Below are 55,866 nucleotides of genomic sequence, written 5' to 3'. Positions count from 1 at the left end.
CCACGCCGTCATCACGAAGCTCAGCGACTACGGCGCGCAGCAGGACGAGGCAGAGCTGATCGACGTGTTCCGGTCGGTGGCCGACGGGTGCCATTGACCCAAAACACCACACCGCACTTCACAACGCGCGGCATCCCCGCTACAGTCGGCGCCTCGACAAACAACTCAGACCGGAGGTGCGCGATGGAAGACACTGCAATTCATGCCCCCACTCCCGTACGGTTTGTCGAGCCTCATCGGCACTGACTGCTGACGCACTTCCTGCGTAGCGCGCGCCCCTGACGGGCACGCCCGGTCCGGGCCTCGCGGCCACTTCGCCGCCGAGACAAACCGCCATCGATTCAAACGTTGCCGCCTGCACGACCGACCTCGTGCCGGCCGCGATCCGTTCATTTCCGAATCAAGGCTCACCATGCTTGAACAACGTGCCGCGGCTTCGCGGCATACCGCTACCACTGTCACCGTTTTCGATCCCGCGCGCGCGTCCGAAGCGCAATGGAACGACGTCCTTGCCTACTGGCGCCTGCGCAACGAGGAAGACATTCCCGAGGAGCCCCAGCCGAGCGACGTCGAGATCCGGCGCAACGTGCTGCAGGAGCGGGACCGGCCCCTGTACAACATCCAGCGCCTGCTGGCACAGGACGCGCAAGGCCGCCTTCTCGGCAGCCTGAACATGAGCTACCGCCGCGAAGGCACGCCCGACCACGCGACCTTCGCACCCTTCGTCGATGTCTGGGGCGGCGTGCTGCGCGCGCACCGGCGCCAGGGCGTTGCCAGCCGGCTGCTGCACGGCCTGCTGGCCACGATGCAAGCGCAAGGGCACACCGTCGCGACCCTCAGGGCGCACCTGCCTGAAGGCCACGCCTTCCTTCAGGCCATCGGCGCGACCGAGAAGCACCGCAGCGTCGAGAACCGCATGGCCTTCGCCGATCTCGACTGGGCCGCGCTCGCACGCTGGCAAGCCGACGCCTTCAGCCCCGCCCGCGGCTTGCGCACCGAAATTCACATCGGCCGCGTGCCGCGCGACCGGCTCGCGACACTGATCGAACCCATGTCGGTGCTGCTCGACGATGCGCCCACCAGCGGACTCGAACGCGCGCCCTTGCGCTACGAGCTGGACGACTACCTCGCCTGGTACGCCGAGATCGATCGCCGTGGCGGCGAGCACTTCCTCGTGCTCCTGCGCGATGGCGAAGACATCGCGGCGATGTGCGATGCGAGCTGGAACCAGCTCTACCCCGACCGCATGTTCCAGCGGCTCACGGCCGTCGCGCGCCACTGGCGCGGCAAGGGCCTCGCCAAGGGCGTGAAGGCCGCCATGCTGCGGCTCGTGCACGAGCGCCACCCCGAACTCACCATGGCCGTCACCAGCAACGCCGAAATCAACGCACCCATGCTCGCCATCAACCACCAACTGGGCTACGTCCCGTACCGGAACGACGGGGTCTACCAGATCGGCACCGAAAGCCTGAAGGCCTTCCTCGCGACCCGTCCCCTGGCTTCGCAGCAACAGGAGGCACAACGATGAAAGCACCTCAAAGACTCCAGGCACTGGTCGACGAAGGCCTGATCGACAGCGTGGTGCGCCAGCTGATGAGCGGCAAGGAAGCGATGGTCTACGTCGTGCGCTGCGGCGAAGAAACGCGCTGTGCCAAGGTCTACAAGGAAGCCGACAAGCGCAGCTTTCGCCAGGCCGTCGACTACACCGAGAACCGCCGCGTCAAGAACACGCGCGAGGCGCGCGCCATGGCCAAGGGCACGCGCTTCGGCCGCAAGGTGACAGAAGCCATCTGGCAAAGCGCCGAGGTCGATGCGCTCTACCGCCTGGCCGCCGCCGGCGTGCGCGTGCCCACCCCGCACAACTTCCTCGAGGGCGTGCTGCTGATGGACCTCGTGACCGACGCCAACGGCGATGCCGCCCCGCGCCTGAACGACGTGGTCTTCACGCCCGAAGACGCCATGCGGCACCACGCCAGCCTGCTCAGGGAAGTGATGCGCATGCTGTGCGCCGGCATCGTGCACGGCGACCTCTCGGAGTTCAACGTGCTGCTGGCCGAAGACGGCCCTGTCATCATCGACCTGCCGCAGGCAGTGGACGCCGCCGGCAACAACCACGCCCAGCGCATGCTGCTGCGCGACGTCGAGAACCTGCGCAACTTCTTCGGCCAGTTCGCACCGGCGCTGCTGCGCACGCACTACGGCGATGAGATCTGGCAGCTCTACGAGCGCGGCCTGCTGCGCCCCGAGACCGAGCTGACCGGCACCTATGTGCGCGAGACCGGCCCGGTCGACCTGCGCAACGTGCTGCGCGAAGTGGACGACGCGCGCGCCGAAGAGGCGGCGCGACTGCTGCGCATGCGGACGCCGCGACAATAGCGGGCCTTTCGAGCCCGCACGATGAACGCCTCTCCCCTGCCGCACACCGCCCCGCAACCCTCGCACGGGCGCCAACCACGCGCCAGCGCCATCCGCCGGATCGCGAAGGCCGCGGCCTTCGTCGCGCTGGGCATCGGTTCGGCGCATGCGGCGGCGGCCACCATCCGCCTGGAGGACGACCGCGGCACCACGCTCGAGCTGCAGGCGCCGGCGCGGCGCATCGTGTCGCTGATGCCCTCGCTCACCGAGACCGTCTGCGCACTCGACGCCTGCGACCGGCTCGTGGGCATCGACCGCCATGCCAACTGGCCGGCGTCGGTGAAGGGCCTGCCGCAGGTGGGCGGCATCGACGACGCGAACATCGAGCGCATCGTCGCGCTCAAGCCCGACCTGGTGCTGCTGCGTCCGCGCAGCCGCGCCGCCGAGCCGCTGGAGCGCCTGGGCATCAAGGTGCTGGCGCTCGACGCCAAGACCCACGCCGACATGCGCCGCGTGATGGAAACCGTGGCCCGCGCCACCGGCCGCCCCGGCGCCGGCGAAGCCTTCTGGCGCAAGCTCGACGCCGGGCTCGATGCCGCGCGCGCCCGCGTGCCCGCCGGCTGGCAGGGGCGGCGCGTGTACTTCGAGGTGCACGGCGGCGTGGCGGCGGCCAGCGAAAGCTCCTTCATCGGCGAAACCCTGGCACGCCTCGGCCTTGCCAATGCCGTGCCCGGCACGCTCGGTCCCTTTCCGAAGATGAGCCCCGAATTCGTCGTGCGCGCCGACCCGGACGTGCTGATGGTGTCGGCGCTCGGCGAAATATCCGCCATGGCCGCGCGGCCCGGCTGGTCGGCCATGTCCGCCATCCAGCGCGGCCGCGTCTGCAGCTTTGCCTCGGCGCGCTTCGACCTGATGATGCGGCCCGGCCCCCGGCTGGACGAAGCGGCCGATGCCATCGTGAGCTGCCTGAATTCACTCCCTGCACAAAACCCGCGATGAGCAACGACACCGGCACGGCGGCCGTTCCCGCCACGAACTTCACGCGCGACGAACTCACCGCGCTCTGGAACCGCGCCTACGAGGGCTACTTCGTTCCCATTGCCTTCGACCGACCACGCTTCGACCGGCACCTGCGGCGCGGCGACGTGGACTTGGCCCTGTCGCGCGTCATCGCGGTCGATGGGGTGGCTTGCGGCATCTCGCTTGCCGGCCTGCGGCAAGACCGGGCCTACCTCGCGGGCTTCGGCATCGCGAGCACGCACCGGCGGCAAGGGCTGGCCCGGCAGCTCATCGAAGCGCAGACTGCTGCCTTCTCGGCGGCGCGAATCGACCGGGCCTTTCTCGAAGTCATCGAACAGAACCCGGCGCGCGTGCTCTACCGGCAGGCGGGCTTCGAGGAGCTCCGCACGCTCGACGTTCTTGAGTGGGCCTTCGAGGCGCGTGCGACAGGCGTCGGCCACACGCTCGCCTCTGAAGAACTCACAGCCGTGCACGCAGCCTGCAGCGCGGTGTCGCGCCCCACATGGCGACGCGAGCTGTCGACCGTGCGCGACGCCCTCACCCACGAAGGCGCCATCGCACTCGGCGTGCGACGCGGCGCAGCGGTCACCGGCTATGCCGTCATGGCGCCAGCCGGCGATGCCCAGGGCACCTTGTTCGACGCAGCCGCCATCGACGAAGCGGCTGCCCACGACCTGCTCGACGCCTTGGCCGCCGCGCGCCCAGGCACCCGCTGGCGGCTCGTCGACGAACCCGCGCGCAGCCCCTTATCCAATGCGGCGACCGCACGCGGCGCAAGCACTGTCATCCGTCAGATAGAAATGGCGTGGCCCCTCCCGTCGGGCAACAACGCCTCGTCCCTCACATGAAGCATCGCAAGCAGACCTCTTCCACCCCCTTCATCCGGGTCGGCCCCAGCGGCGTCCACGGCCTCGGCGCCTTCGCCACGCGCGACCTGCCGGCCGAAGCCTTTCTCGGCCTCTACGAAGGCCGCCGCTACTCGAAGCAGGAAATCGCCACCAAGGTCTGGGACGACCAGCTCACCTACCTGTTCACGCTGACGAACCAGGAAACCATCGACGGCGCCAAGGGCGGCAACGCCACGCGCCACCTCAACCATTCGTGCGAGCCGAACTGCGAGGCCGTCGAGGAATACGACGACGCGGGCGAACTGGTGCTCAAGTTCCAGACGTTGGAGCCGGTGGATGCGGGCGAAGAACTGTTCATCGACTATTCGCTGACGGCCGACGACGGCTCGCCGCCCTCGAAGTACCCCTGCCATTGCGGCTCGCCGAATTGCCGCGGGACAATGCTGGCGCCTGCGGACACCACGGTGGAGAAAGACGCTGCGTCGCCCGGCGACCCACAGGCCCACGCGGCATCGGGCAACGCCGTTCAGCCGGTGCACATGGGCAAGTAACCCTCAGGGCGACTCGTTCTTCAGGCTGCGCAGCTGCTCTTCGGCACGCTCGAGCTCCGAGCGCAGCGTCTTGATTTCCTGCTCCAGCTTTTCGATGCGGGCCGCCTTGCTCGGTGCCGTCGCATTGCAACGCGCCTGCAATGCACTCAGTGCCTCGGCCAGTTGCCGCCGGCGCAGCATCTGGCCCCTGGAGCGGGCAAGGTCCATGTCGCTCTCGAGCGCCGCTTCCTGCGCCTTGCAATCGCCAGCGTCCGAAGGCTCCGCGGATTGCGCGAAGGCAGGCAACGCCAGGGTCAGTGCGAGGGCCAGGAAGCAAGGTTTCAGAAGCATGCCGTAAGGTACCTGAAGTCCCCCAGGGAACGGGCCTTCACCCCTTCAGACTGCAGCCGTTCTGGCAACGCATTTGATCTCGAGCAGCCAGTCGGCACTGCCCAGGCGCGACACCTCGACCAGGGTCTGCGAAATCTGCGGCTCGCCGCCGAACATCTCGGCGCGCAGGGCGAACAGGCCATCGGCATCGGCGAGAAAGCCTTCGATGTCGGTCACGAAAAGCGTTTCGTCCACGATGTCGGCCATGGTCGCACCGAAGGATTCGAGCACCTTGCGAACGTTGCCGTAGGCCTGCCGAAGTTGTGCCGCCGTGTCGCCCGCGCCGATGGTGTGCCCCTCGCCGTCCACGCTCACCTGGCCCGACAGGTAGATGGTGTCGCCCACCTGCACGCCGTCGGCAATGATCTTCCTGAACGCGCCTTCGCGCACCACGCGCCTTGTTGCTGCCATGTCGTTTCCTTGGGGTTGGGTTGAACCGGCGGCAGTATCGAAGGGAAGGCGTGCACCGTTTGGCCCTACGGCAGATGAGCTTTTGGCGCGGAGGCCGATTGCCGCGCCCGAAGACGCGTTATCGGCGCCTGTGATTCAAGCTGCCTGATCGGCCACCAGGTAGCGCGCCTGCCAGCGCTCGGCCAATTGCCGCGCGCGATGCAGCGGAATGCGTGCCGCTTCGAAATCGACCACGCAGGCGACATCGGTGGCTTCGGGCCGCGCGGGGCTTTCGCTGGTGCGGCCATCCGTCAGCAACCACAGCCAGCGCTGCCGGGCCTCGCTGCGAACCAGCAGCTGTTCGGCGCGCTCCACGCCCAACGCGAGTGGCGTACCGCCACCGGCACCGATGGGGGCGATCCAGTCATCGTTCCAGGCGCTTGCGCGGCGCGGCGACAGGCGCAGCTCGGCCACGTTCCCCGCAAAGCACAGCAGCGCGACGTGGTCGCGGCGCTGATACGCCTCCTGCATCAGCGCGAGCAGCAGGCCCTTGGCACGTGCGAGGTTGCCGTCGTTGCGCATCGAGGCCGAGCAATCGAGCAGGAAGCAGTGGAGCGCACCGCTGCGCGCCTGCTGCGGCCGATGCCGCAGATGCTCCGCACGCAGATCGGCCGCGCCACGGGCGACCAGCGTGCGCGGCCAGTCGAAGGCCGTGCCAAGCAAGGCGGGGCCATGCCACGCGTCCCTTTGCGTGCCCTGCCTCCGGTCACCCTGGCGTGCGCCAGCGGGTGCGGCGTCCCGGAGGCTCAGGCTTTTTTTGGGGCGGCCTGCGAAAGCGTTTGCGAGGGGATCAGCGGACGCAGCGGTTTCACGCGCTCGATGCCGACGGGCTCGGGCGGCATGGCGCCCCAGTCTTGTTCGCCTGTACCGTCGTTGCCTGCGGGCGAGTGATTCGATCCGTTGCCGGCGGGTCGCGATGAAGGAGCCGGCGCAGGTGCAACAGCCGAAGGCGCACTGGCCGCTTCCGGCTTGCGACGGTGCAGCAGCACGGCCTCGGCCACGCGTTGCACGTGATCGGTCGTGATGGCTACCGCGCCGTCCCATGCAGCCAGCGCCCGCGCCGACCGCAGCATCACGAGGTCGGCACGCAATCCATCGACGCCCGCTTCGATGCACAGCGCACCGACGGCTTCATGCACCGCATCACCATAAGGCAACGCCGACGCATCAGCTACAACGGCTCGCGCACGAACCAGCGCGGCCGCGAGTTCAGCTTCGGCCTGCGCATGTGTCGCACGAAAGCCCTGCGGGTCAACGTCGAACGCAAGCCGCGCACGCACGATAGCCTGCCGTTCGGCCGCGTCTTCGATGTTGCGCAGATGCACGCACAGACCAAAGCGGTCGAGCAGTTGCGGCCGCAGCGTGCCCTCTTCCGGGTTCATGGTGCCGACCAGCACGAAGCGCGCGACATGCCGGTGCGAGATGCCGTCGCGCTCGACCACGTTCACGCCGCTGGCTGCCGCATCGAGCAGCGAGTCGATCAGCGCATCGGGCAGCAGGTTGATTTCGTCCACATAGAGCACGCCGCCATGTGCGCGCGCCAGCAGGCCGGGCGCGAACTTGAGTTCATGGCCCGCCAATGCATGGCCCAGATCGAGCGTGCCCACGAGGCTTTCGAGGCTGGCGCCCAGCGGCAGCGTGACGAAAGGCGCGCCGGGCAGCAGCTCGGCCAGTGCGCGTGCCGCCGTGGTCTTGGCGGTGCCGCGCGGCCCTTCGATCAGCACACCGCCCAGGCCGGGATCGACCGCCGCGAGCAGCAGCGCCTGGCGCAACTGCGGCTGGCCAGCGATCGCGGCGAAGGGGAAAGGCAGCGGCATGGGCGCGGCGGTGGTCATCGGGTCGTTCCTTCCATCTGCTGCTCGTGGTCGAGCAACAGGTTTTCAAGCTGTTCTTTGTACGTGCCGGGCGACTGCCACAGGCCGCGCTGCATGGCTTCGAGCAGGCGGCTGAGCATGTCGTGCAGCGCGCGCGGATTGTGCGCGTTCACGAAGTCGCGGGTGCCGGCATCGAGCACGTAGGCATCGGCCACCATCGCGTACTGGTGGTCGCCGACCACGCGAGCGGTGGCGTCGAAACCGAAGAGGTAATCGACAGTCGCCGCCATCTCGAAGGCGCCCTTGTAGCCGTGGCGCTTGACGCCGTCGATCCACTTCGGATTGACCACGCGCGAGCGGATCACGCGGCTGATTTCTTCCTTCAGCGTGCGCACGCGCGGCGCCTGCGGATTGCCGTGGTCACCGTGGTACATCGCGGGCTGCTGGCCGCTCAGATGGCGCACGGCGGCGGCCATGCCGCCCTGGAACTGGTAGTAGTCGTTGGAGTCGAGCAGGTCGTGCTCGCGGCTGTCCTGGTTCTGCATGACGACGTTCATGCTGCGCAGGCGTCGCACCAGTGCGTCGGCGGCCGGCACACCGTCGCTGCCCTGCCCGTAGGCATGGGCGCTGCCGCCGACGTAGGCCTTGGAGAGGTCGTCGTCGGTCTGCCAGTCGCCGTGGTCGAACAGCGGCTGCAGGCCCGAGCCGTAGCTGCCCGGTGCCGAGCCGAACACGCGCCAGCCGGCCTGCAGGCGCGCGGCCTCGGGTGTCTGGCCTTGCGCTTCGAGCGCAGCGGCTTCGCGCAGGATGCGCGCGCGGATCGGGTTGCGCTCGGCATCTTCGTCTTCCTGCGCCGCAACAGCCTGCACGGCCGCGTCGAACATCTGCACCGCGTTGGGAAAGGCATCGCGAAAGAAGCCCGAGATGCGCAGCGTGACGTCGATACGCGGGCGCCCGAGCCCGACGGTCGGCAGCACCTCGAAATCGACCACGCGCTGGCTGCCCGGCGCCCACTTGGGCCGCACGCCGATCAGCGCGAAGGCCTGCGCCAGATCGTCGCCGCCGGTGCGCATGGTGGCCGTGCCCCAGACCGACAGGCCCATCGCCACCGGGTAGTCGCCGTGCTCCTGCATGTGGCGTTCGACCAGTTGCGCGGCGGACTTGAGGCCGAGCATCCAGGCCGTGGGCGTGGGGATGGCACGGGTATCGACCGCGTAGAAATTGCGGCCGGTCGGCAGCACGTCGGGACGGCCGCGCGAAGGCGATCCGCTCGGGCCGGGTGGGACGAAGCGGCCTTGCAAGGCGCGGGAGAGTTGCAACAGCTCTTGCGCGCCGCAGGCATCGAGCGCGGGTGCGAGGGTCTGTTCAATGCGTGCCATGACTGCAGCGGTCTGCGGCATGTCGGCGGGAATGCCCTCTTCGAGCAGACGTTGCGCCAGCAGCTCCAGTCGTTCACGCGTATCGCCCTGATGCCGCCACGGATCGGCGCTGACCGATTGCAGCAGCGCGGGACGCGCGCCCTGCCACGGCTTGGCTGCGTCGATGTCGAGCGGGTCGAAGCTGTCACCCGGCAGCAGGTCACGCGCCAGCGCGCCCAGCAACCCGGCATTCGCGCTCACGCCATCCGCTGCCGGATAGCGCGCGAGCGCCAGCAACGTGTCGCGCCTCAACCGCTCTTGCGGCGAGGCGCCGAACACATGCAACCCATCGCGGATCTGCGTTTCCTTCAGCTCGCACAGGTAGGCATCGACGCGCGCCAGCACGGCGTCGTCTTCGGCACCGGGCATGTCGAGTTCATCGACCAGATGCTGCGCCCGCACGGCTGCGAGGATCTGCGCGCGCAGCACCTTGGCGCGCCGCGCATCGACCAGCAGCGCGTCGTAGTACTCGTCGACCTGGCGTTCCAGGTCCTGCATCGGGCCGTGGTTCTCGGCGCGCGTGAGCGGCGGCATCAGGTGATCGACGATCACCGCCTGCGTGCGGCGCTTGGCCTGCGCGCCCTCGCCCGGGTCGTTGACGATGAAGGGGTAGACGTTGGGCAGCGGCCCGAGGATCGCATCGGGCCAGCAGGTCTGCGAAAGCGCAATGCTCTTGCCTGGCAGCCATTCGAGGTTGCCGTGCTTGCCCACATGCACCACCGCGTCGATGGCGAAGGCATCGCGCAGCCAGAAGTAGAAGGCCAGGTAGCTGTGCGGCGGCACCAGCTCGGCGTCGTGGTAGCTCGCATAGTCGGCGGCACCGAGCGTGCCCAGCGCGCGTGCCGGCTGGATGCCGACGAACACGCGGCCCAGCCGCAGCCCGGCGATCATGAAGCGGCCCTGCCTGACCATCGGGTCTTGCTCGGGCGTGCCCCAGCGCGCGTCGATGGCGGCGGCCATGCCCTCGGGCAGGGTCGCAAGGCGTGCACGGTAATCGGCCAGCGCGTAGCTTTGCCACGCAGGGCGCGCGGCCCACTGCGCCGGATCGTTGGCGATGCCCTCCTGAAGCCTCTGCATCAACGCATCGCCGTCGGGCGGCAATGTATCGGTCTCGCCGAGCGCATAACCTTCGGCCCGCATGGCCTGCAGGATCGCGATGACCGAGGCCGGCGTGTCGAGCCCCACGCCGCTGCCGATGCGCCCTTCGCTGCCGGGGTAGTTGGCCAGGATGAGCGCGATGCGCTTGTCGGCCACAGCAAGGCCGCGAAGGCGACACCAGCGCCGCGCCAGTTCGGCCACGAAGGCGATGCGGTCGGGCTCGGGCTGGTAGTTCACCACTTCGGTCTGCGTGAGTTCGCAGCGGTGCGACAGGCCCTTGAAGCTCACAGCGCGCGTGATGATGCGGCCGTCCATCTCGGGCAAGGCGATCTGCATGGCGATGTCGCGCGGGCGCAGGCCCTGGCTGTCGGCCAGCCAGTCTTCGCGGTTGCCGCCGCTCACGATCACCTGCAGCACCGGCGCGTCGCCAGCCAATGCAATGGCTTCGCCTTCGTCGTTCTGCGCGCCCTGCCCCAGTGCCGCGAAGGCGGTGGTGTTGAGCACGAGCTGCACATCGTGCTCGCTGCACAGGCCGCGGAATGCGGATATGCACAGCGGATCTTTCAGTGAATCGAGCGCAACGGGCAGCGGGTTCAGGCCTTCGGCGCTCAGCGCGGCCGCGAGCGCATCGAAGGCCACGGTGTTGCCCGACAGCAGATGCGAGCGATAGAACACCAGCGCCACCACCGGCGCGCCCGCATGCCAACCGGCACGCAGGTCGTCGATGCCGGCCACCGAATGGGCCGCGTCGATGATGCCGCGCGGCACATGCAGCGCTACCTGCGGCAGGCTGCGCGGCGGCAACGGTGCTTCGCCGTGCCCGAGGCCGTGGAAGGCTACCGCGCGCAAAAACTGCATCGCATTGCCCGCGCCGCCGCTGCGCATGTACTGCCAGAGCTGGCGGCTTACCTCGCGGGGCGCGGTGCCGCGCGCGAGCAGGTCTTCGTCTTCCTGCAGGTCGCCCGAGAACATCGCGAGCTGCTGGCCCTTGCGCCTGGCCAGCTTCTCCAGCTGCTGCAGGCCATAGGCCCACGCCGACTCGGCACCCAGGTGATCGACGACCACCACGCGCGCATGCTGCAGCACCTCGTCGACATACAGGTCGAGCGAGGCCGGCTGGCGCAGGTGCATGAGGTTGGCCAGCCGCAGCGATGGATAGCCGGGGTCGATGGACGCCAGCGCGGTGCGCGCGGCGGCGAGCAGCGCGAGCGTGGTGTCGGCCGAGCTGAGCACCACGATGTCGCCCGGCGTCTGGTCGAGCCGGGTGACGACGCTGTCGTCTTCGACGAAGCGTCCGGGCTGGGTGCTCAGCAGGTGCATGCGGTCAGGCCATCAGGCGGGAACGGCGGCCACGCTTTCCAGTGCCTTGCGCAGCGCGCCTTCATCGAGGTCTTCGCCGATGAACACCAGGCGCGTGCGCTGCGCTTCGCCATCGCGCCAGCGGCGGTCGAAGTGGTGGTCGAAGCGGCGGCCCACGCCCTGCACCAGAAGGCGCATCGGCTTGCCGGGAATGGCGACGAAGCCCTTCACGCGGTAGATGGTGTGCTGCTCGACCAGCTTGCCGAGCACGGCCAGAAGGCTGTCGCGGTCCACCGCAGGCAGTTCGATCACGAGCGAGTCGAACTCGTCGTGGTCGTGGTCTTCCTCGTGGTCGTGGTGGCTTTCGCGCAGGTGGATGGTGGCTTCGGCCGCACGGCCCTGGCCCAACAGCAGCGCCAGCGGCAGCTTGCCTTCGGTGGCGGCGACGATCTTCACTTCGGGCGGCAGCTCTTCGCGCACGAGGGCTTCGACACGGATGCGCGCGGCGTCGTCCATCAGGTCGGTCTTGTTGAGCACCACGAGGTCGGCGGCCGAGAGCTGGTCTTCGAACAGCTCGTGCAGCGGCGATTCATGGTCGAGGTTGAGGTCGGCGCGGCGAGCCTCGTCGACGGCCTCAGGGTTCGCGGCGAACTGCCCCGCATCGGCGGCGGGACCATCGACCACGGTGACCACCGAATCGACGGTGAAGATGTTGGCGATGTCCGGCCACTGGAAGGCCTGCACCAGCGGCTTGGGCAGCGCCAGGCCCGAGGTTTCGATGATCACGGCGTCGATGTCGCCGCGTCGCTCGGCCAGTTGCAGCATCACGGGCAAGAATTCTTCCTGCACGGTGCAGCAGACGCAGCCGTTGGCCAGTTCGTACAGCGCGCCTTCGCGCTCGTTGCCTTCATCGTCGCAGCCGATGCCGCAGCCACGAAGAATCTCGCCGTCGATGCCGAGTTCGCCGAACTCGTTGACGATCACCGCGATGCGGCGGCCTTCGGCGTTGCCGAGGATGTGGCGCAGCAGCGTGGTCTTGCCGCTGCCGAGGAAGCCCGTGACGATGGTGACGGGGATCTTGGCGTTGCTTGGGGTCATGAAATGGATTCTTTCAGGCGCCGATGGCCATGGAATGGGTAACGCGGAGACGGGCGCTCGACGGCACCCGCGATCCGCACGAGCGGCATCGGCCCGGAGCCGACGAAGCGGAGATGGAGCGCCGGGCTTCCGGCACCGGCAATGGATGCGGCACGCCCCGGGTCGCCCCCGGGAGTGCGTGCCGCTGAATCCGGATCAGATGCTGCTGTACAGGCGGCGCTCGACGAACGCCGTGCCCTGCAAACGACGCCAGGCCTTGGCCGCAGCCAGCACGCCCAGGTCGACCAGCGGCTCGACCAGCACGACGGTCATGTAGGCAGCGCCGAAACTGGCGATCTGGCCGATGTTCTCGAGGCCGGTGCCGCGACCGTAGAGCGCCCAGAAGCCGACCCAGACCACGATGCCGCCCTGGTAGGCCACCGACAGCTTGAAAGCCTGCTGGTAGCTGAGGTCCACGTAGGCCACGTTCTTCGGAATGATGCGCCGTGCCAGCGCGGCCGTCGCGAACAGGGGCACCAGCAAGGTGGTGACGTTCATGCCGTACTGCGGCAAATCCTGCGGCTCGAAGAACAGGCCCTGGATGAGCAAGCCGCCCGCCAGGCCGATGGCCGCGGGCGCGAGCCCGAACACCAGCAGCAGCGTGGTGCCGAGGATCAGGTGCACCTCGGACACGCCCACGGGGTGATGCGGCAACACCTCGAAGAAGCAGAACACCAGCGCCACGGCAATGGCCGAGCGCAGCACCAGGGCGGCGGGGCCGTCCTTCATGAGCGTGTCGAACGCCACCTTGCCTGTGTAGGCCAGCGCGGCGGCTGCCGTCGCATAGCTGAGGAAAATCTTGGATCCGTCGACGAGACCTGGTTCGATGTGCATCGAGCACCTCCTGAATTGCACCGAAATGCGAAAGTTGATTGTTAGTTGATGGGCTTGCTCGCGCAAGCCCCGCCATGAACGCCGGGGCGCGCGCCGCGCTCCCGCAACGAGGGTTTGCGCCGCAACCGGCGCCAGCCGATCACCACGCCGCTGGCCGAAGCCACCGTGCCGATGATCGACAGCAGCCACACCACGATGTCCCAGGCCGGCCGGTACTGGATGAGCCAGGGAAAGTCGAGGCTGTGCGCCGCATTGAAGAGCCAGCGGCGCAGGCGCGAATTGCTGTCGTTGCTGCCGGCCACCTGGCCGCTGGAAGGGTCGATGTAGATCCAGCTGCGCGCGGCGTCGTCGAATTCGAGGCGCCACACGGGCAGCACGCGCTCGCGGTGGTGGCCGTACCAGTGGAAGTCTTCGCGCGTCTGCAGCGTCGCCTGCGTCACGGTGGCGCCGGGGCGCAGGCGGGCGGCGGCACGCACGATGTCGTCGCGGCCGATGGTGGCCGGGGCGCCCGTTGCGGCATCGACCACGCGCACGCGCGCCTGTGCATCGCGCAGTTGCAGCAGCGGCCGGCCATCGAACCACATCGGCAATGCCTCGCGCGGTGCGGCGGCGCCCTCGCCCGCCGGCAACGCGGCCGGCGGCCAGGGAAATGGCGACGACCCTGCGCCGGTGTAGCGCGCCATCGCTGCCGCATCGCCCGGACCGCGCTGGAACCAGCCGTTGGGGTTCATCGACAGCCAGCCGCTGATGATCCACGTGAGCACGAAGAAACCGCCGATCAGCCCGGCGATGTGGTGCCAGGCCATCCACCCCTTGTACGGCGTGACCGCGCCGTTGCGGAAACGCCGGCGCAGCCGAACCCGCAGGATGCCGATGACGATGCCCGTCACCGCCGAGACGATGCACGCCGCCGACAGCCACACGACCACCTCGTGCCACAGCGGCGGGTCGGCGCGCAGCGGGGTGAAGTAGATCCAGTGCGGCACCGAGCCCAGCCAGTTCCAGAAGCGCTCCGAACGCGTGGTGTCGCGCACCACCTCGCCGTTGCGCGAGGACACGTACAGCTCGGTGCCGGCTGCGTCGCCGACTTCGATGCGATGCAAGGGGCGCAGCGGATTCAGGCCTTGCGGCACGGTCCACTGGTCGCGCTCCAGCGTCTCGGCCCAATGCGCGCCGGGCTGGCCCGAAAAGCCGCGCGCAATGGCCTCCGCCTGCGCCGCATCGACCGGGCCGAGCGCATGGCCGTCGCGTGCCGAGATGGTGTGGCGACCACCGCGTGCGTCGGTGATGCGCCAGACGGGTTCCGGCGCGCTGCCGCCCTGCACTTCGAGCACCATGCGGCGCGGCGGTTGTGTGCGCGCGGCCGGTGGCAGTGCTTCCAGCGCGGCGGATGGCGGCACCACCGCCTGCTCGAAGTGCAACGGCCCGAGGCCGGCCAGCCGCTCTTCGTCGGTGAGCGTGGGGTAGCCCACGTACATCATCACCACGCCCGAGACGAACCACATGACGAACAGCAGGCAGCCGCCGATGCCCAGCCACCGGTGCGTCCAGTAGAGCCAGTGGCGAAGGCGGGGCCAGGCGCGGCGCCATGCGGAAGTCATGGTCGTGCTCAGAAGTTGACCAGCGCCGACAGCTCGAACGAGCGCGGCCGGCCCAGCAGCCACTGGTTGCCGCCGTTCGAGAACGACACCGGGTACTTGCGATCGGTCAGGTTGTAGCCGCGCAGCGCCAGCTTTGTCGACGGGTTGACCTGCCAGCTCACGCCGGCGTCGGCCACCGTGTAGGCGCCGATCTTGCGCGAGTTGGCCGTGTCGACCTGCCGCGAACCCACGTAGCGCACGCCGAAATCGGCCTCCCACTGCGGCAGGAAGCGCCAGTTGAGCCAGAGGTTCGCCGTCGCTTCAGGCACGCCGGACGGCGTGTTGCCCGCGCGCGAAACCAGCGACTTGCCGACCACCTCGTTGAAGTCGTCATACCGCGCGCGCAGCCGGGCGACGTTGGCTTCGAGCCGCAACGTCGAGCTCAGCGCCAGGTCGAGCGTGGCCTCGATGCCTTCGGACGACTGCTTGCCGATCTGCTGGGTCTTGCTCGGGTCGCTGGCGTCGCGCGACAGCAGCTTGGTCTTCTCGATGCGGTAGGCGGCCACGGTCCAGGCGCCACGGCCATCGGCCAGCTGGCGCTTGTAGCCCACCTCGACCTGCCGGCCGGTGCTCAGGTCGAACGGCACCTGCGTGGCCGAGGTGCTGATCAGCGAGGTCAGTGGGTCGGCCGCGCGCGCCACCTGGGCATAGAACGACTGCGAGGCATCGGGTGCGTACACCACGCCGAGGCGGCCGGTGGCGTACTCGAAGGTCTTGTCCAGCCGGCTGGACAGATTCTGCTGGTCGACGCGCGAAACCTTGGCGTGGTCCCAGCGCAGGCTGCCGACCACCGACCACTGCTCGTTGAAGGCCAGCTTGTCTTCGGTGAAGAAGGCGTAGGTGTTGGTCTTGGTCTTGTAGCGCGGCAGGTAGGCCACGGGCGAGGCGTAGTAGCCGGGCTGGAACACGAAGGGGTTGACCACCGAACGGCCGCCATAGGGCGAGTCGCTCGAATTCAGGAAGTCGATGCGGTTCATGTCGAAGCCCACCAGCACCTGGTTGGCCATGCCGAACAGCGAATGCCGGAAGGTGGCGTCGGTGCGGTTGCCGATCTGCTCCTGGTCGTGGCCGATTTCCAGGTAGTCGCCGCGCAAGACCTGGCGGGTGGTGGCGTTGAAGGAGTAGGTCTCGCTGTTGCGCCAGTGGCGCTTGCTCTCCAGCCGGTAGAGCTGGTTGCGCACGGTGACCGCATCGTTCGGCGTCCACTGGGCGTCGAGCCGGGTCCACTTGTCGCGGTACTTCAGCTCCGCGTCGTCCGGGTTGTAGTTCTGGCGCAGCGTCTGGTCGTTCAGGCGCCCGTCGATCAGCGGCACGCCGTAGTAGCGCTGCGGCGACTGCCGGCCCTCGTCGTGCGACAGCGTGAACTGCAGCTGCGGCGACACATCCAGCCGCACGGCCGCGCCCACGGCCAGGCTCTCAGCCTCGCCGCGCGCCATGAAGCCGTTGGTCTTGCGATGGCTGATGTCGAAGCGGTACGACAGCTTGTCGTTGATCGCACCGCCGCTGCCGAAGGCAACCTGGCGCGTGGCGTCGGAGCCGTACGTCACGAGCGCTTCGTTCTGGATCGGGCCGCGCGTGGGCTTCTTGGGCACGACGTTAATCGCACCGCCGATGGCGCCTTCGCCGAACATCACCGAGGCCGCGCCGCGCAGCACCTCGATGCGGTCGACCGACCAGGTGTCGAACGGAAAGGTGACGGTGCCCGCACCCGCATACAGGCGCGTGCCGTCGAACAGCTGCATCACCGAGCCGTGGCCCGAAAAGCCGCGCGCCGCCATCGACGTGCCGCCGTTGCCGGGCGCGGGCGAGCCGGTGATGCCGGTGGCGCGGGTGGCGGCGTCGATCACCGAGACGTCGCCGCGCGCGCGGATGGTGTCGCCGCTCAGCACCTCGATGCTGGCCGGCGTTTCGAGCGGCGTGAGCCCCAGGCGGCTGCCGGTGTGCGCGGGCTCGTCGATGGCCAGCGGCGTGTGCCGGCTGGCCTCGACCTGTACCGGCGCCAGGCTGTTGCTGCCCGTGCCCGTCGTTTCTCCTGCCGTCTCCGCGAAGGCGACGACGGGCCCGAAAGCCAACCCCAGCCCCAGTGAAAGCCCCGAAAGGCCCGAAAGACGCGCCCATTGCCGTGGCGCGCCCGTGCGATCGCGCGCTGGCGATGCCTGATCCATTTGAATTCCCCTCCTCCGACCTGCGTCCCCGCAGGTTCCTGACCGATCGAGGACGTGGGAAGAGATGCGAACGGGCGGTGCCGGTGCACGCGAAGGCGGCGCAACGGCAGGCCCGGACACGCACTCCCGCAGCGTCCGAAGGCGGTTGCAAAGGCCGGTATCCGGGCTTGCGGAGCGCCCCGATGCGCAGAATGCGCACCGGAGCCGAAACCCTCGCCTTCCCACGCCGAAGCGCAGTGGCTGCCCATGCCGAAAAAGGCATGGGCCCGAGGGTTTCCAGATCCGCCGACCGTTGCGGGGGCAGCGCAGGAATGACCGCGTCAGCGACGACGCGGCGCACCTGCTTCCCGTTTAACCCCAAGGCCAATGGATGGCATGCGGGGCACCTTCGAACCGTGGTTTCCGGTGTGAGTAATAAAAATTAACACACCAAAACCGCGGGATTATAGGGAGCGGCCCGTTGCCGGCGCTCCCGGCACGCGACTCAGGCGGGGTTCAGCCCCGGTTCAGCGAGGCCTGCCGTCGGGTCCGAACAGCCGCCGCAACGCCGCAACACCCGCCACCAGCGCGTTCGAATAAGTGGCATAGGGCTCGTGGGCGGCTTCCAGCGGCACGTAGACGTGGGTGGTCTCGCCCGGCGTGTCGTCCACCGCTTCCATCAGCACCCAATAGAACTCGCCGGCCTCCAGTTCGTGGACGGTGAGTGCGATGTTTCGGGCGGAAGACATGGGGCAATGCAGGTGGTGTCACCGTTGAATGGACGAAGAACACGCGCGGTTGACAGCTTTCGGGCTTCTCCTACAGCGCATCCGCGCCGCGCGACCTAATGTTGTAGCCAGGGACCCTCATGGACTCCAGGAGGCCGCATGAAGCAATTCATTCTTGAGACCCACATGCGATCGAGCGTCGGTGGCGCCTTCTATCCGACCGGCTATTCGATGGTGATGTTCCCCAGTGCGGAAGACGCGAACCGCATCGGCCACCGCCTGATCGAAAAAGGCATGAGCGGCGACGAGGTCTATCTGCTGCCCGCCGAGACGGTCCTGGCCGAGATCGCGCCGACCGTGAAGACCGTCGAAGACCCCCTGCCGTCCCCCGGCACCGACGCCGCGACGGTACGCGCCTTCGCCCGGCTGGCGCGCAGCGGCCACACCGGCCTGCTGGTCAAAACGCGGGACGGCGCCACGGCCGAGCGGCTGATGGAACTGGTGCGAACCGTGCCCTATTCGATCGCCCAGCGCTACCGCATGCTGGTCATCGAAGACCTCTGAACCCGGGCGGTGGCCCGGCTTGGTCAGGCCACCGACACCGGCATGGCCATCGACACGGCCCGCTGCACCACGTCGCGGGCCATCGCCTGGGCCAGTTCATGCTCGCCGAGGAAGACGGTGACGGAGGTTTCCTGCGTGAGCAGCTGGGCCTCTTGTTCGTTGTGGCTGCGGATGACGGTCTGGATGGTCGGGTTGAGCGTGCGCGCCGTCTCGATCATCTGGCGCACGTTCATGGTGTCGGGCGTGGCGACCACGAGCACACGGGCCCGCGCGACGTGCGCCTGGATCAGCACCGCCGGATCGGCCGCATCGCCCCACACGGCCGGAATGCCGGCCTCGCGCAATTTTTCGACCAGCTCGCGGTTCTGCTCGGCCACCACGTAGGGAATGTCGTGCGCCTCGAGTTCGGCCGCGATGCGGCGCCCCACCCGGCCGTAGCCGACCAGCACCACCTGCCGCGAGAGGTACTTGGCCTCGGTGGTCATGGGCAGTTCGGCGAGCGGGTCGTCGCGCGATTCGAGCCCGCGCGCAAACGCCGAATGGGCATGCAGCCATTTCTGCAGCGGCGCGATCAGGCTGAACCACAACGGGTTGGTGGCAATGGAAATCAGCGCCCCCGCCAACACGAGGCTCTGGCCTTCGACCGGCAGCAGGCCCAGCGACACGCCCAGCCCTGCAAGGATGAAAGAGAACTCCCCGATCTGCGCCAGGCTGGCGCTCACCGTGAGCGCGGTGGCCAGGGGGTAGCGGAACACCAGCACCAGCGCGCAGGCCGCGAGCGATTTGCCCACCACGATCACCAGCACCACCGCCAGCACCTGCAGCGGCCGCTCGATCAGCACCGAGGGGTCGAACAGCATGCCGACCGACACGAAGAACAGCACGGCGAAAGCGTCGCGCAGCGGCAGCGATTCCTGTGCCGCGCGGTGGCTGAATTGCGACTCGCGCATCACCATGCCGGCAAAGAACGCACCGAGCGCGAACGACACGCCGAACAGCGCCGCCGAAGCGAAGGCGATGCTCACGGCCGCAGCCACCACGCACAGCGTGAACAGCTCGCGCGAGCCGGTGCGCGTGACCTGCCAAAGAATCCAGGGGAACACCCGCCGCCCCACTACCAGCATCAGCGCGACGAAGCCGCCGACCTGCAGCAGCGTGAGCCCGAGCGTCTGCCACAACGGCGTTGCCACCTCGCCGGGCTGGGCACCGTGGCCGCCCAGCGTACTCGCCAGCGGCGGCATCAGCACGAGCACCAGCACCATGGCCAGGTCTTCGACCACGAGCCAGCCGATGGCGATGCGCCCGGTGAACGAATCGAGAATGCCCAGGCTTTCGAGCGCCCGCAGCAGCACGACCGTGCTGGCCACCGAGAGCGCCAGCCCGAACACCAGCGCCGCGCCGGGGCTCCAGCCCCACCACATCGCCAGGCCACCGCCGAGCAGGGTGGCCACGGCAATCTGCGCCAACGCGCCGGGCAGCGCGATCTTGCGTACTGCCAGCAGATCGTCGAGAGAAAAATGAAGCCCGACGCCGAACATCAGCAGCATCACGCCGATTTCGGCGAGCTGCGCGGCGATCTCCGCGTCGGCCACGAAGCCCGGCGTGAAGGGCCCGATGATCACGCCCGCCAACAGGTAGCCCACCAGTGCCGGCAACCTCAGCTTGGCAGCGAGAAAGCCGAACACCAGCGCCAGCCCGAGGCCGGCGGCAATCGTGTTGATGAGGGAAACGCTGTGGGGCATCGCTCCATTTTGCAGGAACGACGCCTACCCCTTCGTGTCAACCGGCCATCTTGTTGGCGCGCGCGCCCTCGAGCACCTCGGGCTCTTGGGCCTCGACCCAGGTCTCGTTGTTGAGCCCGGCATGCAGCCGCTTCTCGTCCAGCTCGTTGGTCCACTTGGCGACCACGATGGTGGCCACGCCGTTGCCGATCAGGTTGGTCAGCGCGCGCGCTTCGGACATGAAGCGGTCGATGCCCAGGATGAGCGCCAGCCCCGCCACCGGCACATGCCCCACGGCCGACAGCGTGGCCGCCAGCACGATGAAGCCGCTGCCCGTGACGCCCGCCGCCCCCTTCGAGGTCAGCAGCAGCACGGCCAGCAGCGTGATCTCCTGCACCAGCGTCATGTGGGTGTTGGTCGCCTGCGCGATGAACACCGCCGCCATCGTCAGGTAGATGGACGTGCCGTCGAGGTTGAACGAGTAGCCCGTCGGGATCACCAGGCCCACGCAGGTCTTGTTGGCGCCCAGGTTCTCCATCTTTTCCATCATGCGCGGCAGCACCGATTCGCTGGACGACGTGCCCAGCACGATCAGCAGCTCTTCCTTGATGTACTTGATGAACTTCCAGATGCTGAAGCCGTGAAAGCGCGCGATGAGCCCCAGCACCACGAAGATGAACAGCAGGCAGGTCAGGTAGAAGGTGCCCATCAGCTTGCCCAGCGAGAACAGGCTGCCCAGGCCGTACTTGCCGATGGTGAACGCCATCGCGCCGAAGGCACCGATGGGCGCCAGCTTCATGATGTAGTTGACGATGCCGAAGAGCACGTGCGAGCCCTTCTCGATCACGTCGAACACCAGCGTGCCGCGCCCGCCGAAGCGGTGCAGCGCAAAGCCGAACAGCACCGCGATCAGCAGCACCTGCAGGATCTCGCCCTTGGCGAAGGCGTCGACCAGCGTGTTCGGAATGATGTTCAGGAGAAAGTCGACCGTGCCGGTCATCTTGCCCGGGCCGGTGTACGAGGCGATCGACTTGGTGTCCAGCGTGGCCGGGTCGACGTTCATGCCCGCGCCGGGCTGCAGCACGTTGACCAGCACCAGCCCGACCACCAGCGCGATGCTGCTGACCACCTCGAAGTACAGCAGCGCAAGACCACCGGTCTTGCCCACCTTCTTCATGTCCTCCATGCCGGCGATGCCGACCACCACCGTGCAGAAGATGATCGGCGCGATGATCATCTTGATGAGCTTGATGAAGCCGTCGCCCAGTGGCTTCATGGCTTCCCCGACCGAGGGATAGAAGTGGCCGAGCAGCACGCCGATGATCACCGCGGTGATCACCTGCACGTAGAGCGACCGGTACAGAGGGAGCTTTCTGGCGGATGTACTTGTTGTGTTTTCCATGGTGCCTCCGGAGAGTTGAAACTGTAGGACCCGTGCTGGCGGCTTTCTATCCGTAGAACCCGCATCGATGAAATGAAAAAACCCGCCGAGGCGGGTTTTTTCATCAGGTGCAGGTCAGCATGCTCAGTGCATGTGGAGGCCGCCGTTGACCGAGAAGTCGGCCCCCGTGCTGTAGCCGCCTTCGTCCGTTGCCAGCCACGAGATGATGGAGGCGATTTCGCTCGGCTCGCCCAGGCGCTTGACCGGGATCGTGGCCACGATCTTGTCGAGCACTTCCTGGCGGATGGCCTTGACCATGTCGGTGCCGATGTAGCCCGGGCTCACGGTGTTGACCGTGACGCCCTTGCTGGCCAGCTCCTGCGCCAGCGCCATCGTGAAGCCGTGCATGCCGGCCTTGGCCGCCGAGTAGTTGGTCTGGCCCGCCTGGCCCTTGGCGCCGTTGACCGAGCTGATGTTGATGATGCGGCCCCAGCCCTTTTCAACCATGTCGCCCACCACCTGCTTGGTGACGTTGAACATGCTGTTCAGGTTGGTCTCGATCACCGCGCTCCAGTCTTCGGGCGTCATCTTGAGGAACATGCGGTCGCGCGTGATGCCCGCGTTGTTGACCAGCACGTCGATGGGGCCATGCGCCGCCTTGGCAGCGGAGAAGGCCTCGACGGTGGATTGCCAGTCGCCGACATTGCCGACGGAGGCGTGGAACTCGAAGCCTTCGGCTTTCTGTTCGGCGAGCCACTTGGCGTGGTCGCGCGTAGGACCGCAACCGGCGATCACGGTAAACCCGTCCTTGTGCAGACGTTGGCAGATGGCTGTTCCGATGCCACCCATGCCCCCGGTGACATATGCAACTTTCTTGCTCATGAAATTTCCTTGATGTGTACGTAGCAAAAGCCTGAACGGCCGCCTTCACTCTAGCCATTTTCACGCCATCGAACTCTGAGGAAAACACTGAGCCAAGCTTGCAACCAGCTGTCACCAAATCACGGCGCGGTGCAGGCCTCTATGCTGCGTCTGTACGCTCTTGCAGGGCCTCAATCACCAAGGAGTTCGAAAGTATGAATTTCGGGATCATCGTCTTCCCTGATGTCGAGGAGCTCGACTTCGTCGGCCCCTGGGAAATGCTCACCATGTGGAGCAAGCTGGCGGCAGGGCCCGCCAACTGCCTGATCGTCGCCGAGAAGCGCGAGCCGGTGGCTTGCGCCAAGGGCTTGTCCATCAACCCGCACGTGTCTTTTGCCGACTGCCCGCCGCTCGATTACCTGCTCGTGCCCGGCGGCATGGGCACGCGCCGCGAGGTCGACAACCCCGCGATGGTGCGCTTCCTGGCCGGTCAGGCACCCGGCTGCAAGGCGCTGCTGTCGGTGTGCACCGGCGCCTTCGTGCTGCATGCGGCCGGCCTGCTCTCGGGCAAGACGGCGACCACGCACTGGGGATCGCTCGACCGCCTGCGCGCGCTGGGCGATGTGAAGGTGGTCGAGCAGCGCTTCGTGCAGGACGGCAACGTCTGGACATCGGCCGGCGTATCGGCCGGCACCGACCTGATGCTGGCCTTCATCGCGCACACGGCCGGCGAGGAAGCCGCCGCGAAGGTGCAGCTGCAGGCCGAGTACTACCCGGCGGACACGGTGTACGGCAGCACGGCGAGCCATGAACGGGCACCGGCCTACGTGCAGCGGCCGGTCAGGCGCGCATCGGGCACGCCGTGACCATCGCGCCCTCTTCCACACCGCCCACCGGCGCGCCCGCACTCGAACCGCTGGCCGTGCTCGCGGCCCGCGTCGGCGCCACGCTGCGCGAGCGGCAGCAGACGGTGGCGGTCGCCGAATCGTCGGCCGGCGGACTCGTGTCGGCGGCACTGCTCGCCATTCCGGGCGCGTCGGCGTTCTTCCTGGGCGGCGCGGTCGTCTATTCGCGGCGCGCCGGCAAGGCCCTGCTGGGGCTCACGCGCGAAGACATGGCCGGCATGCGCGGCGAAACCGAGCCCTACGCCCGTTTCATCGCCGCCAGAATGCGCGACAGCCATCGCGCGACATGGGGCATTTGCGAAAGCGGTGCGGCCGGGCCTTCGGGCAGCCCGTACGGTGACGCGCCGGGGCATGTGTGCGTGGCCGTTGCCGGCGCCAGCGAGATCACCGTCAGCCGAACCATCGAGACCGGCAATACCGACCGCCCGGCGAACATGGAAGTGTTCGCGCGGCAGTTGCTCCAGTTGTTCGACGAGACGCTGCGGGCAACCGAGGCCCGCGCGGGCATCAGCCCGCCTTAGCACCATTGGCGCTGTTTGCGCCGCGCCCGGGCTTGCGGGCACTCTCCGCGCGCGGCGCATTCGCACCCGCGGGTGCACTCGCGCTGCCGGTGTTCACCTGCTCGACCCACAACAAGGTGTCGACATACGACATGAACCGGTTGAGGTACTCCGGCGACAGGTCGCGCATCAGCATGAGCGACCGGTGCACGAGATGGTGCGAGTTGAGCGGGCCGGCGTTGTCGGGCACCTTCGCCAGCGACTGGGTCAGCCGCCGCTCGGCACTGAGCCTCGACCATGTGCCCCTGAAATACCTGAAGGTCTTCAGCTCGCCGGTCGAGGCGAGGCTGGCCGCCGCCTCGCCCGGCACCGGGGCGTCGTCATGGGCCGATACCTGGGCGATGTGTTCGACGAGTTCCGCGAGCGCGCCGCGTGGCGATGCACCTTGCTGTTCGGCACCGGCTGGTGCCGTCGCAGCGCCGTCGACACCCCGAACCCTTTCGACACCTTCGCCATAGGCCGCGAGCAAAGCCGCCAGCTTGCCGTCCAGGATGCGCCGCGCATCGCCCTGCAGCGCGGTGGTGCGCCGTGCCAGTGCCTCGATGAAACGGAAGCGCACCGGATCGATGCGGTGCTCGCCGCGCGCGCGCCACGCAGCGAGCATCGCGGCGGGGTCCACGTTGTCCCCCGGCGCGGATGCCGCATCGGCTGCGCGTGCGTCGCTGTCGTTACTCACGGGGCTTGGGGGTCTGGGCCGCGTTCGATGGCCGCGGCGTCGGCGCCATTTCCACGCGCCGGTTGCGGGAGCGCCCCTCGGCATCGGCATTCGACGCCACCGCCTGCTCGGCGCCGAAGGCGGCGGCGAATATCGAGGACGACGGCAGGCCTTCCTCGATCAACGCGCGCGTCACCGTCAGTGCGCGCTGGGCCGACAGCTCCCAGTTATCGGCGAACTGGCGGTTGCCGCCGCGCACCTGCCGGTCGTCGGTGAAGCCGCTGACCATCAGGATCTCGTCGCGGGCCTGCAGATACGCCGTCAGCGGCGCGGCCAGGCTCTTGAGCAGTTGCCGTCCTTCGGGCTGCAGCTCGGCCGAGTTGAGGGCAAACAGCACGTTGCCGCTGATGCCGATGCGGCCGTTGTTCAGCGTCACCCGGCCCGCTGCGAGTGGCCCTGCCAGGGCCTGCTCCAGCGTCTGCAGCCGTTTCGCCTCGATCTGCCGCTGCTTGACCTCGGCTTCGAGCTTGTTCGCCAGTTCCAGCTGCATGCCGATCACGCACACCAGGATCAGCACAAAGGCGCCCAGCAGCCCTGCCATCAGGTCGCCGAAGACGGCCCAGACGGGGACCGTCGGCTCGGTGCTGGCGTCGATGTCCTCGGTCATCACGCTTCGCTGCCCGCCGCGATCCGCTGGTTGGCCAACTGCTGCAGGTCTTCCACGATCTGCTTTTGCGACATGATGCTCAGGTCGATCACTTCCCTGGCCTGCGCGACGTAGTAGGCCAGCTGCTCGTCACTGCGCGCGACGGACTTGCCGAGCGCCCCTTCGATGCGCTGCAGCTGCGCGCCCAGCTTGTCGTTCGATTCCGCGAACAGCTGCACGGCAACGCCGAAGGCCTCGCCCAGGCTTGCCACCTCGACGGCACTGCCGGTGATCTGCGCGGCGACCTCGGCCATCTTTCCGGTTTCCGCATCGACCTTGTCGGTGAAGCGCGTGCCCACGCGGTCCAGCAGGTCCGCCGATGCGGCAACCAGCGCGTCGATGGCGGTGCGCTGCTCGGTGGAGGCATGGTTCACCGCATCGAGCAGGGTCTCGAGCGTGCCCAGGATGCGGCTGCGCTCTTCCAGCATCGCGTTGTCGCGCGCCATGCCGTCGGTCAGCTTCTGGCGCAGCTCGCCGATCACTTCGGCCGCGGCGCGCGGTGCCTCCGAGGCGGCCTGCATGAGCTGGCCGATCTCGGCGATGGTGCTCTTGGCCTGTGCCTCGGTCTGCGCGGAAATCTCGCGGGCGGTCTCGGCGAGCGTCCGGCAGATTTCCTGCTGCTGGTTCTCGCCGCGCACGCCGGCCTGTTGCCATTCCTTCTGCAGCGACGTGGCCATGGCTTCGAGCGTCTGGGTCCAGGCGGCGAGCCGTTGCTGGTCGCGCGATGCCATCTCGGTCTGCAGGTCGGTGTGGGCCTGGCTCACCGTTTGAAGCAGCGACACCGAGCGCTGCTCGAAGTCGGTTTGCTTTCCGCGCAGCTCGGCGATCATTTCCGCCGCGGCGCGTGGCGCCTCCGAGGCGGTCTGCATGAGCTGGCCGATCTCGGCGATGGTGCTCTTCGCGTGTGCGTCCGCCTGGGCCGAGATCTGGCTGGCGGTCTCGGCGAGCGTCTTGCAGATTTCCTGTTGCTGGTTCTCGCCGCGCACGCCGGCCTGCTGCCATTCCTGTTGCAGCGACGTGGCCATGGCTTCGAGCGTCTGGGTCCACGCGGCAAGCCGTTGCTGGTCGCGCGATGCCATCTCGGTCTGCAGGTCGGTGTGGGCCTGGCTCACCGTCTGCAGCAGCGACACCGAGCGCTGCTCGAAGTCGGCCTGCTTGCCGCGCAGCTCGGCGATCACTTCGGCGGCCGCACGCGGCGCTTCCGATGCGGCCTGCACGAGCTGGCCGATCTCGGCGATGGTGTTCTTGGCGTGCGCGTCCGTCTGGGCCGCGATCTGGCTGGCGGTCTCGGCAAGCGTCTTGCAGATTTCCTGCTGCTGGCTCTCGCCGCGTGCGCCCGCCTGCTGCCACTCCTGCTGGAGCGATGCAGCCATGGCTTCGAGCGCCTGGGTCCAGGCGGCCAGCCGCTGCTGGTCGCGCGACGCCATCTCGGTCTGCAGATCGGTGTGGGCCTGGCCGACCGTGCGCAGCAACGACGCCGAATGCTGCTCGAAGGTGGCCGAAGCCGCCGCCAGGGCACGTTGCGTGTCGCCCGACAGGGTTTCGCTGGCGCGCTCGTGCTGCGCCAGGGCGTTGCGCCAGTTGTCCGACACATGGCCGACCGTGGTTTCGAGGCGGGCGGAGACGCTGTCCACCAGCGCGGCCGAGCGCTGCTCGAAGGTCTCGGCGAATTGGCCGAGCGCGCCGCGCAGGTCTTTCGACATGTCCTCGCTCGCGCGCTGATGGCCGTCGAGCGCGCTCTTCCAGATGTCGGCCACGGTGGCGGCGCTGGCCTCGAAGCGGCTCGACAGGCCGTCCAGTTGCCGCTGCACGCTGTGCCCGACGGTGTCGTGCAGCGCCGCGGTTTCGCGGGCGATGCCGGCCATGGTGGCTTCGACGACCGGCTGGATGGTCGCGCCGGCGATGCGCGCGCCTTCGGTCAGGCTCTGCTTGAGCGAATGGTCGACGGAGGTGGCCAGGCTGGCGTAGGCCGCCTCGGCCTTGCCGTGGAAGCTGTCCTGGCTGGAGATCAGGCGCTCGTTCAGTGCGTGGTTCTGCTGCGCCATCGTTTCCATCATGAGCTGCAGCCGGTCGACCAGCGCCGGCATCGCCTGGCCCTGCGCCTGCAGCAGCTTGAACGACTCTTCGCGCTGGTGCGCCAGCGAGAAGACGCGCAAGGTGGTCGCGATCCGCGTGTCGAGCAGTTGCGCGGTCTGCAGGCGGTCGCGACGGCACAGGGCCGACACGAGGCCCAGCATCGCCGACGCGGCCACGCCAGCCAACGAAGTGCCGAACGCCACGCCCAGGCCCTTGACCGGGGCCGCCAGCGAGGCGCGCATGGCCTGCAGGTCGGTCGCGTGTTCCAGCGCCGAGCCGGTGCCGTTCAGCGTGACGACCATGCCGAGGAAGGTGCCCAGCATGCCCAGCAGCACCAGCAGCCCCGCGAGGTACGGCGTCAGGGCCGGGCCGGGCAGGCCGACGCGCTCGCCCTCGACGCGCAGGCGCACCGCATTGCGCAGCGAAGGATGCAACTGGTCGAGCCATTGGCCCAGGCCGGGCGGCGGCTGGGGCATGTCGGTGACGGCATGCGACAGCGTGGCGGTGGCTTGCTGGAAGCGGTGCAGCTCCAGCGCGCCCATCAGGTAGAACGCGCCGATGAGCAGCGTGATCAACAACGCGAGCGGATTCGAGCCGATGTACCCGACGGCGACCCAGCACACGGCGGCCAAGCCTACGAAAAATGCGGCGTAGTGAAGAAATCTTTTCATGGGGGTCTGGTTAACTCGTGCGAAGGGCGTCGAGCAGCCCTTCGACCGGTTGCAATCGAATGTCGAGTTCGGCGAGCAGCACGGCCTGCATGTCTTTGCAGAACACGTTCAGCCACTCGGAGGATGGGGGGGCGTCGCCGGCGGTGGCCGGCGCCACTTGATCGGTCTGGTCGGCTTGGTCAGCCTGCGCGGCTTGGGCGGCCTGAGCCGCCTGGTGCAGGCGCCCGAAATGCTTTTCGAGCAGCACGGGCACGGTCGCCAGCAGGCTGCGCTCCTGCGCAACCAGCACCTGCTCCATGACGACGTCGACGGCGGCCAGCCGGGCCATGGTGGGCGACCTGGCTGCCAGCGTGGCCCGCACGCGCGCGCGCAAGGGACCGATGCGCGTTTCCATGGCCTGTTGGCGGGTGAGGCAGCGCCGGCGGAATGGGGCGAAGGCGGCGGCAGCGTCCACCGGGGCATCAGCGGCGGCGGGTGCAGTGGCCGCCGCGGCCGGCGGCCCTCGCCGTTTGGCGGCCGTGGGAACGCAGTCTTCGGCGATGGCCTGCGCCAGCGCGCTGCGCACGCGGGCGCACTCGGCCTCTTCGGCATTGCCGGACGCGCGCGCGCTGGATTGCGCGGCCGCCGGACTGCCATCCAGCGCCGCTGACAATGAAATGGCATCGGTCCAGCCGAACCATTGGCTCAAACGATCCGCAGTGCCTTGTCTGGATTCACGGACGTCGATGTCGGTCAGTCTGGAAAGCAAGCGAACGAGCGTCGAGCCGTGAAAAACTGTGCGCTGTGAAGCTTGCGCCATACCGCCCGAACGAAAAACTCGGCAGTCTACACTGGCAAAACGTGGCCGGGCCTCGGCTCCCCACGGTAGAGGTAACCTTGCGTGACATCCTTCCGTGCCCCGGCGCGTGCCTTGCCGGCGTGGGCGCGTGCAAGGCCCTCACGGCGCCCGGCGGCGCCCCTGCGGTCCCAGGCGCCGCTTCCTGCCCTCTCTTGTCGGATCAGTCCGCCTGCACCCCTGCCGCGCGGATCACCTTGCCCCATTTGTCGATCTCGGCCGCCAGATGCGTGCGCAGCGCTTCAGGCGTGACCTTGTCCATGGGCGCGGCCTCGGTGCTCAGCTCGGCAAAGCGCTTCTTGACCATGTCGTCCTGCAGCGCGGCGCGCAGGGCCACGTTCAGCTTCTCGATCACGGCCGGCGGCGTGCCCTTGGGCGCGTAAATGCCGTGCCACACCTTCACGTCAAAGCCCTTCAACCCCTGCTCGTCGAGTGTCGGAATGTTCGGCATGCTCGACAGCCGCTTCGGCGTGGTCACCCCGAACACCTTCACGCGGTTGCCGTCCTTGATGACCGGCGCGGTCTGCGTGGTCTGGTCGCACAGCAGGTCGACCTGCCCGCCCATGAGGTCGTTGAGCGCGGGGCCGGCACCCTTGTACGGAATGGTCGTGAGCTGCACGCCGATCTGATGCATGAACAGCAGCCCGCACAGCTGCGACACCGCACCCGTGCCGGCGTTGGCCAGCGTGACCTTGTCCTTGTTGGCCTTCACGTAGGCCAGCAGCTCCTGGAAGTTGTTGGCCGGAAAGTCCTTGCGCGAGAGCAGCGTCATCGGCACGTCCATCACCTGGCCGACGTACTCGAAGTCTTTCAGCGGGTCGTAGTTCAGCTTCTTGTAAAGCGCGGGCGCGGTGGCCATGCCCATGTGGTGGATCAGGATGGTGTAGCCGTTGGGCGCCGCCCTGGCCACGCGCGTGGGCGCGATGGTGCCGCCCGCGCCGACCGTGTTCTCGACGATCACGGTCTGCCCGAGCGACTTGCCCATGGGAATGGCGAGCATGCGCGCCACCACGTCGGTGGGGCCGCCGGCCGAGTACGGCACGACCATGACGATCGGCTTGTCGGGCCAGGCTGCCTCCGCCATTGCGGGCGATTGGCCAGCCAGCAGGCAGGCGCCCAGCGATGCCGCGAGCAGGCCGCGGACCTTCCAGTTCTTCTTCGTTGCTGTCACTTCGTTGTCTCCTGTGGTTATTGGAAATCTGCGGGCGTCGCGGATCAAGGCGGCGCCTGTGCGTCGAGCGCCAGCAGGCGTTGCGCCAGCCGCACCACGGGCGCGTCGACCATGCGCCCGTCGAGGCTGACCACGCCGCCGCCCGCGGTGCGGATCGCGTCGATCACGCGGCGGGCCCACGCCAGTTCTTCAGCATTGGGGCCGAGCGCGGCATGCGCGGGCGCGACCTGATCGGGGTGAATGCACAGCTTGGCGCCGAAGCCGCCGCGCCGGGCGCGCGCCGCATCGGCGGCAAGGCGCTGCGCGTTGCGCCAGTCGGGCGTCACGCCATCGATGGGCGCGGGAAGGCCCGCCCGGCGCGAGGCCAGCAGCAGCGCCAGGCGCACGGGCACCAGCTCGGCTTCGTCCGCATCGCAGGCGAGCCCCAGGTCGGCCTGAAAGTCGAGGTTGCCGAAGGCGAGCCGCAGCACTTGCGGCGCGGCGGCCAGTTCGTTGACTGCCTCAAGACCTGCGGCCGATTCGATCAGCGGCACCAGCACACCCCGAGGTCCGACGGCCTGCGCCAGTTGCCGCAGATCGGCAGGCTGCTCGGCCTTTGGCAGCACGACGCCGGCGATGAGCCCTTGCGCCACCAGCTCGCCGACCGCCGCACGATCATCGTCATGCCACGGCGTGCCGCCTGCGTTGATGCGCACCAGCAGGCGCTTGCGGTCCGCCTCGGGCAACGCGGCGAACGAGGCGGCCAGCCCCATGCGGGCCGCCGCTTTGCGCTCGGGCGCCACGGCATCTTCAAGATCGACGATGACACCGCCCGCCCCCGTCGCCAGCGCACGGGCATGGCGCTCGGGCCGATCAGCCGGCACGAAAAGGAAGGTGCGCGCCAGCGCCAGCGGCGTATCGGCAGCCCCGCTCACACCGCCCTCGCCTCGCGCAGCGCCGCAATGTCCGCCTCGCTGCGGCCGAGGCCGCGCAGGATCGCTTCGGTGTGTTCGCCGACCGCCGGCACCGGGTCCATGCGGTAGTCGAAGGCGCTCTGCCGCCCCGCCGGCAGCAAGGCGGGAATGTCGCCCGCCGGCGAACCCACCTGCCGCCAGCGGTCGCGCGCCTGCAGTTGTGGATGCGCCCAGAGGCCAGCCATGTCGTTCATCCGCGCATTGGCGATCTGCGCCGCATCGAGGCGTTCGAGCACCTGCGCGGTGCTCAGCGTGCCGAAGGTCTCGACGATCACCGCGCGCAAGGCCTCGCGGTTCTCGTTGCGCCGTGCATTGCTGTCGAAGCGCGCATCGGTCGCCAGCGCGGCCTGCAGCAGCACCTTCTCGCAGAACAGGCGCCACTCGCGCTCGTTCTGCAAACCCAGCATCACCGTGCCGCCATCGCCCGCGGGGAACGGCCCGTACGGATAAATGGTCGCGTGCGATGCCGCGCTGCGCGGCGGCGGCGGCGCACCGTCGTAGGCGTAGTACATCGGGTAGCCCATCCACTCCGCGAGCGATTCGAGCATCGACACGTCGATGTGCGAGCCCTTTCCGGTCTTGCCGCGCTGGAGCAGCGCCGCAAGGATGCCGGTGTACGCGTACATGCCGGCCGCGATGTCGGCGATGGAATTGCCCGACTTGCACGGCTCGTCGGGCGTGCCCGTCACCGACAGGAAACCCGCCTCGCTCTGGATCAGCAGGTCATAGGCCTTCTTGTCGCGGTACGGCCCGTCTTCGCCGTAGCCCGAGATGTCGCAGACGATCAGCTTCGGGTGCTTCGCCTGCAGCGCCGCGGCGCCGAGCCCCATGCGCGCCGCCGCGCCCGGTGCGAGGTTCTGCACCAGCACGTCGGCATCGGCCACCAGCTCCTGCAGCACCGCCAGCGCGGCGGGCTGCTTCAGGTCGAGCGTGATGCTTTCCTTGGAGCGGTTCACCCACACGAAGTGCGAGGCCTCGCCGAGCACGCGCCCGTCGTAGGCCCGCGCAAAGTCGCCGTCGCCGGGTCGCTCCACCTTGATGACGCGGGCGCCCAGGTCGGCCAGTTGCCGGGTGCAGAACGGTGCCGCGATCGCATGTTCGAGCGACACGACGGTGATGCCATCCAGAGGTCTTGTCATGTGTCTTTCCTCCTTCTTGTTTTCAGGCCAGCACGGCCGTGGCCTGCATCGTGAGCCAGCCATCGGCGTCTTCGCCCCAGAGGCTGAAGGTCTTGCCGTCGCGGCTGCCTTCGGCCGGCTTGCCGTGCACGCGGAATGGCGCGATGTCGAAGGTCGGGCGCACGGCGCGGAACTCGAAGCGCGCCAGTTGCGCGCCCGCAACGTTGCGGCGCAGCAGGTCGACCAGCAGGGTCGCGATCAGCGGACCGTGCACGATCAGGCCCGGATAGCCCTCGACCTCGGTCACGTAGCGGCGGTCGTAATGGATGCGGTGGCCGTTGAAGGTCAGCGCCGAATAGCGGAACAGCAGCACGTCGTCGGGAACGATGTCGCGGCTGAAGGCGGCGTCTTTCGGGGCCGGCGTCGGCGGCGGTGCTTTCTCGCCGGGTTCGGCTGCGGCGCGATAGACGATGTCGTGTTCTTCAGTCAGCGCCAGGCCGCGTTCGTTGCGCACTTCATGCCGCACGAGCACGAACACCAGTTCGCCGCTGCGGCCGGCCTTGTGGGTGACCGACACGATGGTCGATGCGCGCTCGATCCTGTCGCCCACCTGCAGCGGATTGCCCGCCTCCCAGTTCAGGCGCCCACCGGCCCACATGCGGCGCGGCAGCGGCACGGGCGGCAGGAAACCGCCGCGCTTCGCATGGCCGTCTTCGCCGATCTCGGACTGGCGATGGTGCGGCAGGAAGTAGAGCCAGTGCCACAGCGCCGGCAGCGGCGTGCCGGCCACGGGCGGCGGATCGTCGCGGTCGAGCGTGGCCGAGAACGCACGCACGGGCGTGGCGGTGATGTCGTCGGTCAGCGTTTCGCTGCGGCCCTGCCAGGCCTGCAACTTCGCAAGGGCTTCACCGTCGATCAGCGGGGATGTTTTTTCAGGGTGGGTGTTGTTGCTCATGGGTTCTTCAATCGACCGCGGCGCCGGAGGCCTTGACGATGCGTGCCCACTTGGCAAGGTCGTCCTGCAGCAGTTTCGAAAATTGTTCGGGCGAGGTCGGCGGCGCGATCTCGACGCCCTGCTGGTCGAGCTTGTCGCGCAGGTCCTTCGCGGCCAGCGCCTTGCGCGTGGCTTCCTGCAGCGTGGCCAGCACATCTGCCGGCACGCCGGCGGGCGCGAACAGGCCGATCCACAGCGTGCCGTTGTAGCCCGGCACGGCTTCGGCGATGGTGGGCACATCGGGCAGCACCGGCGAGCGCCTGTCGCCGCTCACCGCCAGCGCGCGCAGCTTGCCCGCCTTGATGTGCGCGAGCGCCGAAGGCAGGCTCGCGAACACGATCGGCAACTGGCCGCCCAGCACGTCGTTGAGCGCAGGCGCCACGCCCTTGTAGGGCACGTGCTGCAGCGAGATGCCGGCCATGCTGTTGAGCATTTCGCCCAGCAGGTGGTTGAGCGTGCCGTTGCCGGCCGAGGCGTACTGGTAGTTGGCACCCTTCTGCCGCGCGAGCTTCAGGAATTCGTTGAAGTCTTTCGCCGGAAACGACGGGTTGACCAGCAGCACGTTGGGCACCGCGCCGATCAGGCCCACGGGCTTGAAGTCCTTCACCGGGTCGAAGCCCGGGTTTCTGTAAAGCGCCGGGTTGATCGCCTGGCTGCTGCTGATCGTCATGAGCAGCGTGTAGCCGTCCTTCGGCCCCTTGGCGACGAGCTGCGTGCCGATGTTGCCGCCGGCACCGGGCCGGTTGTCGACCACCACGCTCGCGTTGTTCATCACCTCGCCGAGCTTCTGGCCGACAAGGCGCCCGACGATGTCGTTGGTGCCGCCGGCCGCCTGCGGCACGATGAGCGTGACGGGGCGCGAGGGGTATGGCTCGGCGTTCGCCGGGCCTGCGTGGACAAGAGTGGCTGCGGCGGTAAAAGCCAGCAGTGCGAATGCGCGGAATCGCGTCTTGGGCGCCTTGGTGAAGCAACGGACTCTTAATCCGCTGCTCACCGGTTCGTGTTGTCGTGTCTCCATGGGCCCATGGTCGTGCGCCCTTCCCCTGCGCGCAATCTGCGATTTCGGAACCCAGTCTTCTGAAATTCCGAAGGCTTGGCTACCATCGCACGATGCTTTTCGATCTCACCGACCTGCGGCTCTTCGTGGCCACGGCCGAACTGGGCAACCTGACGCGGGCCGCCGAGCGCCAGCACCTGTCGCTGGCAGCGGCCAGCGCACGCATCAAGGCGCTCGAAACGCAGGCTGGCCTGCAATTGCTGCAGCGTGAGGCCCGCGGCGTGCGCCTGCTGCCGCCGGGCGAAGCCTTTTTGCACCACGCGCGGCTGGTGCTGCACCAGACCGAGCAACTGCGCGCCGACCTGCTCGAATACGGCGGGGGCCTGCGCGGCCACCTGCGCGTGTTCGCCAACACCACGGCCGTGACCGACTTCCTGCCCGAGATCCTGCCGGCCTTTCTGGCGCACAACCCGCGCATCAACGTCGACCTTCAGGAAAAACCGAATGCTCAGATCCCGCGCGGCGTGCTCGACGGCCGCGCCGACATCGGCATCGTGGCCGGCCGCGTCGACACGCTCGGCCTCGAGGCGATCCACTTCAGCACCGACCGGCTGGTGCTGGTGACGTCGCGCAGGCACCGCTTCGCGAAGCGCCGCAGGATTTCATTCGCGGAAACGCTCGACGAAGACGCCATCGGCATGCAGCAAGGCAGCACGCTGCAGGCCTTCCTGGCGCAGATCACCGACAACCTCGGCAAGCGGCAGAAGCTGCGCATCCAGCTCGGCAGCTTCGACGCCATGTGCCGGATGATCGGCAGCGGCGTGGGCATCGGCGTGGTGCCCGAGTCGGCTGCGCGGCGCAACCAGGAAAGCATGCAGCTGGCGCTGATCGACCTCAGCGACGCATGGTGCGTGCGGGAACGCTACCTGCTGGTGCGGGACCGCGCGGCGCTGCCGATCTATGCGCAGGCGCTGGTCGAAACGCTGTGCCGGCACTACGCCGGGCAACTGGCCGAGCCCGCCTGAACGCCACGGCGGCTTTGGCGTTTGCGCTGCTGCGCGGACGGAAAAACAGGCACTTGCGGCCGATTGTGAACAAAAATGATCTCGTCCCCATTTTCCGTGGACAACTTTGGGGGTAACTCATGAGGAGCCTTGTAAAAGCAATATAAGTTATTGTTTTATAAGGACTTTCCTTAACTTGCTCAAAATTTGAGCGGTGAACAAGATTGGCAGCCTTTGGGCCGTTGGTTAGCCTGAAATGGCTCCAAAGAAGCTGTTGACCGTACTTTTTTGAGTACAAAAGTGTGGTTGAACCTCAAATTCTTCAGGCGGAACGCGGCGAAATCAACGTAGTCCCCATTTTCAGTGCGCAACTTTGGGGATAACTCATGCGAAGCCTTGTAAAGCCTTCGTAAGCTGTTGTTTTGCAAAGGGAATAATCAGTTTGCTCAAATTTTGAGCGGTGAACAAGGTGCCTTCCCCGATAACGACCTACTGCTCCTTCCAGGTCCAGCCATCCGTCGTCCGGTAAGTTCCGCCCACCGCGCAGCAACCACCCGAGCCGAACGCTCGACGGCCCAGCGTGACGATCACGGCGCTGTCCTTGACCACAAGCGACTGCCGCTCGCAAAAGGCAAAGGGATAGGGATCGGTGCGCAGAACGCGCGTCCACGTCATCTGTCCTTGCGGGTCTCCGGCGATCTGGAAGACCTCGCAATCGTGAACGAGCAGATGCACAGGCTTGCCTGCCAGCACGCCCTTGAACACCAGTTCGGGCGAGGCGTCGCGCAGCGCAATGGCCTCGGGGCTGAGTTGTGCTTTCGGTGGCTCGGTTGCGGCATCACAGGCCGTCAGGAGGCAGGCGGCAAGCAGCAGGCCCGCCGTGCGGTGCCCGGCGGCCCAACTGGCCAAACCACCTTGGCGGCGGTCACCGAGGTCGTTTGATCGATCCCGGTCACCGACCACGACAGTGCTTTTCATCCACGTTCAATAAGGCGGCGCCTTGCGCGCCCGCTGCGCCCGCGCAGCCTCGGTCCACCACGCCAGGTCATCCGCAAACCGGCCGAACGACCGGTCGAGCGATTCGCCCGCGGGCCCAATCGGCTTTCCGCTGGCATCCAGCGTCTGCGAGACCGGCCCGACCGCGAGGGTGCTGGAAACGACGACCATGCCCATCTCCGACAGGATCGAATGCCACACGGTGCCCGAGCGGACGCCCGAAAAGCGCCCCGCCGAATAGCTGGCCACCGCGGCAGGCCGCCAGAACCACTCTTCGAGGAAGTGATCGGTCAGGTTCTTCAGGCCCGGCTGCGGGCCCCAGTTGTATTCCCCGGTCACGAAGATGAAGGCGTCGGCCGTGCGGATCTTTTCGGCCAGGGCTTCCATGGCCGCAGGTGCAGTGCCCTTGGGGTATTCCTTGTACATGCGGTCGAGCATGGGCAGGTCGACAGCCTTCGCGTCGATCAGCTCTGCGTCGTCGCCACGCGCCCGGATGCCCGAGACGATGTAGTCCGCCAGCCGCACGCCCATGCGGTCGGAACGGTACGAGCCGTAGAAGACGAGGATCTTGTCGCCCATGGTTGTGCGCCTCGTGTTCAGGTGGGTGTTTCGAGCTTGTCTTGCGTCCGGGTCTCGAAGTCGCGTGCGTCGTGGCGCTCGTGCAGTTGGCTGCTCGGCTGGCCCCAGGCGCGATTGACCATGCGACCTCGTTGCACTGCCGGGCGCTTGGCGATCTCGTCGGTCCAGCGCAGCACGTTCTTGTATTCGCCCACCTGGAGGAACTCGCCCGCCTCGTACAACTGCCCCTTGGCGAGCGTGCCGTACCAGGGCCAGACGGCCATGTCGGCGATGGTGTAGTCGTCGCCTGCCAGGTAGCGGCTCTCGGCCAGCTGCCGGTCGAGCACGTCGAGCTGGCGCTTGACCTCCATGGCGAAGCGGTCGATCGCGTATTCGATCTTCGTGGGCGCGTAGGCATAGAAGTGCCCGAAGCCGCCACCCAGGTACGGCGCGCTGCCCATCTGCCAGAACAGCCACGACAGGCATTCGGCGCGAGCCGCCCGTTCGGTCGGAAAAAAGGCGCCGCCGAACTTTTCAGCCAGGTACTGCAGGATCGCACCCGACTCGAACACGCGGATGGGCGTGTCGCCGCTGTGGTCCATCAGCGCGGGAATCTTGGAGTTCGGGTTCACCGCCACGAAGCCACTGCCGAACTGGTCGCCGTCGCTGATGCGGATCAGCCAGGCGTCGTATTCGGCGCCGGCGTGGCCCAGCGCCAGCAACTCTTCGAGCATCACCGTCACTTTCACCCCATTGGGCGTCGCCAGCGAATAGAGTTGCAGCGGATGCCGGCCCACCGGCAGGTCTTTCTCGTGCGTGGCGCCAGCGATCGGACGATTGATGTTCGCGAAGCGGCCGCCGCTTTCCTTGTTCCAGGACCAGACGGTGGGCGGCGTGTAGGCCGTGGTGCCATTCATGCGATGTGTTCCCAAGGAGTTGGACGGACGATGATCATTCTCTACGACTGCGCAACCGCACCCAGCCCGCGGCGCGCGCGCATCCTGCTGGCCGAAAAGGGCATTGCCCACGAAACGGTGCAGATCGACCTGGTGCATGGCGAGCAACTGGGCGCCGCCTACCGCGCGATCAACCCGCAATGCACGGTGCCGGCACTGCGCATCGACGGCAGCGATGGCGAAGAAGACGGGTTGCTGCTGACCGACAACGCCGGCATCGCGGCATGGCTGGAAGCCCACTGCCCGCAGCCGCCCCTGATGGGCAGCACGCCAAGGGAAAAGGCCGAGATCGCCAGCTGGAACTGGCGCATCGAATTCGAAGGCCTGCTGGCCATTGCCGAGACGCTGCGCAACGGCTCGCCCGCCATGGCCGACCGGGCGCTGCCCGGGCCGGTGAACTACGCCCAGATCCCCGAACTGGCGCAGCGCGGGTTGGCACGGGTGCACCAGTTCTTCGAGACGCTGAACGCACGGCTGATCGGCCGCGACTTCATCGCGACCGACCGGTTCAGCATTGCCGACATCACCGCGGTGGTGGCGGTGGACTTTGCCCGCGTGGTGCGGGTCAAGCCCGGGGAGCAGCACCCCGAGCTGTTGCGCTGGCGCGCTGCGATGGCGCAGCGGCCGTCGATGTCGCGCTAGGCGGCAACATCGACGGGCGCCAGCGCCCTGCTGCGATCAGCGCTCGATGGTCAGCGCCACGCCCATGCCGCCGCCAATGCACAGCGAGGCAATGCCCTTCTTGGCATCCCGGCGCTGCATTTCGTGCAGCAGCGTCACCAGGATGCGGCAGCCCGACGCGCCGATGGGGTGGCCGATGGCGATGGCGCCGCCGTTCACGTTCACCTTGCTGATGTCCCAGCCCATTTCCTTGTTCACGGCGCAGGCCTGCGCGGCGAAGGCTTCGTTGATTTCGAGCAGGTCGAGGTCGGCGGCCTTCCAGCCGGCGCGCTGCAGTGCCTTGGTCGACGCGGGCACCGGGCCCATGCCCATGATGGCGGGGTCGAGGCCGGCGGTGGCGTAGCTGGCGATGCGGCCCAGGGGCTTCAGGCCCAGCGCGGCGGCCTTCTTGGCCGTCATCACCATCACGGCTGCTGCCCCGTCGTTCAGGCCCGAGGCATTGCCCGCGGTCACGCCGCCGGCCTTGTCGAAGGCGGGGCGCAGGCCGGCCAGGCCTTCGGCGCTGGTCTTGCGGTTGATGAACTCGTCGGTGTTGAAGACGATGGGGTCGCCCTTCTTCTGCGGAATGCTCACGCCGACGATCTCGTCCTTGAACTTGCCGGCGTCCTGTGCGGCGGCAGCCTTGGTCTGGCTGGCGAGCGCCAGTTCGTCTTGCGCGGCGCGGTCGATGCCGTACTTCTTGGCCACGTTCTCGGCGGTGATGCCCATGTGGTACTGGTTGTAGACGTCCCACAGGCCGTCCACGATCATGGTGTCGACCAGCTTCCAGTCGCCCATGCGCTGGCCGTTGCGCGAGTTGGGCAGCACGTGCGGTGCGGCGCTCATGTTTTCCTGGCCGCCGGCAATGACGATGTCGCTGTCGCCCGTGGCCACGGCCTGCGCCGCGAGCATCACGGCCTTCAGGCCCGAGCCGCACACGGCATTGATGGTGAGCGCCGGCGTTTCCTTGGTACCGCCGCCCTTGAGCCATGCCTGGCGAGCGGGGTTCTGGCCGGCACCGGCCGCCAGCACCTGGCCCATGATGGCCTCGCCGACCTGGTCGGCCGTGAGGTTGGCACGTGCAATCACTTCCTTGATGACGATGGCGCCCAGCTCCGTGGCCGCAATGCCGGCGAGCGAGCCGCCGAACTTGCCGACCGCCGTGCGTGCTGCCGAAACGATGACGATGTCTTCCATGAGGTTCTCCGTTGAAGTGATTTGAAATCTGATGAAGGTGAATGCGTGGGGGGGGGCGGTCAGGCCTTGGCCTTGACGTAGCGGCCAGGCGCCGGCTCGATGGCCTTGTAGGCCTTGCCGTTGCCGTAGGCCTTGGGGGCCGGAACCTGCTTGCCCGCGTGGCCCTTGAGCCATTGTGCCCAGTCGGTCCACCAACTGCCGGGGTGCTCCTGCGCGCCCGAGAGCCATTCGGCCTGCGTGCGGGGAAACTTGCCGTCTTCGCGAATCCAGTGGCTGCGCTTTTTCTTCACGGGCGGGTTGATCACGCCGGCGATGTGGCCCGATGCGCCCATGACGAAGCGCTTCTTGCCCGGCAGCAGCTGTGTCGATGCGTAGGCGCCGCCGATGGGCACGATGTGGTCTTCGCGCGAGCCGTAGATGTAGGCCGGGATGTCGATGCGGCCCAGGTCGATTTTTTCGCCGCACACCGTGAGCGCGTTCGGCTTGGCAAGCTTGTTCTCGTGGTACGTGTTGCGCAGATACCAGGCGTAGAACGGGCCCGGCAGGTTGGTGGCGTCGCTGTTCCAGTACAGCAGGTCGAACGGCGGCGGGGTCTCGCCCTTGAGGTAGTTGCCGACCACGTAGTTCCACACGAGATCGTTCGGCCGCAGAAAGCTGAATGTCGAGGCGAGGTCACCGCCGGGCAGCAGCCCGCCCTTGCCGAGCTGCATTTCGCGGTACGCCACCATGGCCTCGTCCACGAAGATGTCGAGGATGCCGGTGTCGCTGAAGTCGAGGAACGTGGTCAGCAGCGTGACCGACGCGGCCGGCTTCTCGCCGCGCGCCGCAAGCACGGCCAGCGCGGTGCTCAGGATGGTGCCGCCCACGCAGAAGCCCAGCGCGTTGATCTGCTTGCTGCCGCTGATTTCCTGCGCGATGTGGATCGCCTTGATGGCGGCGTTCTCGATGTAGTCGTCCCAGGTGGCCTTGTCGAGCGACTCGTCGGGGTTGCGCCAGCTCACCACGAACACGCGATGGCCCTGCTCGTTCGCATAGCGGATCAGCGAGTTCTCGGGCTGCAGGTCGAGGATGTAGAACTTGTTGATGCACGGCGGCACCAGCAGGAACGGCCGCTCGTACACCTTGGCGGTGAGCGGCTTGTATTCGAGCAGCTGGAACAGCTCGTTCTCGAACACCACGGCGCCTTCGGTGGTGGCCACGTTGCGCCCCACTTCGAAGGCGCTCTCGTCGGTCATGCTGAGGTGGCCCTGCTTGACGTCGTTCAGCAGGTTCTGGATGCCCTTGGCAATGCTCTCGCCCTGCGTCTCGATCGCCTTCTTCTGCGCTTCGGCGTTGAAGGCCAGCGAGTTGCTGGGCGACGCGGCGGCCATCCACTGCTCGACGGCGAAGCGCAGGCGGGCCTTGGTTTTCTCGTCGGCGTCGATCGACTCGGCCATGCTCAGCATGGTGCGGCCATTGAGCAGGTACACGGCGGCCGAGAAGGCTGCCAGGGGGTTGCTGCCCCAGGCTTCGCTGGCAAAGCGCTTGTCGCCCTCGGGCTTGGCATGAAGGCCATTGCGCCAGAGTTCGGTGGCTTCGGCCATGTATTGCTGCTGGATGGATTGCAGCTTCTCGGGGTCGATGGAGAACTTGGGCAGCTCGGGCAGCTTGGCCGGGTGCGGCAGTTGCCATAGCGGACTGCCACCGGCATTGAAGGCCGTGGCCCCCTGCGCGGCGGACTGCTGGAATGATTCCAGCGCCTGGGTCCATCCCTGTGAAAGTGCCTTCTGGAAGGGCGCGAATGCATCCGCCCCCGTCGCTTGTTGCTTCATCATGTCTCCTGGTCCTCGCCTGAATCGAATCCGGATGGGTGCGTGATTTAAGTATCCTGCATTCGCACGGCACCGACAACGCCGCTCTTTCCTCTTACCGACTGAAACTTCTTGTGTTCATCCATCTGATCGTGATCGGCTGGCTCTACGTGGCCGTGATGATGGCCGTGGCCGAAGCCACCGCCACCACGGGCACCGTGCTGGGTGCCATCTTCACATTTCTTTTGTACGGTTTGGCGCCGGTGGCACTGGTGGTTTACCTGATGGGCACGCCGGGCCGGCGCCGCGCGATCAAGCAGCGCGAGGCCGAGGCGCAAGAGGCGGCACGCCGCGCAGCCGCTGCCGAAGCGGCAGCTGCCCAGGCGGCGTCAGACCTTCCAGACCAGGGCGGCGAAGCGCCCGCTGATGCCGTCGCGCCGGTGCGAAAAGAACCGTGATGGCTGGCTGACGGTGCACCAGCCGTCGCTGCCGTCATTGCCGTAAACCGCTTCGACACCCACCGCACGCAGCCGCTGGCGCGCCAGCGCGGGCAGGTCGGCCAGCCATTTGCCGGGCGCCTGCGCGGGTTGGAAGCAAGCCGCGGCTTCAGGCGCATGGGCCTCGAAAGCTGCCTTGACCTCCGCACCGACCTCGAAAGCCTTCGGGCCGATGCAGGGCCCGAGCCACGCTATGACTTTGCTAGCGCGGTGCGCAGGCGCTGCATTCGATTCAGGCGTGAAGCATCGGGCCGCCTGCTCGAGCACGCCACCGGCCAGGCCGCGCCAGCCGGCGTGGGCGGCAGCCACCCGCTCGCCCGCCTCGTCGGTGAAAAGCACGGGCAGGCAATCGGCGACCATGATCGTGCAGGCCAGGCCGATCGCCGTGGCGGTGCAGGCATCGGCCGCCGTGCCGTCGCGCACGATGTCCTGACCCGCATCGAGTGCCACGACGCCGGTGCCATGCACCTGCTGCAGAAAGACCGGCTGCGCGCCGATGGCCTGCCGCAAGCGGTCGCGGTTCGTGGCCACGTCCGCCGCCAGATCGCCCACGTGATCGCCGAGGTTCAGGCTCGCATAGCGCCCCTGCGAAACACCGCCCTCGCGCGTGGTGCATGCGGCCCGCACATTCGGCGGCGCGGGCCAGTCCGGCACGAGCCAGTGCGCGTCCATGGTGGCGGCGCTCAATCAGGCTTCCGCGTCGGGGGCCTGCGAAGGCTGGGCGCGCTGGAAGGCGTCGAGTTCCATGCAGGCCTCAAAGGCGGCCATGCTGCGCGGCAGGCCGCTGAAGTCGCAATCGAAGCGGCGGCCGTTGAAAACCTGCGGCACGAGGCAGCAATCGGCCATGGTGGGCGTGTTGCCATAGCAGTAGGTACTGCCGGGGTACAGGGCCAATTGGCGCTCGAAGGCCAGCATGCCGTCGCGCACCCAGTGGCGGTACCACTCGTTCTTGGCCGCGTCGTCGAGCTTGAGCTCCTTCACGAGGTACTTGAGCACGCGCAGGTTGTTGAGCGGATGGATCTCGCAGGCAATCGACTGCGCCAGCGCGCGCACGTGGGCGCGGCCGACCGGGTCACTGGGCAACAGCGCCGGCTCGGGGTGCGTGTCTTCCAGGTATTCGATGATGGCCATCGATTGCGAGAAGCGCTCGCCTTCGTCTTCGAGCAGCGGCACCAGCATGTCGGCCGAGATCGCGGAGTACGGGCCGGTGCGGTGGTCGCCGCGTGCGATGTGCACGGGAACGTAGTCGAAATCGAGGCCCTTCAGGTTGAGGGCGATGCGCACGCGGAACGAGGCGGAGGAGCGGAAATAGTTATGAAGCTTCATGGTTTTCCAAGCATAGCGCCCGTCACGAGCGCGCAACAGCCGGCAGCACGCAACGCAGGTCGTGCAAGCCGGCTTTCGGGGTGGTGGTGGCGCGCCATTCTTCGAGGGTGCGCCGGGCCTCGGCCTCCTCGCGCGCGGCGATGCCGACGCGCCAGGGACCTGTGGTGCCGGGGGCCTCGCCGGGCGGGTGGTCGTGTCCCTCGCCGTAGGGACGCCCTTCGGAGCACGCCTTGCAGAGCACCTGCATGCTGGTGCTCCAGTTTTCGGCGCTGCCGCCCGCGGCCTCGAAGCGCTTGATGAGCGCGTCGATGTCTTCGCTCGTCGCGTCCCCGATCGACACCTCGTAGGTCGCGAAGGCCGAGGGCGCGATCAATTCCAGCGCATCGAACACCGGCACCTCGCGCTCGCCGCGCAGGCGGTAGCCGTTGGCCGCGCCGTCGTGCAGCACGAGGTCGCCGTAGCGGTGTCCGCAGGCGGGCGTCGGCACGTTGCGCAAGATTGCGCGCGCCGGGTCGATGCGGTCCGACCAGACGACCTCGCTGGCTTCGTCGCCGTGCACGCGGATCGGTGTCAGGCCGATGAAGAAGTCGACCGGCCCGTCGCCATCGGGCACGCCGACGCCGTACTGCTGCCACGCGCGCCGCGCCGTGGCCCAGTCGCCCAGCGCCGTGGCGGCAATGCCGAGGTTCCACAGCGCGCCCTCGTTGCCGGGGTCGCGGCGCACCGCCTCGGCGTTGGCAGCCAGCGAGGCCGCCCAATCGCCGCGGTACTTGTGGATCAGGCCGGCGTTGAACCAGGGCACGGCCCAATACGGGTGGGCCTTGCCGGCCTGCAGGTAGGCCTCGAGCGCGCCGTCCTGGTCGCCGTCTTCGTCGCGCTGGCGACCGAGTTCGTTGAGGGCCGTGGCTTTGCCGGCTTTGCCGAGTCGAAGGGGCATGGTGAAAAAACCGAAAGGAACGAAGAAACGCGCGGGGCGTCTATTGTGGGCCGCCCGCCAATCCCGGGCGAGCCGCTGCGGCAACGCCGCTTCGCCTCTGGCACACTGCCGGTCTCCCCACAGGTTTCGCTGAAAAAGGACACGTCGCAATGGCTTCCGAGTTTGTTTTCGCCCCGCCCGCCACGGTTTCGATTCCGGTGGTCGGCCAGCCCGCCCGCTTTCCCGTGCACCGCATCTACTGCGTGGGCCGCAACTACGAAGATCACGCCAAGGAAATGGGTTTCACCGGCCGCGAACCGCCCTTCTTCTTCATGAAGCCGGCCGACGCGGTGGTGGTGGTCGATGCGGGCCAGACCGGCACCATGGCCTACCCCACGCTCACCAAGAACCTGCACCACGAGATCGAACTCGTGGTGGCCATTGGCACCGGCGGTAAAAACATCAAGGCGGCCGATGCGCACAAGCACATCTACGGCTACGCCGTCGGCCTCGATATGACGCGCCGCGACCTGCAGAACGACATGAAGAAGCAGGGCCGCCCCTGGGACATCGGCAAGAGCTTCGAGCAGAGCGCGCCCATCGGCCCGATCGTGCCCGTGGCACAGGCCGGCGACGCCGAAAAGGCCGAGATCTCGGTGCAGGTCAACGGCACCGACCGCCAGCGCAGCAACGTGAGCAAGCTGATCTGGAACGTGGCCGAAACCATCGAGCACCTCTCGGCCGCCTGGGAGCTGCAACCCGGCGACCTGATCTTCACGGGCACGCCCGAAGGCGTGGCGGCCGTGGTGGCCGGCGACACCCTCGTGGGTGAAGTGGCCGGCCTGCCGAAGCTGACCGTCAAGGTCGTCTGAAGACCACCGAAGACACGAAGACGGCCACATGCTCCTGCGCGTACCCATCAAGCATTGCAAGAACTGCGGCACCGCGGTGGTCTACCGCATTCCGGACGACGGCGACACCAAGCCGCGCGCCGTCTGCCCGGCCTGCCACACGATCCACTACGAAAACCCGCTGAACGTGGTCGGCACCATCCCCGTGCTGGGCGACAAGGTGCTGCTGTGCAAGCGCAACATCGAACCGCGCTGGGGCAAGTGGACGCTGCCCGCCGGCTTCATGGAACTCGAGGAAACCACCGCCCAGGGCGCGGCCCGCGAGACCGACGAAGAGGCCGGCGCCAACTTCGAGCTCGAAGGGCTGTTCTCGGTGATCAGCGTGGTGCGCGTGGGCCAGGTGCACCTGTTCTACCGCGCCCGGCTGCTCGACGACAAGTTCGACCCCGGCCACGAGACCATCGAGGCCAGGCTCTTCACCGAGGAAGAGATTCCCTGGGACGAGATCGCCTTTCGCACCGTGCGCGAAACCCTCGAGCACTACTTCGCCGACCGGCGGCGCGGCGCCTTCGACCGCGTGCACGAACTCAGCATCGTTTGACCTCCCCCATGAACAAGACACTCCGCGCCACCCTTCTCTGCGGCGCCAGCCTCGGCTTTGCGCTGGCGGCATCCGCGGCCAGGGCGGACACGGTGGGCGAAGTCGACACCGCCTTCAAGCTCATCGGCCCCGACCACAAGATCGTGATCGAGGCCTACGACGACCCCAAGGTCAGCGGCGTGACCTGCTATGTCTCGCGCGCCAAGACCGGCGGGCTGGCCGGCGCCTTCGGCGTGGCCGAGGACAAGGCCGAGGCCTCCATCGCCTGCCGCCAGGTCGGCCCGGTCAGCATCACGCAGCCGCTGCCCAAGCGTGAAGAGGTCTACAGCGAGCGGCTGTCGGTGCTGTTCAAGCGGCTGCGCGTGGTGCGCATGGTCGATCCCAAGCGCAACACGCTGGTCTACCTGACCTACTCCGACCTGCTGATCGACGGTTCGCCCAAGAACAGCGTGACGGCGGTGCCCATCGACCGCGGCACGCCGATCCCGCTCAAGTAGCGCGGCGGCCACCGGCCCGATGCCAATGGCCCTTCGCTTCGCGCAAGGTTCTTCCCGCAGGTCTGCCGCGCGAGTTTGCTAGCATCGTCCGGCTGGCACGCCCGGCGCGCCAGTCCGAAGGAACCCTCCTCAACGAATCCGTTCCAACACAGCGCCATGCATCTTCAGACTTTTGTTTTCCGCTCCGCTGCCGCAGCGCTGGTGGCCGCAAGCCTCGCGGCCTGCACCACGGTCGACCTCACGCCGCAACGCACGGGCCCCGTCGCCACACCGCCGGTGCAGCGCCAGGCCCTGTTCATCCGGCCCGCCGCCGGCAATGTCATCTCGCGCTTCGACGGCGTGAGCAACAAGGGCATCGACATCGCCGGCCGGCTCGGCGACCCGATCGTCGCCTCGGCCGATGGCCGCGTGGTGTACGTGGGCGGCGAGCTGCCCGCCTACGGCAACATGGTGATCGTCAAGCACAACGAGACCTACCTCACCGCCTACGCCCACCTGAGCGCCATCCTCGTGAAAGAAAACGCGGTGGTGCGCCAGGGCGAGAAGATCGCCGAGATGGGCAAGAGCAACACCGACCGCGTCAAGCTGCGCTTCGAGATCCGCAAGAACGGCAACGCCGTCAACCCCGAGCCCTATCTCAACGGGCTGATGCAGCAGTAGTTCTTCTCCCGACAAAAAGCCCCCTTCCGGGGGCTTTTTTTCAATGCGTCAGTTCTGGGCCCTCACCACGATGTCGCGCCAGTTCGCGTCATAGGTGCTGACGAACATGTTCCGGTAGACGACCGGACCCGATGTGGCCGGCAGGTTGAAGGTCTTCGACGCAGTGCCCGCGGTCGATGGCGCGAGGTCGGTCCGGTCCAGCGAACTGTCGGTCGGGCTCGCGAACAGGTTCAGGAAGAACTCGGCCGCAAAGCCGGGGTTCAGGCCCGTCGCGCTGACCGTGAAATCGCTGCCACCGTTGTAGGAAGACAGGGCCGGCGTCGTCGTGAAGGCCGGGAAGGTGACGGCCGAAGTTTCCGCCAGCGTGAGCGGCCGGCCGTGGAAGCGGTGCTTGTAGATGATGTCGAAGCCACCGCGCTGCGCCACCGTCACGCCGTCGCCCATGTACGCCGTGAAGGTGTACTCAGGGGTTGCCGGAATGGCTGCGATGTCGCTGTCCGACATGGCTACGAAGCCCGGCGGAAGGTTGCTGCTGCTGCAGTTCGACGTCAGGTAGAAGAAGTTGTTGGTGCTGGAGCCCTGCAGCGGCCAGTAGCCACCACCCGACGGCCGCATGTGGCGCAGGCCCGCCGAAGGAAGCCCCGGCCCGGTGACGACCACCGACGCGACGTTGCTGCTGTTGTTGGTGTTCAGGTCTTCGATCAGGAACTGGAGCGCGGAGCTCACGCAGCCCGTCGCGTTGTCCTTGATGACCTGCACGTGTGGGTTGAGGTCCAGCACGCGCCCGTCGCCGCGCAGGCGCCAGTTGCCGTCGGTGCCCTTCACGATCTGCATGCCCTGGTTGTTGCTGAAGGCCACGCCGTTCTTGTCCTTGTGCGTGAATTCGACGAACGCACGCGGGCTCTGGTTGTTGGCGTCGATGGTGTAGTTGATCTTCTGGATCACCACGTCCGTGAAGCTGGCGCCGACAAGGTTCACATCGGCCACAGATTCATTGACGAAGTCGGTGGCGCTCATGTCGGAAGAACGGAAGTCGTAGGCGCCGGTGACGGGGTCGCTGCTCGTGAGCAACGGCGTCAGGTCGCCCGGCGACGCCAGGCCGTTCGCGAACTTGCCCGCGAAGTCCGACAGCACCTTGCGGATCTTCGGGATGTCGTCCGCCGTAGTGGCCATGCCGTCGCCGCTCAGGGGCACGGTCGCGCTTTCGGCGGCGGCCTTCACGGCCAGGTCGTCCACCAGCTGCTGCTGCGTCACGATGTTGGTGATGGTCGCCACGTTGGTCGCCGGGTCCACGCTCACGCGCAGCACGTCGAGCGCCTTGTCCAGCGCGCTCGACAGCGGCGTGAAGGCGGTGCGCAGCAGGTCGATGCTGGCATCCACGCCCATGGCCAGCAGCACCGGCAGCAGCTTGGCCTTCAGGCCCTCGGATTCGGCCTTCAGCGCGTCGGCCGTCAGCGAGCCGAAGTCGCCGCTGTCGAAGTACTTGTCGGCCAGCCGGCCCGCGATGTTGGCCACCACGAGGTCGGTCAGCGGCGTGATGTTGATGGTGCCGTTAGCGTCGGCGGCCGTGGCGGCCGAGTGGATCACCGTGCGCTGGCCGCCCACCGTGCCTTCGGCGCGGAAGACGAAGGGCGCGGTCATGTCGGTCACGTCCACCTTGTAGCTGCCGTCGGTCGACAGCGGCACGGTCTTGGTCGCGCCCTTCGCATCCTTCACCGTCACGCTGCCCGACAGCGGCAGGCCGGCGGCCGCCGTGCCCGAGAAGGCCTGGGGCACCACGGCCGGCGGCGACGGATCGCTCGCCGGCGGAGGGTTGCCGACACCGCTCGCCACCGGAAAACCGGCGAACCCGCCGCCGCCTCCCCCGCCTCCGCCACAGGCGCCGAGCGAGACCAGGAGCGCCACCGCGCACGCGGAACGCGTCATCTTGATGAAGGGATTGAAAGCAGCAGACGGAGTCGCAGGATTTGTTTTCATGGTTGGTTCTGGATGAAGGGAGCAAACAAAAGAATCAACTCGTCACACGAGCGTTGCGATTCTTCGATGCCCCTTTCATCCCCACCATCCTCTGTTTTGAGGATGTCGCCCCGCGGGCCGTTGTGAATGGCCATCGCGCTGCGATTCATCATCCCTTCAGCCTTTGCCGCCTGTCCGGACCTAAGCTCGACGCTGCCGGGGCCGGGCACCTTTTGCAGCCCGCCCCCTTGAAACGGAGAAAAATCTTGCGTCTGCTTGCTTGGGGTGGAATGTTGGTGGCCTTGTGCCTTGCCGGTTGCGAGACCACCCGCCACAGCCGGGATCGCGACTACGAGTACTACGGTGCCCCGCCCGGGCGCCCCTACTACGCACCCGAGTGGGAAGCGCCACCTCAGCGCGAGAAGCCGAGGCTGAGCGATATGCAGCAACGTGCCTACGACAACTGCATCGTGCTGCCCACGCACCTCGACCGCGCCCGCTGCCGCGCGACGGTCATGTCGACCGTTCGATAGGGTGAATCCCTAAAGCAGGCTCTCGGGCACCAGCGGTGCCAGCAACTCGAGCTTCCAGCGTGCCCAGAAATGGGTTTCGGGCTCGGTGTGCAGGATGGTGTCGGCCGCATCCCCCGAGGCCGGGCTCACCCACTCGATGGCGCCCGTGGGCCCCAGCTGCAACTGGTAGGCACCGTCCAGCCGGATGAAGCCGATCAGGCTGGTGAGCTGCTGCGCAATCTGCGGGCTGAAGATGAAGATGCCGATCTCGGTGTTGTGCAGCATCGAGCGCGGGTCGAAATTCATCGAGCCGATGAACACGATCTTGCGGTCGACCACGGCCGACTTGCCATGCAGCCGCCCGCTGGCCGAGCCGTACATGCCGAAGCGCTGGGTCTGCTCCACGCGCTTGGGGCTCAGTTCGTACAGCTCCACGCCCAGCCGCAGCATCTCGGCGCGGTAGCGGCGGTAGCCGATGTGCACCAGCGATTCGTCGGTGGCCGCCAGCGAGTTGGTGACGATGGTGTAGCTCACGCCATTGCCACGCACGAGGCGGATCGTCTCCATGCCGCCGCGCCCCGGAATCAGGTAGGGCGTGGTCTGCATGACCTCGTTCTCGGCGCCGCGCACGTAGCGCCGCACGTTGTAGAGCACGCTGTCTTTCGACTCGTCGGCAGGCGGGCCGCGCCCCTCTTCGGTCGGCGCGAGCGCCTTGTCGGGCGGATCGGCGTAGGCCTCGGCGCGCGCCCACGTGAGCTTGAGCACGCCCGCGTCCAGGTCCTTGGCCAGCGGGTTGTTGCCCAGCAGGTCGGTGGAGCCGGGCGCCTCTGGATGCAGCTCGGCCGGCCCGGTGGTCAGCCGGTCGAAGCGCTCGCGCAGTTGCTGCGGCGTGTCGCTGCCGCGCGCCACCAGCGACTCGATCGGGTAGACGTACGGGCTGTTCCAGTACATGTCGAACAGCGACGACAGCTTGGGCACCACGGCCCCGGCCACCAGCGTGTCGATGTCGATGAAGTTCGAGCCGCCATCGCGCAGGAAATACTCGTTGGCCATGTTGCGCCCGCCCATCACCGCCATCGTGTTGTCCACCACGTACAGCTTGTTGTGCATGCGCCGGTGAATACGGTCCAGATCGAGAAACGACGCGGCCAGCCGCGTGCCGAAGCGGTCGCGCCCCGCGGGGAACGGGTTGAACAACCGCACCTCCACGTTCGGATGCGACGCGAAGCTGGTGAAGAGCGGATCGGCGCCAGCGGTGTAGAGGTCGTCCACCAGCAGCCGCACGCGCACGCCCCGGTCGGCCGCATCGCGCAGCGCACGCAAGAGGTAGCGCCCGGTCTCGTCGTTCTGCACGAGGTAGTACTGCACGTCGATGGAGCGCTGCGCGCGGCGCGCCAGCTCGATGCGCGCATGCAGCGAGAACTGCGGCATCGGCAACAGCCGGAAGCCGCTCAGCGGTTCGCCGGGCGGCGCGGCGGCCTGCACGAGCCGGCCGAGCACGGTGTCGGCCCCGTCCGTGATGGCCACGGAAGGCTTGCGCTGCACGTCGGTGGGCAGGCCCGCGCAGCCGGCCAGGAACAAGGCGGCGATGCCGAGCAGCAGCCACGCCAGCCACCGGACATGCGGCTTGTCGGCCCGATCAGGGAGGTTCGGCATGGGGGCGATGGCGGTGCGGCGCAAGGGATGAAAACGGGGGGTGGCGGTTTCTACCATGCAGCCGCTGAAGTTGCTGCAAGCCGCGCGACGGGTGTTGCGGGCACGTCGAATGGGTGGCGTCGATCACGTTGCCGTGCATGGTGCGGGCGCGGCCATCGCGCGATTTCTTCACGTTCTCTTGCGGCCGTCTTGAAGCCCGTTGCCGGGTGACGATTGTTCGCATTGCTGAGCAGCCGCCTGCGCCAGACTGCCACCCGGCCGGCGCGCGCGCGTCGCCAACGCGTGTCCCCTTCTTCACTTCACCGTCAACAACCCAGGCGCTCCGGTTCGAGCCAGCAAGCACGCCAGCCCAGGAAAGTGCTTGCCGCCACGAACCCGGTCGCCACTCCCCTTCCCTATGAGCTCTCTTCAAATCATCCAGGACCACGACAAATGGCGCAAAGGCCTCGGCGGCGCGCCTGCCGGGCTCGCCGGCGAAAGCGATGGCAACACCTACGCGGGCCTCGACCTCAACCTGATCACCTTCGCATCCACCTCGTTCAGCGGCAGCAGTTTCTCTGCGACGACCTTCCAGGACGCGGCGTGGACAGCCTGCCGGTTCAGCGCTTGCACCTTCAGCTTGTGCCAGATGCAAAGAATCCGGATCAGCGAATGCACGTTCGTGGGTTGCACCTTCTCGCGCTCGCAGTTCCAGGGCAGCAACTTCAGCGCATGTGTCTTCACCGACTGCACCTGGACCGACCTGAATTTCGACGGCAGCCAATGGCTCGGCGTAAGCCTGCCGGGGTGCAAGGGCCAGCAGATCACGGGGCGCGACCTCGTGGGAGAACGCGTCGACTTCACGGGGAGCCAGTTCGAGGACATGCAGCTGACCAACGCCCGGATCAACTGAAGACCTGAAAGAAGCGAGGCACGCACCGGCGCTTCCCTCCCGGCCTCCTAGCGGCAGCCCCCATGCCCCGCCGCGGCAAGCCGCCCCACCGGCAGATGCAGCAACGCCTGCCGCAGCGTGGTGTCGACCCGCCGCAGCGACAGGCCATGCCGCACCGCCACCTCCTGGCGCGTCAGCTCATGCACACGCAATGCGACCAGGATGTCCTGGTGCCGGTTCGGCAGCCCCCGCATCGCACGCTCGACCGCCTTCAAGTCGGAGCGGGCCTCGGCGATCAGCTCCGGGCCGGGCGCCTGATCGACGAGATGCTCGAGCGTGTCTTCCGCATCGCCCGCGTACTGCCAGGGGCGTTCGGCGCGCACCCGATCCATCGCGGCGTTGCAGGCCACGCGGTAGATGTAGGCCACCGGGCTGAGCACGGGAGCCGCATGCCCCGCGTCGGCCAGCCGCAGCCAGGCATCGTGCAGGCCTTCGGTGGCCGCATCGACGCAACCCAGGTGCCGCGCGAGCCGGCGGTGCAACGGCACGTAGTTCGCCACCAGCAGCGCCTGGAAATCCGACGGCGTGGCAGCAGCCGTTCCCCCTGCGGCATCGCCGCAGGGCACACAAGACAACGACATCATGGCGGCGACGTCGTCGGCTAGCGCCCGCGCGGCAGGCCGCGGCGCTCGTTCTCGCTCAGGCGTGCGATCTGCGCGTCGGTCAGCGCGCCATGCCCCACCATCTGGATGAAGCCCGACGGGTCGTAGCTCGCCTGCTCGGCCGGCTTGCGCCGGACCTCGCCCGCACCCGGCGCGGTGCCCGCGGGTTCGTCACCGAAGCCCAGCACGCGCACCGTGAACACCGACGGCAAGGCCTGCCGCTGCGCCGCGCGCTCGCGCTGCATCACGTCCTGCGCCGCGGCCGAGGCCTGCGAGGCGGCGGCGCTGGCGTTCGTCAGCGCACCGACGTTCACCGACGCCACGGTCGGAATGCCCGTCGCCGTGCCCTTGACCACGATGTTGTCGGCATTCACCACCTGCAGCGCCGCGAGGTTGACGTTGCCCGACACGCGGATGCCCGCCTCGCCCGCATCGATGGTGCCCAGCGGCGCGATCAGGTCGATGTCGCCGGCCGGTACTTCCGGAATGGGCGCCAGCGTCGCAATGCCGGCCCCGGTGCTCGGCACCTGCGACGACAGCGTGACGTTGCCCCAGTCGTCGTACACGCGCTTGGGAGGCGTGTAGACCACCGTGGTCTTCGAGCCCCGTCCGGCGTTGATGTCGCCCTCGGCCGACCAGCCCAGGATGCCGCCGCCGAAGGTGGTCATGATGCGGCTCTGGCCCAGCAGGATGCTGCCCAGCGAGTAGATCGCGATGTCGCCCGCGCCCTGCGTCAGCACGCCCGAGCTGGCTGGCGGTGCCGCGCCCTCGACGCCGTAGACCTGGCGCCCGCCCGGCGTCAGCATCTGGATGTCGCCGCCGAACAGCGTGCGCACGAAGCCGCTTCGCGCGAAGGTGTTGGAGATGCCGTCGATGACATTCGTGCGCATGCCGCGGAACATGGTGATGTCGCCGCGGTAGTCGATGCGCTTGCCGTCCGCGCCCGCCTCGGGGAACAGCGCGGCGATGGCGTTGCGCCCGCGCAGGTAGCTGCCGAAGCGCGCGCCGTTCGCGTCGTTGTACTCGCGCCCGCCGGCCTGGAGCTCGGCGAAGTAGACCTTGCGCGCAAAGATGCGCTGCTGCGCGGCCGGCAGCGCATCGAAGAAGGCCTGCGCCTCGGAGGCCGGGCCGTTGAAGCCGAACCCGTTGTCCTTGTCGGTGAGCCACGCGAGCAGCTCGGCCTCGTAGGTTTTCACGACCTTGCCCGGCTGGTCGGCCAGCGGCGTGCCGCGCTGTGCGCGGTTGTCCGCATCCAGGTAGCGCGCCAGGAAGCCGCTGTAGTCGGCGCCCTGTGCGCCCACGCCGGCCAGCATCGCGATGCTCGCGCCCGGCCGGTGGTCGCCCGGCACCACCGGGCCCAGGCTGGTCACGCCCGCGCGGTCTTCCATCTGGATGTGGCGGCCCGCGGTGACCTCCAGCGTGCCGGGGCCGATGACGCTGAAGTTGCCGTAGAGGATGTCGCGCCCGGCCGAGACCACCGACACGTCGCCCGGGTTGTTGTGTGCGATCAGGTTGCCCGAGGTCACGTAGGCGCTACGGGAGCTGGCGCCCGTGCTCGGCCCCTGGCCGATGGGCGTGCCGCTGCCGACGATGTCGCGCCCGGCCATCATCCACACCGGCTGCGCGGCCTCGTAGTAGGTCTGGCCGGCACGCGTCGGGTCGTTGGACCGGAACTCGTTGATGCGGCCTGTCGCCACGCCCGCCAGGTCGCCGTTCACCGCATAGAAGCGCACGGGCTCGCTGCCGTGCGCGCTGCCCGCCGACACGGTGTTGGCCCCGAGCGCGAACAGCGGCCGCCCGAGCTCGACGGGGTTGCCGGCGCGGGACAGGTTGCTCACCTTGGTGCCGTCCGCCAGCTCGCCCTGGAAGGCCGGATGGAAAGGCGTGGCCATGGCGCTTTCCGCCGCGCCCGACGGGCTGACGGTGAAGCCGTTGCCGTAGATCGAGTCGCGGGCAAGAAACTCCAGCAGGCTGTTGGCCGACGGTGCGAGCACCAGCGCGCCGGTCGCGTCGATCGAACTCGACGTGACCGCGCTGCCGTAGTAGAGGCTGCCACTGGCCGCGACCGCGCTCAGGATCGACGGGTAGACGTTCGCCATGTCGGTCTGGAGAGCACCCGCGTTGGTCATCTGCGGCGTCAGGTCGCCGCCGGCCGAGAACAGGCGAATGGCGGTGTTCGGCGTCCACAGCGTGAACCAGCTCTCGCCGCTGCCCGCGCCGGCGGCGCTGGTGAAGGGCGTGGCGTTGCGCGCAACGGCGCGGCCCGCGTCGTTGGCCCCCGTCACGACCAGGTCGCCGCGCGTGCCCAGGTTGAAGCTCGCATCGCCCGGCACCAGCAGGATGCCGCCCTGCGTCACCGCGCGCCCGGGCGAGAACGGGTCCAGGGCCCGGGTGTCGCGCTCGGACAGCAGGCCCGGGTACGGCGCATAGCGCAAGGACTGGGTGCCGAGCGCGCCAGCCTGCAACTGCACGTTGCCGCGCAGGTTGACGATGGTGCCGCTGAGTATCGCGCTGCTGCCGATCTCATCGAGCGGATCGAGCGCGAAGGGGTTGAGCGCGCCGCCAATGCGCAGGCTCAGGTCGCCGCCGCCCGTGAGCGCCAGGCTGCCGTCGGCCAGCACGCGGCCGGTGCTGCCCACCGCGAGCACCAGGCCCTCGCTGCGCCGGTTGTCGACACCGGTGCGCACGGCCGCGCCGCGCTGCGACACGACGCCCGCGTTGCCGCCCACGTCCACGCGCAGGTCGCCGCCACCCAGCGTGCCGAAACCGGTGAAGCCGGCCAGCGTGTCGGTCGTGCCGTGCGTCACGTAGCTGCCGAAGTTGATCCACCACGCCGTGGGCTGGTCGTTGCCCGCGCCGAACGTGCCGCCGCTGCCCTGTCGCCACAGCCAATTGGCTGTTTCGGGCGTGGTCATGCCCCCGTCCGCCGGGTTGGGGCGATTGACGCCGTTGGAACTGATGGCCTGCATCAGGTCGCCGGTCAGGTTGCCGCCGGCCTGCAGCGTCAGGTTGCCGCCGCCGGCCGGGTACCAGGCCCGCGCCAGGCTCTCCGGGCCGCCATCGACGAGCTTCTCGTAGCCCGCGTTGCCATCCGCCAGCACCGTGCCCTTGCTGCCCACGGCCCGTGGCAGGTTGTAGGGGTCGCCGGCGCGCGTGGCCTGCGAAGAGGCACCGGCCGTGTACACGCCATACAGCGAGTTCATCGACAGGTTGCCCGCTGCCCGCAGGTCGAGGTCGGCGGCGCCGGTGCGCAGCACGCTGAAGCGCGTGCTGCCGGGCAGGTGCTCATATTCCACGACCGCGCTGGAGGCGCAATGCAACGGCGAGGTGGAGCAGTAGTAGGCGGCACTCTGGTTGGGGTCGCCGGTGACTGCGCGCAGCCACTCGTCGCTGATGGGCTGGCCCGCGACGACCTCGGGCATTCCGATTTCATCGGCCGCGGCCTGCGTCCAGGTGTGGGCGGAAATCGGCTTGCAGTAGTCCGGGCTGTCCGCGCAGAAAGCCGCGGCGGTCTTGAAGCGCCCGTCGGTGAGCTGCTCGATGAGTGCGTCGGTGATCTTCTCGCCCGCGGGAAGACCCGCCTCGTCCGCCGCCAGTTGCGTCCACGCGAACGAGCCCTTGAACGGCAGCGCCTTGGCGAACAGGCCGTAGTGCGTGTCGGCCATGCGCAGGTCACCCGCCACCGGGTGTTGTTGCAGCGTGCGCGCATCGGCCGCGCCAAGGTCGGAGCCGGCCGCGAGCTGAATCGACCACGACTGCGAGCCCTCGGGCAGCATCTTGGCCGCGCCCCACATCCGTCCTTCGCCCGCCGGCCGCAGCTCGACCGA

Annotated in this window: 52 protein-coding genes and 1 riboswitch (2 of these 53 cut by a window edge); of the genes, 18 read left to right on the top strand and 34 right to left on the bottom strand. The window is 67.9% G+C overall.

All coding sequences use genetic code 11. The features are described 5' to 3' along the window. The 6 genes from ACGLHS_RS04780 to ACGLHS_RS04755 all read left to right on the top strand — a co-directional run. Window positions 1-97, top strand: the end of a protein-coding gene (locus ACGLHS_RS04780) for a serine hydrolase domain-containing protein (RefSeq protein WP_394477342.1). The gene continues 1,106 nt to the left of window position 1, outside the view; 97 of the gene's 1,203 nt are visible here — the last part of the coding sequence; the start codon falls outside the window, past its left edge; its stop codon occupies window positions 95-97. 315 nt (window positions 98-412) lie between these two features. Beyond that, window positions 413-1,528, top strand: a complete 1,116-nt coding sequence (locus ACGLHS_RS04775) for an N-acetyltransferase (RefSeq protein ID WP_394477340.1) — start codon at window positions 413-415, stop codon at window positions 1,526-1,528. Next, window positions 1,525-2,376: a PA4780 family RIO1-like protein kinase gene (locus ACGLHS_RS04770; RefSeq protein WP_093237442.1), complete on the top strand. Its 852-nt coding sequence runs from the start codon at window positions 1,525-1,527 to the stop codon at window positions 2,374-2,376. The genes ACGLHS_RS04775 and ACGLHS_RS04770 overlap by 4 nt, the downstream gene beginning before the upstream one ends. A gap of 21 nt (window positions 2,377-2,397) precedes the next feature. Continuing rightward, the gene (locus ACGLHS_RS04765; RefSeq protein WP_394477337.1) at window positions 2,398-3,354 is read left to right on the top strand and encodes an ABC transporter substrate-binding protein; all 957 of its coding nucleotides are present in this window, start codon (window positions 2,398-2,400) and stop codon (window positions 3,352-3,354) included. Further along, window positions 3,351-4,223: a GNAT family N-acetyltransferase gene (locus ACGLHS_RS04760; RefSeq protein ID WP_394477335.1), complete on the top strand. Its 873-nt coding sequence runs from the start codon at window positions 3,351-3,353 to the stop codon at window positions 4,221-4,223. Before ACGLHS_RS04765 ends, ACGLHS_RS04760 begins: the two co-directional genes overlap by 4 nt. Next, entirely contained in the window at window positions 4,220-4,774 is a 555-nt protein-coding gene (locus ACGLHS_RS04755; protein ID WP_394477332.1) for an SET domain-containing protein, read from the top strand. The genes ACGLHS_RS04760 and ACGLHS_RS04755 overlap by 4 nt, the downstream gene beginning before the upstream one ends. 3 nt (window positions 4,775-4,777) lie before the next feature. Here the strand turns inward: ACGLHS_RS04755 and ACGLHS_RS04750 are convergent, their stop codons facing one another. The 10 genes from ACGLHS_RS04750 to ACGLHS_RS04705 form a co-directional block, all read right to left on the bottom strand. Continuing rightward, window positions 4,778-5,104, bottom strand: a complete 327-nt coding sequence (locus ACGLHS_RS04750; RefSeq protein ID WP_394477330.1) for a DUF1090 family protein — start codon at window positions 5,102-5,104, stop codon at window positions 4,778-4,780. Between the two features lie 45 nt (window positions 5,105-5,149). Beyond that, entirely contained in the window at window positions 5,150-5,554 is a 405-nt protein-coding gene (locus tag ACGLHS_RS04745) for a RidA family protein (RefSeq protein ID WP_394477328.1), read from the bottom strand. A 135-nt stretch (window positions 5,555-5,689) separates the two neighbouring features. Continuing rightward, window positions 5,690-6,256, bottom strand: coding sequence for a VWA domain-containing protein (locus tag ACGLHS_RS04740; RefSeq protein ID WP_394477326.1), 567 nt, complete (start codon window positions 6,254-6,256; stop codon window positions 5,690-5,692). An 83-nt stretch (window positions 6,257-6,339) separates the two neighbouring features. Then, the gene (locus ACGLHS_RS04735) at window positions 6,340-7,428 is read right to left on the bottom strand and encodes an ATP-binding protein (protein ID WP_394477324.1); all 1,089 of its coding nucleotides are present in this window, start codon (window positions 7,426-7,428) and stop codon (window positions 6,340-6,342) included. Beyond that, window positions 7,425-11,243: a cobaltochelatase subunit CobN gene (cobN, locus tag ACGLHS_RS04730; RefSeq protein ID WP_394477322.1), complete on the bottom strand. Its 3,819-nt coding sequence runs from the start codon at window positions 11,241-11,243 to the stop codon at window positions 7,425-7,427. Before cobN ends, ACGLHS_RS04735 begins: the two co-directional genes overlap by 4 nt. 12 nt (window positions 11,244-11,255) lie before the next feature. Next, window positions 11,256-12,320: a cobalamin biosynthesis protein CobW gene (gene cobW, locus ACGLHS_RS04725; protein WP_394477320.1), complete on the bottom strand. Its 1,065-nt coding sequence runs from the start codon at window positions 12,318-12,320 to the stop codon at window positions 11,256-11,258. Between the two features lie 195 nt (window positions 12,321-12,515). Continuing rightward, window positions 12,516-13,193 (bottom strand): energy-coupling factor ABC transporter permease, encoded by a 678-nt coding sequence (locus tag ACGLHS_RS04720; protein ID WP_093237433.1) that lies wholly within the window; start codon window positions 13,191-13,193, stop codon window positions 12,516-12,518. 41 nt (window positions 13,194-13,234) lie between these two features. Next, a complete protein-coding gene (locus ACGLHS_RS04715; protein ID WP_394477317.1) occupies window positions 13,235-14,794 on the bottom strand; it encodes a PepSY domain-containing protein in 1,560 nt (519 codons plus the stop codon). 8 nt (window positions 14,795-14,802) lie between these two features. Then, complete coding sequence (locus ACGLHS_RS04710) at window positions 14,803-16,998, bottom strand: TonB-dependent receptor (RefSeq protein ID WP_394477315.1); 2,196 nt, start codon at window positions 16,996-16,998, stop codon at window positions 14,803-14,805. A gap of 134 nt (window positions 16,999-17,132) precedes the next feature. After that, window positions 17,133-17,403, bottom strand: a riboswitch (cobalamin riboswitch). A gap of 101 nt (window positions 17,404-17,504) precedes the next feature. Next, the gene (locus tag ACGLHS_RS04705; protein ID WP_093237430.1) at window positions 17,505-17,726 is read right to left on the bottom strand and encodes a hypothetical protein; all 222 of its coding nucleotides are present in this window, start codon (window positions 17,724-17,726) and stop codon (window positions 17,505-17,507) included. Between the two features lie 138 nt (window positions 17,727-17,864). On the opposite strand from ACGLHS_RS04705, the gene ACGLHS_RS04700 reads away from it, so the two are divergent. After that, window positions 17,865-18,269 carry a hypothetical protein gene (locus tag ACGLHS_RS04700; protein WP_093237429.1) on the top strand — a complete coding sequence of 135 codons (405 nt, stop codon included), beginning with the start codon at window positions 17,865-17,867 and terminating at the stop codon, window positions 18,267-18,269. A 23-nt stretch (window positions 18,270-18,292) separates the two neighbouring features. Here ACGLHS_RS04700 and ybaL read toward each other — a convergent pair whose 3' ends face one another. The 3 genes from ybaL to phbB form a co-directional block, all read right to left on the bottom strand. Continuing rightward, window positions 18,293-20,011, bottom strand: a complete 1,719-nt coding sequence (gene ybaL / locus ACGLHS_RS04695) for a YbaL family putative K(+) efflux transporter (RefSeq protein ID WP_093237428.1) — start codon at window positions 20,009-20,011, stop codon at window positions 18,293-18,295. 37 nt (window positions 20,012-20,048) lie between these two features. After that, window positions 20,049-21,392 carry a dicarboxylate/amino acid:cation symporter gene (locus ACGLHS_RS04690; protein WP_093237427.1) on the bottom strand — a complete coding sequence of 448 codons (1,344 nt, stop codon included), beginning with the start codon at window positions 21,390-21,392 and terminating at the stop codon, window positions 20,049-20,051. A 123-nt stretch (window positions 21,393-21,515) separates the two neighbouring features. After that, complete coding sequence (gene phbB, locus ACGLHS_RS04685; protein WP_093237426.1) at window positions 21,516-22,253, bottom strand: acetoacetyl-CoA reductase; 738 nt, start codon at window positions 22,251-22,253, stop codon at window positions 21,516-21,518. A gap of 194 nt (window positions 22,254-22,447) precedes the next feature. Between phbB and ACGLHS_RS04680 the strand changes: the two genes are divergently transcribed. Then, window positions 22,448-23,098: a DJ-1/PfpI family protein gene (locus tag ACGLHS_RS04680; protein WP_394477309.1), complete on the top strand. Its 651-nt coding sequence runs from the start codon at window positions 22,448-22,450 to the stop codon at window positions 23,096-23,098. After that, window positions 23,095-23,658 carry a CinA family protein gene (locus tag ACGLHS_RS04675; RefSeq protein WP_394477306.1) on the top strand — a complete coding sequence of 188 codons (564 nt, stop codon included), beginning with the start codon at window positions 23,095-23,097 and terminating at the stop codon, window positions 23,656-23,658. Before ACGLHS_RS04680 ends, ACGLHS_RS04675 begins: the two co-directional genes overlap by 4 nt. Here ACGLHS_RS04675 and ACGLHS_RS04670 read toward each other — a convergent pair. From ACGLHS_RS04670 to ACGLHS_RS04630, 9 genes are all read right to left on the bottom strand, one after another. Next, window positions 23,645-24,373 (bottom strand): DUF2894 domain-containing protein, encoded by a 729-nt coding sequence (locus tag ACGLHS_RS04670; RefSeq protein WP_394477304.1) that lies wholly within the window; start codon window positions 24,371-24,373, stop codon window positions 23,645-23,647. The two genes, ACGLHS_RS04675 and ACGLHS_RS04670, sit on opposite strands and share 14 nt — an antisense overlap. After that, window positions 24,366-25,019, bottom strand: coding sequence for an OmpA family protein (locus ACGLHS_RS04665; protein WP_394477302.1), 654 nt, complete (start codon window positions 25,017-25,019; stop codon window positions 24,366-24,368). The genes ACGLHS_RS04670 and ACGLHS_RS04665 overlap by 8 nt, the downstream gene beginning before the upstream one ends. Beyond that, window positions 25,019-27,805 (bottom strand): DUF802 domain-containing protein, encoded by a 2,787-nt coding sequence (locus ACGLHS_RS04660; RefSeq protein ID WP_394477300.1) that lies wholly within the window; start codon window positions 27,803-27,805, stop codon window positions 25,019-25,021. The genes ACGLHS_RS04665 and ACGLHS_RS04660 overlap by 1 nt, the downstream gene beginning before the upstream one ends. Before the next feature lie 10 nt (window positions 27,806-27,815). Continuing rightward, window positions 27,816-28,604 carry a DUF3348 domain-containing protein gene (locus ACGLHS_RS04655; RefSeq protein ID WP_394477298.1) on the bottom strand — a complete coding sequence of 263 codons (789 nt, stop codon included), beginning with the start codon at window positions 28,602-28,604 and terminating at the stop codon, window positions 27,816-27,818. Between the two features lie 199 nt (window positions 28,605-28,803). Further along, window positions 28,804-29,811, bottom strand: a complete 1,008-nt coding sequence (locus tag ACGLHS_RS04650; RefSeq protein ID WP_093237421.1) for a tripartite tricarboxylate transporter substrate-binding protein — start codon at window positions 29,809-29,811, stop codon at window positions 28,804-28,806. A 44-nt stretch (window positions 29,812-29,855) separates the two neighbouring features. Beyond that, window positions 29,856-30,725, bottom strand: a complete 870-nt coding sequence (locus tag ACGLHS_RS04645; RefSeq protein ID WP_394477295.1) for an HpcH/HpaI aldolase/citrate lyase family protein — start codon at window positions 30,723-30,725, stop codon at window positions 29,856-29,858. After that, window positions 30,722-31,903, bottom strand: coding sequence for a CaiB/BaiF CoA transferase family protein (locus ACGLHS_RS04640; RefSeq protein ID WP_394477293.1), 1,182 nt, complete (start codon window positions 31,901-31,903; stop codon window positions 30,722-30,724). The genes ACGLHS_RS04645 and ACGLHS_RS04640 overlap by 4 nt, the downstream gene beginning before the upstream one ends. 22 nt (window positions 31,904-31,925) lie before the next feature. Then, window positions 31,926-32,837: a MaoC family dehydratase N-terminal domain-containing protein gene (locus ACGLHS_RS04635; protein ID WP_394477291.1), complete on the bottom strand. Its 912-nt coding sequence runs from the start codon at window positions 32,835-32,837 to the stop codon at window positions 31,926-31,928. Window positions 32,838-32,844: 7 nt separating this feature from the next. Next, window positions 32,845-33,894: a tripartite tricarboxylate transporter substrate binding protein gene (locus tag ACGLHS_RS04630; RefSeq protein ID WP_394477289.1), complete on the bottom strand. Its 1,050-nt coding sequence runs from the start codon at window positions 33,892-33,894 to the stop codon at window positions 32,845-32,847. Between the two features lie 92 nt (window positions 33,895-33,986). Here ACGLHS_RS04630 and ACGLHS_RS04625 point away from each other — a divergent pair, with 92 nt between their 5' ends. Next, window positions 33,987-34,898: a LysR substrate-binding domain-containing protein gene (locus ACGLHS_RS04625; protein WP_394477286.1), complete on the top strand. Its 912-nt coding sequence runs from the start codon at window positions 33,987-33,989 to the stop codon at window positions 34,896-34,898. Between the two features lie 468 nt (window positions 34,899-35,366). Here the strand turns inward: ACGLHS_RS04625 and ACGLHS_RS04620 are convergent, their stop codons facing one another. Genes ACGLHS_RS04620 through yghU form a run of 3 tightly spaced genes read right to left on the bottom strand, consistent with a single transcriptional unit; the run spans window position 35,367 to window position 37,348 of the window. Then, the gene (locus ACGLHS_RS04620) at window positions 35,367-35,855 is read right to left on the bottom strand and encodes a hypothetical protein (protein ID WP_394477284.1); all 489 of its coding nucleotides are present in this window, start codon (window positions 35,853-35,855) and stop codon (window positions 35,367-35,369) included. A gap of 6 nt (window positions 35,856-35,861) precedes the next feature. Further along, window positions 35,862-36,452, bottom strand: a complete 591-nt coding sequence (locus ACGLHS_RS04615) for an NADPH-dependent FMN reductase (RefSeq protein WP_394477281.1) — start codon at window positions 36,450-36,452, stop codon at window positions 35,862-35,864. A 17-nt stretch (window positions 36,453-36,469) separates the two neighbouring features. Beyond that, the gene (yghU, locus tag ACGLHS_RS04610) at window positions 36,470-37,348 is read right to left on the bottom strand and encodes a glutathione-dependent disulfide-bond oxidoreductase (protein WP_394477279.1); all 879 of its coding nucleotides are present in this window, start codon (window positions 37,346-37,348) and stop codon (window positions 36,470-36,472) included. A 30-nt stretch (window positions 37,349-37,378) separates the two neighbouring features. Between yghU and ACGLHS_RS04605 the strand changes: the two genes are divergently transcribed. Continuing rightward, a complete protein-coding gene (locus ACGLHS_RS04605) occupies window positions 37,379-38,029 on the top strand; it encodes a glutathione S-transferase family protein (RefSeq protein WP_394477276.1) in 651 nt (216 codons plus the stop codon). Between the two features lie 36 nt (window positions 38,030-38,065). Here the strand turns inward: ACGLHS_RS04605 and ACGLHS_RS04600 are convergent, their stop codons facing one another. Together ACGLHS_RS04600 and phaC are read right to left on the bottom strand one after the other, a co-directional pair. Further along, window positions 38,066-39,244, bottom strand: a complete 1,179-nt coding sequence (locus ACGLHS_RS04600) for an acetyl-CoA C-acetyltransferase (RefSeq protein ID WP_093237413.1) — start codon at window positions 39,242-39,244, stop codon at window positions 38,066-38,068. A 59-nt stretch (window positions 39,245-39,303) separates the two neighbouring features. After that, window positions 39,304-41,055, bottom strand: a complete 1,752-nt coding sequence (phaC, locus tag ACGLHS_RS04595) for a class I poly(R)-hydroxyalkanoic acid synthase (RefSeq protein ID WP_093237733.1) — start codon at window positions 41,053-41,055, stop codon at window positions 39,304-39,306. Between the two features lie 113 nt (window positions 41,056-41,168). On the opposite strand from phaC, the gene ACGLHS_RS04590 reads away from it, so the two are divergent. Next, complete coding sequence (locus ACGLHS_RS04590; RefSeq protein ID WP_394477273.1) at window positions 41,169-41,492, top strand: hypothetical protein; 324 nt, start codon at window positions 41,169-41,171, stop codon at window positions 41,490-41,492. Here the strand turns inward: ACGLHS_RS04590 and pgeF are convergent. Genes pgeF through ACGLHS_RS04575 form a run of 3 tightly spaced genes read right to left on the bottom strand, consistent with a single transcriptional unit; the run spans window position 41,424 to window position 43,794 of the window. Next, window positions 41,424-42,203 (bottom strand): peptidoglycan editing factor PgeF, encoded by a 780-nt coding sequence (gene pgeF / locus ACGLHS_RS04585; protein WP_394478169.1) that lies wholly within the window; start codon window positions 42,201-42,203, stop codon window positions 41,424-41,426. The genes ACGLHS_RS04590 and pgeF overlap by 69 nt on opposite strands. A 15-nt stretch (window positions 42,204-42,218) precedes the next feature. Then, window positions 42,219-42,857, bottom strand: coding sequence for a maleylacetoacetate isomerase (maiA, locus tag ACGLHS_RS04580; RefSeq protein ID WP_394477270.1), 639 nt, complete (start codon window positions 42,855-42,857; stop codon window positions 42,219-42,221). Window positions 42,858-42,879: 22 nt separating this feature from the next. Then, window positions 42,880-43,794: a tetratricopeptide repeat protein gene (locus ACGLHS_RS04575; protein ID WP_394477268.1), complete on the bottom strand. Its 915-nt coding sequence runs from the start codon at window positions 43,792-43,794 to the stop codon at window positions 42,880-42,882. 149 nt (window positions 43,795-43,943) lie between these two features. Between ACGLHS_RS04575 and ACGLHS_RS04570 the strand changes: the two genes are divergently transcribed. The 4 genes from ACGLHS_RS04570 (at window position 43,944) to ACGLHS_RS04555 (ending at window position 46,382) form a co-directional block, all read left to right on the top strand. Then, window positions 43,944-44,645, top strand: coding sequence for a fumarylacetoacetate hydrolase family protein (locus ACGLHS_RS04570; RefSeq protein ID WP_093237409.1), 702 nt, complete (start codon window positions 43,944-43,946; stop codon window positions 44,643-44,645). A 28-nt stretch (window positions 44,646-44,673) separates the two neighbouring features. Then, a complete protein-coding gene (locus ACGLHS_RS04565) occupies window positions 44,674-45,225 on the top strand; it encodes an NUDIX hydrolase (protein WP_093237408.1) in 552 nt (183 codons plus the stop codon). Between the two features lie 8 nt (window positions 45,226-45,233). Next, window positions 45,234-45,722, top strand: coding sequence for a CreA family protein (locus ACGLHS_RS04560; protein ID WP_093237407.1), 489 nt, complete (start codon window positions 45,234-45,236; stop codon window positions 45,720-45,722). Between the two features lie 156 nt (window positions 45,723-45,878). Beyond that, the gene (locus ACGLHS_RS04555; protein ID WP_093237406.1) at window positions 45,879-46,382 is read left to right on the top strand and encodes a murein hydrolase activator EnvC; all 504 of its coding nucleotides are present in this window, start codon (window positions 45,879-45,881) and stop codon (window positions 46,380-46,382) included. 48 nt (window positions 46,383-46,430) lie between these two features. Here the strand turns inward: ACGLHS_RS04555 and ACGLHS_RS04550 are convergent, their stop codons facing one another. Further along, entirely contained in the window at window positions 46,431-48,308 is a 1,878-nt protein-coding gene (locus ACGLHS_RS04550) for a hypothetical protein (RefSeq protein ID WP_394477261.1), read from the bottom strand. Between the two features lie 296 nt (window positions 48,309-48,604). Here ACGLHS_RS04550 and ACGLHS_RS04545 point away from each other — a divergent pair, with 296 nt between their 5' ends. Further along, a complete protein-coding gene (locus tag ACGLHS_RS04545) occupies window positions 48,605-48,871 on the top strand; it encodes a hypothetical protein (protein WP_394477259.1) in 267 nt (88 codons plus the stop codon). A 9-nt stretch (window positions 48,872-48,880) separates the two neighbouring features. On the opposite strand, the gene ACGLHS_RS04540 is transcribed toward ACGLHS_RS04545, so the two are convergent. Then, window positions 48,881-50,506: a phospholipase D family protein gene (locus ACGLHS_RS04540; protein WP_394477257.1), complete on the bottom strand. Its 1,626-nt coding sequence runs from the start codon at window positions 50,504-50,506 to the stop codon at window positions 48,881-48,883. 397 nt (window positions 50,507-50,903) lie between these two features. Between ACGLHS_RS04540 and ACGLHS_RS04535 the strand changes: the two genes are divergently transcribed. Then, the gene (locus ACGLHS_RS04535; protein ID WP_093237403.1) at window positions 50,904-51,398 is read left to right on the top strand and encodes a pentapeptide repeat-containing protein; all 495 of its coding nucleotides are present in this window, start codon (window positions 50,904-50,906) and stop codon (window positions 51,396-51,398) included. A 47-nt stretch (window positions 51,399-51,445) separates the two neighbouring features. Here the strand turns inward: ACGLHS_RS04535 and ACGLHS_RS04530 are convergent, their stop codons facing one another. After that, window positions 51,446-52,018 carry a sigma-70 family RNA polymerase sigma factor gene (locus ACGLHS_RS04530; protein ID WP_394477254.1) on the bottom strand — a complete coding sequence of 191 codons (573 nt, stop codon included), beginning with the start codon at window positions 52,016-52,018 and terminating at the stop codon, window positions 51,446-51,448. 20 nt (window positions 52,019-52,038) lie between these two features. Further along, a protein-coding gene (locus ACGLHS_RS04525) for a filamentous haemagglutinin family protein (protein WP_394477252.1) crosses the window boundary here: on the bottom strand, window positions 52,039-55,866 show its final stretch. Its footprint extends 8,973 nt past the window's final position; 3,828 of the gene's 12,801 nt are visible here — the last part of the coding sequence; its start codon lies beyond the right edge, outside the window; its stop codon occupies window positions 52,039-52,041.

The organism is Variovorax sp. VaC1, from assembly GCF_043658315.1.
Lineage (GTDB): Bacteria > Pseudomonadota > Gammaproteobacteria > Burkholderiales > Burkholderiaceae_C > Variovorax.
Note: the sequence above shows the minus strand (reverse complement) of the source record. Positions and strands in the feature narration are given on the sequence as shown.

Bases quoted from the DNA above. Each gene is read 5' to 3' on its own strand.
- ACGLHS_RS04600 (WP_093237413.1), bottom strand. From the start codon at position 39,244: ATGGAAGACATCGTCATCGTTTCGGCAGCACGCACGGCGGTCGGCAAG.
- pgeF (WP_394478169.1), bottom strand. From the start codon at position 42,203: ATGGACGCGCACTGGCTCGTGCCGGACTGGCCCGCGCCGCCGAATGTG.
- ACGLHS_RS04555 (WP_093237406.1), top strand. From the start codon at position 45,879: ATGCATCTTCAGACTTTTGTTTTCCGCTCCGCTGCCGCAGCGCTGGTG.
- ACGLHS_RS04660 (WP_394477300.1), bottom strand. From the start codon at position 27,805: ATGAAAAGATTTCTTCACTACGCCGCATTTTTCGTAGGCTTGGCCGCC.
- ACGLHS_RS04765 (WP_394477337.1), top strand. From the start codon at position 2,398: ATGAACGCCTCTCCCCTGCCGCACACCGCCCCGCAACCCTCGCACGGG.
- ACGLHS_RS04770 (WP_093237442.1), top strand. From the start codon at position 1,525: ATGAAAGCACCTCAAAGACTCCAGGCACTGGTCGACGAAGGCCTGATC.
- ACGLHS_RS04750 (WP_394477330.1), bottom strand. From the start codon at position 5,104: ATGCTTCTGAAACCTTGCTTCCTGGCCCTCGCACTGACCCTGGCGTTG.
- ACGLHS_RS04560 (WP_093237407.1), top strand. From the start codon at position 45,234: ATGAACAAGACACTCCGCGCCACCCTTCTCTGCGGCGCCAGCCTCGGC.
- ACGLHS_RS04630 (WP_394477289.1), bottom strand. From the start codon at position 33,894: ATGGAGACACGACAACACGAACCGGTGAGCAGCGGATTAAGAGTCCGT.
- phaC (WP_093237733.1), bottom strand. From the start codon at position 41,055: ATGAAGCAACAAGCGACGGGGGCGGATGCATTCGCGCCCTTCCAGAAG.
- ACGLHS_RS04700 (WP_093237429.1), top strand. From the start codon at position 17,865: ATGAAGCAATTCATTCTTGAGACCCACATGCGATCGAGCGTCGGTGGC.
- ACGLHS_RS04540 (WP_394477257.1), bottom strand. From the start codon at position 50,506: ATGCCGAACCTCCCTGATCGGGCCGACAAGCCGCATGTCCGGTGGCTG.
- ACGLHS_RS04775 (WP_394477340.1), top strand. From the start codon at position 413: ATGCTTGAACAACGTGCCGCGGCTTCGCGGCATACCGCTACCACTGTC.
- ACGLHS_RS04705 (WP_093237430.1), bottom strand. From the start codon at position 17,726: ATGTCTTCCGCCCGAAACATCGCACTCACCGTCCACGAACTGGAGGCC.
- ACGLHS_RS04640 (WP_394477293.1), bottom strand. From the start codon at position 31,903: ATGACAAGACCTCTGGATGGCATCACCGTCGTGTCGCTCGAACATGCG.
- ACGLHS_RS04615 (WP_394477281.1), bottom strand. From the start codon at position 36,452: ATGGGCGACAAGATCCTCGTCTTCTACGGCTCGTACCGTTCCGACCGC.
- ACGLHS_RS04735 (WP_394477324.1), bottom strand. From the start codon at position 7,428: ATGACCACCGCCGCGCCCATGCCGCTGCCTTTCCCCTTCGCCGCGATC.
- ybaL (WP_093237428.1), bottom strand. From the start codon at position 20,011: ATGCCCCACAGCGTTTCCCTCATCAACACGATTGCCGCCGGCCTCGGG.
- cobW (WP_394477320.1), bottom strand. From the start codon at position 12,320: ATGACCCCAAGCAACGCCAAGATCCCCGTCACCATCGTCACGGGCTTC.
- ACGLHS_RS04710 (WP_394477315.1), bottom strand. From the start codon at position 16,998: ATGGATCAGGCATCGCCAGCGCGCGATCGCACGGGCGCGCCACGGCAA.
- ACGLHS_RS04680 (WP_394477309.1), top strand. From the start codon at position 22,448: ATGAATTTCGGGATCATCGTCTTCCCTGATGTCGAGGAGCTCGACTTC.
- ACGLHS_RS04720 (WP_093237433.1), bottom strand. From the start codon at position 13,193: ATGCACATCGAACCAGGTCTCGTCGACGGATCCAAGATTTTCCTCAGC.
- ACGLHS_RS04690 (WP_093237427.1), bottom strand. From the start codon at position 21,392: ATGGAAAACACAACAAGTACATCCGCCAGAAAGCTCCCTCTGTACCGG.
- ACGLHS_RS04665 (WP_394477302.1), bottom strand. From the start codon at position 25,019: ATGACCGAGGACATCGACGCCAGCACCGAGCCGACGGTCCCCGTCTGG.
- ACGLHS_RS04605 (WP_394477276.1), top strand. From the start codon at position 37,379: ATGATCATTCTCTACGACTGCGCAACCGCACCCAGCCCGCGGCGCGCG.
- ACGLHS_RS04755 (WP_394477332.1), top strand. From the start codon at position 4,220: ATGAAGCATCGCAAGCAGACCTCTTCCACCCCCTTCATCCGGGTCGGC.
- maiA (WP_394477270.1), bottom strand. From the start codon at position 42,857: ATGAAGCTTCATAACTATTTCCGCTCCTCCGCCTCGTTCCGCGTGCGC.
- ACGLHS_RS04745 (WP_394477328.1), bottom strand. From the start codon at position 5,554: ATGGCAGCAACAAGGCGCGTGGTGCGCGAAGGCGCGTTCAGGAAGATC.
- ACGLHS_RS04760 (WP_394477335.1), top strand. From the start codon at position 3,351: ATGAGCAACGACACCGGCACGGCGGCCGTTCCCGCCACGAACTTCACG.
- ACGLHS_RS04535 (WP_093237403.1), top strand. From the start codon at position 50,904: ATGAGCTCTCTTCAAATCATCCAGGACCACGACAAATGGCGCAAAGGC.
- ACGLHS_RS04635 (WP_394477291.1), bottom strand. From the start codon at position 32,837: ATGAGCAACAACACCCACCCTGAAAAAACATCCCCGCTGATCGACGGT.
- yghU (WP_394477279.1), bottom strand. From the start codon at position 37,348: ATGAATGGCACCACGGCCTACACGCCGCCCACCGTCTGGTCCTGGAAC.
- ACGLHS_RS04570 (WP_093237409.1), top strand. From the start codon at position 43,944: ATGGCTTCCGAGTTTGTTTTCGCCCCGCCCGCCACGGTTTCGATTCCG.
- ACGLHS_RS04625 (WP_394477286.1), top strand. From the start codon at position 33,987: ATGCTTTTCGATCTCACCGACCTGCGGCTCTTCGTGGCCACGGCCGAA.
- ACGLHS_RS04655 (WP_394477298.1), bottom strand. From the start codon at position 28,604: ATGGCGCAAGCTTCACAGCGCACAGTTTTTCACGGCTCGACGCTCGTT.
- ACGLHS_RS04565 (WP_093237408.1), top strand. From the start codon at position 44,674: ATGCTCCTGCGCGTACCCATCAAGCATTGCAAGAACTGCGGCACCGCG.
- ACGLHS_RS04715 (WP_394477317.1), bottom strand. From the start codon at position 14,794: ATGACTTCCGCATGGCGCCGCGCCTGGCCCCGCCTTCGCCACTGGCTC.
- phbB (WP_093237426.1), bottom strand. From the start codon at position 22,253: ATGAGCAAGAAAGTTGCATATGTCACCGGGGGCATGGGTGGCATCGGA.
- ACGLHS_RS04530 (WP_394477254.1), bottom strand. From the start codon at position 52,018: ATGTCGTTGTCTTGTGTGCCCTGCGGCGATGCCGCAGGGGGAACGGCT.
- ACGLHS_RS04620 (WP_394477284.1), bottom strand. From the start codon at position 35,855: ATGAAAAGCACTGTCGTGGTCGGTGACCGGGATCGATCAAACGACCTC.
- ACGLHS_RS04550 (WP_394477261.1), bottom strand. From the start codon at position 48,308: ATGACGCGTTCCGCGTGCGCGGTGGCGCTCCTGGTCTCGCTCGGCGCC.
- cobN (WP_394477322.1), bottom strand. From the start codon at position 11,243: ATGCACCTGCTGAGCACCCAGCCCGGACGCTTCGTCGAAGACGACAGC.
- ACGLHS_RS04575 (WP_394477268.1), bottom strand. From the start codon at position 43,794: ATGCCCCTTCGACTCGGCAAAGCCGGCAAAGCCACGGCCCTCAACGAA.